Source organism: Capnocytophaga gingivalis (assembly GCF_002302415.1).
Taxonomy (GTDB): domain Bacteria; phylum Bacteroidota; class Bacteroidia; order Flavobacteriales; family Flavobacteriaceae; genus Capnocytophaga; species Capnocytophaga gingivalis.
Map to the genome: position 1 here is coordinate 2,440,172 of NZ_CP022386.1, position 57,671 is coordinate 2,497,842.

General features: G+C 39.9%; 47 protein-coding genes, 1 tRNA gene and 2 pseudogenes (1 of these 50 cut by a window edge). 37 read left to right on the forward strand and 13 right to left on the reverse strand.

The window, feature by feature from the left end; all coding sequences use genetic code 11:
- The 6 genes from CGC50_RS11565 to rpmH form a co-directional block, all read right to left on the reverse strand.
- Window positions 1-472, reverse strand: partial view of an endonuclease I family protein gene (locus CGC50_RS11565; RefSeq protein ID WP_095910930.1) — the 5' portion only. The gene continues 431 nt to the left of window position 1, outside the view; only the first 472 of its 903 coding nucleotides appear in the window; its start codon is at window positions 470-472; its stop codon lies off the left edge, out of view.
- Between the two features lie 77 nt (window positions 473-549).
- Window positions 550-1,395: an endonuclease I family protein gene (locus CGC50_RS11570; protein ID WP_095910931.1), complete on the reverse strand. Its 846-nt coding sequence runs from the start codon at window positions 1,393-1,395 to the stop codon at window positions 550-552.
- A 13-nt stretch (window positions 1,396-1,408) separates the two neighbouring features.
- The gene (tilS, locus tag CGC50_RS11575) at window positions 1,409-2,719 is read right to left on the reverse strand and encodes a tRNA lysidine(34) synthetase TilS (protein WP_095910932.1); all 1,311 of its coding nucleotides are present in this window, start codon (window positions 2,717-2,719) and stop codon (window positions 1,409-1,411) included.
- 52 nt (window positions 2,720-2,771) lie between these two features.
- Window positions 2,772-2,853 (reverse strand) — tRNA-Leu (locus CGC50_RS11580).
- A 112-nt stretch (window positions 2,854-2,965) separates the two neighbouring features.
- Window positions 2,966-4,186 (reverse strand): aminotransferase class V-fold PLP-dependent enzyme, encoded by a 1,221-nt coding sequence (locus CGC50_RS11585; protein WP_095910933.1) that lies wholly within the window; start codon window positions 4,184-4,186, stop codon window positions 2,966-2,968.
- An 80-nt stretch (window positions 4,187-4,266) separates the two neighbouring features.
- Window positions 4,267-4,425, reverse strand: coding sequence for a 50S ribosomal protein L34 (gene rpmH / locus CGC50_RS11590; RefSeq protein WP_002669412.1), 159 nt, complete (start codon window positions 4,423-4,425; stop codon window positions 4,267-4,269).
- 176 nt (window positions 4,426-4,601) lie between these two features.
- On the opposite strand from rpmH, the gene rsmG reads away from it, so the two are divergent.
- A complete protein-coding gene (gene rsmG, locus CGC50_RS11595) occupies window positions 4,602-5,213 on the forward strand; it encodes a 16S rRNA (guanine(527)-N(7))-methyltransferase RsmG (RefSeq protein WP_095910934.1) in 612 nt (203 codons plus the stop codon).
- Here the strand turns inward: rsmG and CGC50_RS11600 are convergent.
- From CGC50_RS11600 to der, 3 genes are all read right to left on the reverse strand, one after another.
- Window positions 5,208-5,444, reverse strand: coding sequence for a hypothetical protein (locus tag CGC50_RS11600; protein ID WP_095910935.1), 237 nt, complete (start codon window positions 5,442-5,444; stop codon window positions 5,208-5,210). The genes rsmG and CGC50_RS11600 overlap by 6 nt on opposite strands.
- Window positions 5,445-5,609: 165 nt before the next feature.
- A complete protein-coding gene (locus tag CGC50_RS11605; RefSeq protein ID WP_095910936.1) occupies window positions 5,610-6,686 on the reverse strand; it encodes a hypothetical protein in 1,077 nt (358 codons plus the stop codon).
- Window positions 6,687-7,772: 1,086 nt separating this feature from the next.
- A complete protein-coding gene (gene der / locus CGC50_RS11615; protein ID WP_095910938.1) occupies window positions 7,773-9,077 on the reverse strand; it encodes a ribosome biogenesis GTPase Der in 1,305 nt (434 codons plus the stop codon).
- Window positions 9,078-9,208: 131 nt separating this feature from the next.
- Here der and CGC50_RS11620 point away from each other — a divergent pair, with 131 nt between their 5' ends.
- The 6 genes from CGC50_RS11620 to CGC50_RS11645 all read left to right on the forward strand — a co-directional run bounded on the left by CGC50_RS11620 (window position 9,209) and on the right by CGC50_RS11645 (window position 15,096).
- Window positions 9,209-9,691 carry a hypothetical protein gene (locus tag CGC50_RS11620; protein WP_095910939.1) on the forward strand — a complete coding sequence of 161 codons (483 nt, stop codon included), beginning with the start codon at window positions 9,209-9,211 and terminating at the stop codon, window positions 9,689-9,691.
- A complete protein-coding gene (locus CGC50_RS11625; RefSeq protein WP_095910940.1) occupies window positions 9,688-10,659 on the forward strand; it encodes a hypothetical protein in 972 nt (323 codons plus the stop codon). The genes CGC50_RS11620 and CGC50_RS11625 overlap by 4 nt, the downstream gene beginning before the upstream one ends.
- A gap of 14 nt (window positions 10,660-10,673) precedes the next feature.
- Complete coding sequence (locus CGC50_RS11630) at window positions 10,674-11,624, forward strand: hypothetical protein (protein WP_095911365.1); 951 nt, start codon at window positions 10,674-10,676, stop codon at window positions 11,622-11,624.
- A gap of 93 nt (window positions 11,625-11,717) precedes the next feature.
- Complete coding sequence (locus CGC50_RS11635) at window positions 11,718-12,725, forward strand: hypothetical protein (RefSeq protein WP_002669586.1); 1,008 nt, start codon at window positions 11,718-11,720, stop codon at window positions 12,723-12,725.
- A 9-nt stretch (window positions 12,726-12,734) separates the two neighbouring features.
- On the forward strand, window positions 12,735-13,562 hold the full coding sequence (locus CGC50_RS11640; RefSeq protein WP_002669580.1) for a hypothetical protein: 828 nt from the start codon (window positions 12,735-12,737) through the stop codon (window positions 13,560-13,562).
- 358 nt (window positions 13,563-13,920) lie between these two features.
- Entirely contained in the window at window positions 13,921-15,096 is a 1,176-nt protein-coding gene (locus CGC50_RS11645; RefSeq protein ID WP_002669402.1) for an alpha-hydroxy acid oxidase, read from the forward strand.
- A 68-nt stretch (window positions 15,097-15,164) separates the two neighbouring features.
- Here the strand turns inward: CGC50_RS11645 and CGC50_RS11650 are convergent, their stop codons facing one another.
- Window positions 15,165-15,797 (reverse strand): DUF417 family protein, encoded by a 633-nt coding sequence (locus CGC50_RS11650; RefSeq protein ID WP_002669485.1) that lies wholly within the window; start codon window positions 15,795-15,797, stop codon window positions 15,165-15,167.
- 76 nt (window positions 15,798-15,873) lie between these two features.
- A complete protein-coding gene (locus tag CGC50_RS11655) occupies window positions 15,874-16,698 on the reverse strand; it encodes a helix-turn-helix domain-containing protein (protein WP_002669455.1) in 825 nt (274 codons plus the stop codon).
- A gap of 72 nt (window positions 16,699-16,770) precedes the next feature.
- Here CGC50_RS11655 and CGC50_RS11660 point away from each other — a divergent pair, with 72 nt between their 5' ends.
- The 10 genes from CGC50_RS11660 (at window position 16,771) to CGC50_RS14185 (ending at window position 35,400) form a co-directional block, all read left to right on the forward strand.
- The gene (locus CGC50_RS11660) at window positions 16,771-18,468 is read left to right on the forward strand and encodes a DKNYY domain-containing protein (RefSeq protein ID WP_232781126.1); all 1,698 of its coding nucleotides are present in this window, start codon (window positions 16,771-16,773) and stop codon (window positions 18,466-18,468) included.
- A 39-nt stretch (window positions 18,469-18,507) separates the two neighbouring features.
- A complete protein-coding gene (locus tag CGC50_RS11665) occupies window positions 18,508-20,199 on the forward strand; it encodes a DKNYY domain-containing protein (protein WP_095910941.1) in 1,692 nt (563 codons plus the stop codon).
- A gap of 53 nt (window positions 20,200-20,252) precedes the next feature.
- Window positions 20,253-21,869, forward strand: a complete 1,617-nt coding sequence (locus CGC50_RS11670) for a DKNYY domain-containing protein (protein WP_095910942.1) — start codon at window positions 20,253-20,255, stop codon at window positions 21,867-21,869.
- 63 nt (window positions 21,870-21,932) lie between these two features.
- A complete protein-coding gene (locus CGC50_RS11675; protein WP_095910943.1) occupies window positions 21,933-23,609 on the forward strand; it encodes a DKNYY domain-containing protein in 1,677 nt (558 codons plus the stop codon).
- Window positions 23,610-23,638: 29 nt separating this feature from the next.
- Window positions 23,639-24,526, forward strand: a complete 888-nt coding sequence (locus CGC50_RS11680; RefSeq protein ID WP_198541609.1) for a hypothetical protein — start codon at window positions 23,639-23,641, stop codon at window positions 24,524-24,526.
- 90 nt (window positions 24,527-24,616) lie between these two features.
- The gene (locus CGC50_RS11685) at window positions 24,617-26,752 is read left to right on the forward strand and encodes a TonB-dependent receptor (RefSeq protein WP_095910944.1); all 2,136 of its coding nucleotides are present in this window, start codon (window positions 24,617-24,619) and stop codon (window positions 26,750-26,752) included.
- Window positions 26,753-27,750: 998 nt separating this feature from the next.
- Window positions 27,751-30,795 carry a SusC/RagA family TonB-linked outer membrane protein gene (locus tag CGC50_RS11690; protein WP_095910945.1) on the forward strand — a complete coding sequence of 1,015 codons (3,045 nt, stop codon included), beginning with the start codon at window positions 27,751-27,753 and terminating at the stop codon, window positions 30,793-30,795.
- 6 nt (window positions 30,796-30,801) lie between these two features.
- The gene (locus CGC50_RS11695; protein WP_095910946.1) at window positions 30,802-32,349 is read left to right on the forward strand and encodes a RagB/SusD family nutrient uptake outer membrane protein; all 1,548 of its coding nucleotides are present in this window, start codon (window positions 30,802-30,804) and stop codon (window positions 32,347-32,349) included.
- Between the two features lie 608 nt (window positions 32,350-32,957).
- Entirely contained in the window at window positions 32,958-34,550 is a 1,593-nt protein-coding gene (locus CGC50_RS11705) for a hypothetical protein (protein WP_157909462.1), read from the forward strand.
- A gap of 109 nt (window positions 34,551-34,659) precedes the next feature.
- Window positions 34,660-35,400, forward strand: coding sequence for a hypothetical protein (locus CGC50_RS14185; protein ID WP_232781127.1), 741 nt, complete (start codon window positions 34,660-34,662; stop codon window positions 35,398-35,400).
- Window positions 35,401-35,444: 44 nt separating this feature from the next.
- On the opposite strand, the gene CGC50_RS11715 is transcribed toward CGC50_RS14185, so the two are convergent.
- Window positions 35,445-36,260 carry a hypothetical protein gene (locus CGC50_RS11715; RefSeq protein WP_095910948.1) on the reverse strand — a complete coding sequence of 272 codons (816 nt, stop codon included), beginning with the start codon at window positions 36,258-36,260 and terminating at the stop codon, window positions 35,445-35,447.
- A 209-nt stretch (window positions 36,261-36,469) separates the two neighbouring features.
- Here CGC50_RS11715 and terL point away from each other — a divergent pair, with 209 nt between their 5' ends.
- From terL to CGC50_RS11800, 17 genes and pseudogenes are all read left to right on the forward strand, one after another.
- On the forward strand, window positions 36,470-38,287 hold the full coding sequence (gene terL, locus CGC50_RS11720; protein WP_455578801.1) for a phage terminase large subunit: 1,818 nt from the start codon (window positions 36,470-36,472) through the stop codon (window positions 38,285-38,287).
- Window positions 38,288-38,396: 109 nt separating this feature from the next.
- Complete coding sequence (locus CGC50_RS11725) at window positions 38,397-38,729, forward strand: hypothetical protein (RefSeq protein ID WP_232781128.1); 333 nt, start codon at window positions 38,397-38,399, stop codon at window positions 38,727-38,729.
- A gap of 221 nt (window positions 38,730-38,950) precedes the next feature.
- Window positions 38,951-41,377 carry a phenylalanine--tRNA ligase subunit beta gene (gene pheT / locus CGC50_RS11730; protein ID WP_095910949.1) on the forward strand — a complete coding sequence of 809 codons (2,427 nt, stop codon included), beginning with the start codon at window positions 38,951-38,953 and terminating at the stop codon, window positions 41,375-41,377.
- Between the two features lie 15 nt (window positions 41,378-41,392).
- The gene (gene recR / locus CGC50_RS11735; RefSeq protein WP_002669543.1) at window positions 41,393-42,001 is read left to right on the forward strand and encodes a recombination mediator RecR; all 609 of its coding nucleotides are present in this window, start codon (window positions 41,393-41,395) and stop codon (window positions 41,999-42,001) included.
- A 162-nt stretch (window positions 42,002-42,163) separates the two neighbouring features.
- Complete coding sequence (locus CGC50_RS11740) at window positions 42,164-43,855, forward strand: dihydrolipoamide acetyltransferase family protein (RefSeq protein WP_095910950.1); 1,692 nt, start codon at window positions 42,164-42,166, stop codon at window positions 43,853-43,855.
- Window positions 43,856-43,871: 16 nt separating this feature from the next.
- The gene (locus CGC50_RS11745; RefSeq protein ID WP_095910951.1) at window positions 43,872-44,741 is read left to right on the forward strand and encodes a lysophospholipid acyltransferase family protein; all 870 of its coding nucleotides are present in this window, start codon (window positions 43,872-43,874) and stop codon (window positions 44,739-44,741) included.
- 293 nt (window positions 44,742-45,034) lie between these two features.
- On the forward strand, window positions 45,035-47,848 hold the full coding sequence (locus CGC50_RS11750; protein WP_095910952.1) for a 2-oxoglutarate dehydrogenase E1 component: 2,814 nt from the start codon (window positions 45,035-45,037) through the stop codon (window positions 47,846-47,848).
- 289 nt (window positions 47,849-48,137) lie between these two features.
- The gene (gene ric / locus CGC50_RS11755; RefSeq protein ID WP_095910953.1) at window positions 48,138-48,863 is read left to right on the forward strand and encodes an iron-sulfur cluster repair di-iron protein; all 726 of its coding nucleotides are present in this window, start codon (window positions 48,138-48,140) and stop codon (window positions 48,861-48,863) included.
- Between the two features lie 105 nt (window positions 48,864-48,968).
- On the forward strand, window positions 48,969-50,570 hold the full coding sequence (gene lepB, locus CGC50_RS11760) for a signal peptidase I (protein WP_095910954.1): 1,602 nt from the start codon (window positions 48,969-48,971) through the stop codon (window positions 50,568-50,570).
- Window positions 50,571-50,576: 6 nt separating this feature from the next.
- Window positions 50,577-51,191: a WbqC family protein gene (locus tag CGC50_RS11765; RefSeq protein WP_095910955.1), complete on the forward strand. Its 615-nt coding sequence runs from the start codon at window positions 50,577-50,579 to the stop codon at window positions 51,189-51,191.
- Between the two features lie 510 nt (window positions 51,192-51,701).
- Window positions 51,702-52,277, forward strand: coding sequence for a hypothetical protein (locus tag CGC50_RS11770; protein ID WP_095910956.1), 576 nt, complete (start codon window positions 51,702-51,704; stop codon window positions 52,275-52,277).
- Window positions 52,278-52,288: 11 nt separating this feature from the next.
- Complete coding sequence (locus tag CGC50_RS11775; protein ID WP_095910957.1) at window positions 52,289-52,882, forward strand: hypothetical protein; 594 nt, start codon at window positions 52,289-52,291, stop codon at window positions 52,880-52,882.
- 138 nt (window positions 52,883-53,020) lie between these two features.
- Window positions 53,021-53,310 (forward strand): annotated as a pseudogene (locus CGC50_RS11780) (transposase); the annotation flags it as partial.
- Complete coding sequence (locus CGC50_RS11785) at window positions 53,290-53,565, forward strand: hypothetical protein (protein ID WP_232781129.1); 276 nt, start codon at window positions 53,290-53,292, stop codon at window positions 53,563-53,565. The pseudogene CGC50_RS11780 and the gene CGC50_RS11785, both read left to right, overlap by 21 nt.
- Complete coding sequence (locus tag CGC50_RS13810) at window positions 53,565-53,897, forward strand: hypothetical protein (RefSeq protein WP_157909463.1); 333 nt, start codon at window positions 53,565-53,567, stop codon at window positions 53,895-53,897. The genes CGC50_RS11785 and CGC50_RS13810 overlap by 1 nt, the downstream gene beginning before the upstream one ends.
- A gap of 87 nt (window positions 53,898-53,984) precedes the next feature.
- Window positions 53,985-54,929, forward strand: a complete 945-nt coding sequence (locus tag CGC50_RS11795) for a WG repeat-containing protein (RefSeq protein WP_095910959.1) — start codon at window positions 53,985-53,987, stop codon at window positions 54,927-54,929.
- Window positions 54,930-54,933: 4 nt separating this feature from the next.
- A pseudogene (locus CGC50_RS11800) lies at window positions 54,934-55,463 on the forward strand (hypothetical protein).
- A gap of 132 nt (window positions 55,464-55,595) precedes the next feature.
- Here the strand turns inward: CGC50_RS11800 and CGC50_RS14190 are convergent.
- The gene (locus tag CGC50_RS14190) at window positions 55,596-55,796 is read right to left on the reverse strand and encodes a hypothetical protein (protein WP_009641995.1); all 201 of its coding nucleotides are present in this window, start codon (window positions 55,794-55,796) and stop codon (window positions 55,596-55,598) included.
- Between the two features lie 59 nt (window positions 55,797-55,855).
- Here CGC50_RS14190 and CGC50_RS11810 point away from each other — a divergent pair, with 59 nt between their 5' ends.
- Genes CGC50_RS11810 through CGC50_RS11820 form a run of 3 tightly spaced genes read left to right on the forward strand, consistent with a single transcriptional unit; the run spans window position 55,856 to window position 57,608 of the window.
- The gene (locus CGC50_RS11810) at window positions 55,856-56,404 is read left to right on the forward strand and encodes a hypothetical protein (RefSeq protein ID WP_095910960.1); all 549 of its coding nucleotides are present in this window, start codon (window positions 55,856-55,858) and stop codon (window positions 56,402-56,404) included.
- Between the two features lie 59 nt (window positions 56,405-56,463).
- The gene (locus CGC50_RS11815; protein ID WP_095910961.1) at window positions 56,464-57,006 is read left to right on the forward strand and encodes a hypothetical protein; all 543 of its coding nucleotides are present in this window, start codon (window positions 56,464-56,466) and stop codon (window positions 57,004-57,006) included.
- A 59-nt stretch (window positions 57,007-57,065) separates the two neighbouring features.
- Window positions 57,066-57,608 carry a hypothetical protein gene (locus CGC50_RS11820; protein ID WP_095910962.1) on the forward strand — a complete coding sequence of 181 codons (543 nt, stop codon included), beginning with the start codon at window positions 57,066-57,068 and terminating at the stop codon, window positions 57,606-57,608.
- Window positions 57,609-57,671 lie beyond the last annotated feature (63 nt).

Genomic DNA, 57,671 nt, shown 5'->3' on the forward strand with positions numbered 1-57,671 from the left:
TGCTAGCATAATAGTTACGACTCTCTCCTGTGTATAGGAGGATTGCATTTCCTCTATGAGCGGGATCGGCATCTGCTTTAGAGAGGTACTGATTACGCTGACCATACCCTAAGAAAGTATGGTGTTTCTTTATGGTATGAGCAGCCAATTCATCTCTGAAGGCATTCCCTGTTTTAGTGAAATCCACCCCCAGATAGTAGGCTTTTAGCTTCAGAGGTACCTTGATTTCTCCTGTCTCCTTTGAAGGGTTGTCAGGCTGCTTAGGCGTTTCTGGGGTTTCAGGTTGCTTAGGAGTCTCTGGAGTTTCAGGTTGCTTAGGCGTTTCCGGTGTTTCCGGTTTCTTAGGTGTTTCGGGCGTTTTAGGTGTCTCCTGAGGTGTTTGAGGCTTTTCTATGAGCCTATCCTCAATACTCTCACCACTACAAGCTATAAGAGCTAAGGCCAAAGAAAGTTGGATAAATACTTTTTTCATAAGTTACTTTTTTAGGTTATCTTTTCAGTAGGACAAAGATACAATTTTTTATCCATTTAGGCAAGGAAAAAGAGTTTTTATTTCCAAGTATTTTCTGGAGTATACCCCGTCACTTCTCCGAAAATAAGAGTGGCTAAGTAGGGATTGTCTATAAAAGGGTTGCGATTGCCCTGCGCTGTTTCTATCTCATTGTTGCGCTGAAGTTCTAAGGGGGATACTGGATCTTGTGCATTCCACATAAGGAAGAGACTTACTCCCTGATTGCTTACATGATTCCAAGGAAGGTTATACCTTAGGTACATATACATAATCATACGGGCTACATCTCCTCGGTACGCGTCGGAAGGGTACCAAGCCTTACCGTTGCTGACTATTTTAGCTTCTTTCTCTCCTTTGCCGAAGGGGAGGTTACTCCTTTGGCTATTTATATTACCATCACAGTAGCGCAAGTGGTGTAGGTCTCCTATAGGGCGTTCAGGGTTACTGTATTTTTTTAGGTAACTCTGTGGGTATATATGCTCAGTATTCACCGAACGGTTGATATGGCTTTTCTCTCGGGATTCACCTGTATATACGACAATTACATTTTCTGGATTGTTCAGGTCTTCATCGGCTTTCTTCAGATAAGGATGGCGCTGTAGATAGTCTAAAATACGGGTATGTTTGCTTATGGTAAGGATAGCTAAATCCTCCTTGAGGGCTTCACCTCTTTGGGAAAAATTAATGCTTTGGTAATAGTATTTGAGCTTATTGGGTACTCTGATCTCCTGATAGGTTTGGGGTACCTGTGGGCGCTCTTTCTCTTTTTCTCGCTCAAGAGTCTCTATCTCCTTGTAGGGATCGTTAGGGTTTTGGCTTAGGTCTTCCCCTTTACAAGAGAGAAGTAAGGACGCAAAGGATAGGATAAGGAGTATCTTCTTCATAAATAGTTGTTTTTTAAAAAGTGATGGATATTTGCAGGATATTTTTTGTTTCTTCTATCGCTAAGAATCTTTCGTCGGCACGCTTGCCTATGACCCAAAGGATTTGATCGGTAGCATCGGTAAGCAGCCACTGGTTTTCCTTGTCATAAAGGGAGTACTTCTCATCTTTGAAATACTTGCGTAGGGTCTTTCGCTTTCCCCCCATTCCTTGCGGATAGAATAAGTCTCCTTCTTTTCGCTTGCGTAAGTGCAGGGGAAACTGTATCTTGTCTCTGTCCAAGAATAGGGTATCAGCAAGCCCTCTCTCTATGGCTTTGGTAGAGCCGATTCTTAGGGCTATGGGGTAGCTAAGTTCTTCCATATCCTCTGCAATAGAATAGCTTGTTTCTGTATCTATTTCTTTAGGACTTATCAACCATTGCCCTCTGTTGGAGAGTAGGCGATGGGTGTCTGAGCTTAGTTGCCGCCCTGTAGAGGCTCGCAAAAATCGTTCCAAAATCTCAGTATCTCCAAATCCGTAAGGGGAGAGGAGTTCATATAGTAGAAAACGTCTGTGAGGGTGATCTCTGAGTTTTTCTACTTCAAAGACAATAGGTTGCCCCATTATGAACCATTCCTTTCGGTATTGTGCTACACTCTCTTGAAGGAAGTCATAGGAAAGTTGTAGGAGGTTTTGTGTTTTTTCGAAATTCTTAAAGAAATTAGGGTGTATTTCCTTGAGAATAGGGGAGAGGTGATGCCGTATCTTGTTGCGAGTATAGGCGTCAGAGCCATTAGAGCTATCTTCTCTCCAGCAGATACCTCTCTCTTGGGCAAAGGCAAGAATTTCTTCTCTGGAGAAGGGGAGCAAAGGACGAAGCACATGAGCGTTCTCAGCGGGAATGCCCAAAAGTCCTTTTAGTCCGCTGCCACGGGAGGTATTGATAAGGAAGGTCTCCCAGGAATCATTCGCCTGATGTGCAGTAAGAATATAGTCATATCCTTGTTCCTGACGTAGGGTTTCGAACCACTCATAGCGTAGTACCCGTGCGGCCAGCTGAGTATTTAGGCCATGTGCCTTGCCATAGGTCTTGGTCTCAAAGCGCTTGATGGCAATAGGTACTAAGAGTTCCTTGGCAAGGGTCTCTACAAAGTGTTGGTCACCTTCACTCTCTTCTCCCCGAAGTTGGAAGTTACAATGTGCCATAAGGAAGGGTATCCCCAGCTCATGGAGTAGGTGTGCCAATACAACACTATCTATCCCTGCGCTGATGGCCAAGATGATTCTTTTTTGCCATAGCAGGGGGAAGTGTTGCTGAAGATGTGTTTCAAAAGCGTTTATCATGCTCGAAGAGGACTATAATAAAAAAGCTCTCAGAGAAGTTCTGAGAGCTTAGTGCGGGTGATAGGACTCGAACCTACACACCTCACGGCACCAGATCCTAAGTCTGGCGTGTCTACCAATTTCACCACACCCGCGTGCGATTTTTAAGACAGGGCAAAGTTACAACTATTTTTTGAATTGGCAAGCAAAAATCAATTATTTTTTAAAAAATTTCAAAAGTTGTTTATTACTAAGTAGTTAGGAGTATTATAAAAGCATTTTCATAGCTTTCTGAAGACCTGTAACTAAGCGGTCAACTTCTTCAAGGGTATTATAAACGGCGAAGCTGGCGCGTATAGTCCCTGGGATGTGATAAAAATCCATCACAGGTTGGGCGCAGTGATGACCTGTACGCACGGCTATGCCCATCTGGTCAAGGAGTGTTCCTACATCGTAAGGATGGGCACCCTCTACATTGAAGGAGATGACACCAGCTTTGCGATCCAGATCATGGGTACCATAGATGGTGATGCCGCCCAAGCCTTGGATCTGCTCATGGGCATACTTCAGCAGTTTGTGCTCATAAGCAGCAATATCGGCCATACCTAAGGAATGCATATAGTCTATGGCAACTCCATAGGCGATTCCTCCACATATATTCGGGGTTCCTGCCTCTAACTTATAGGGGAGGTCGGCGTAGGTTGTCTCTTCAAAGCAGACGGTCTTGATCATATCACCTCCGCCTTTGTAGGGAGGGAGCTTCTCAAGCCAGGTTTCCTTTCCATAGAGAAAACCAATGCCTGTAGGAGCATACATTTTGTGTCCAGAGGCGGCGTAGAAGTCTGCATCTAAGTCTTGTACATCTATGGAAAAGTGTGGACAGCTCTGGGCACCATCGATAAGGACAACAGCTCCCACGCTGTGGGCTAAGTGGATGATTTCTTTGACAGGGTGTACATTGCCCAAGGCATTGGATACATGCTGACAGCTCACTACCTTGGTGCGTTCTGAGAGCATCGCTTTGAAATCCTCCATCACGATCATACCCTCCTTGTCCACAGGAATGGGGCGTACCACAGCTCCTGTACGCTGAGCAAGTAGCTGCCAAGGGACAATGTTGCTATGGTGCTCAGTGGTCAGTACCAAGATCTCTTCTCCAGCCTTTACAAAAGGGGTCAGGCAGGTAGCTACCAAGTTGATTCCCTCGGTGGTGCCACTGGTGAAAAGTACCTCATAGGGTTTGGCGGCATTGATATGCTTTTGGAGCTTCTTGCGGGCTGTCTCATAAGCTTCTGTAGCCTCTTGGCTGAGGGTATGCACCCCTCGGTGGATATTGGCATTGTAGGTGGTATAGTACTGTACTATACTATCGATTACCTGTTGGGGCTTTTGACAGGTCGCTCCATTGTCAAAATATACTAAGGGATTACCTCCTATCTTTCTCTCTAAGATAGGGAAATCACGGCGAATTTCTGCGATAGATTTCATAAAATAAATAATAAGAAAAAAGTAAAAAGGTGCTATCTATAGTCAGATGGCACCTTACTTGTTACAGAAAGTTATAAACATTATTTCTTATGTCTTGGTTCAGAGGAAACAGTAAGTTTTTTTCTTCCTTTAGCTCTACGACGTGCCAATACTTTACGTCCGTTCGCCGTAGCCATACGTTCTCTGAAGCCGTGTTTATTTCTTCTTTTTCTCTTGGAAGGTTGAAATGTTCTTTTCATCGGATTGAATATTAATATCTTAAATTAAACGTTTACTTGATAAAGCTCCCATAAAAGAAAGCGGGGCAAAGGTACTATTATTTTTTGGAATGTACAAATATTTTTAAAATCTTTCTTGAAAATTTGTAGGATTGGAAATATTATGCTACTTTTGGCACTCTTAATACTTTGTCTTTATGGAGTTGTTACTCAAGTATTTTCCTGAACTTACCCCTACACAAGTGGCTCAATATACTCAGGCTGTAAGCCTGTATAAGGAGTGGAACGCCCGTATTAATGTGATTTCTCGTAAGGATATGGAACACTTTGTTCTTCATCACCTGCTTCATTCCTTAGGGATTGCCAAGATTCACCTTCTTTCGGCAGGGCAAAAGGTCTTGGACGTAGGTACAGGGGGAGGTTTCCCAGGGATTCCCTTGGCAATTCTCTATCCAGAGGTGTCTTTCCACTTGGTGGATTCCATAGGTAAGAAGATCAAGGTGGTAGAGGAAGTAGCCTCTGCTTTGTCTCTTTCCAATGTCACCTACCAGCAGGCTCGTGTAGAGACTCTTACAGGGCAATATGACTATATTGTAAGCCGTGCTGTGACCCAAATGGCTGACTTCTACAAGTTCACCAAGCATCTGCTCAAGCCTGTAACCCATAAGGGCGATAAGCGAGGAATCCTCTACCTAAAAGGGGGCGATCTTACCGAGGAATTGGCGGCTTTCCCTTCTGCTACTGTTTATAACCTTTCTGAGGTCTTTGAGGAGGATTTTTTTGAGACAAAAAAAGTGGTATATCTATAGTAATACCCATTGATCCTCTGTGATATAGTACTCCATCCAGTATTGGTTTTCTTTGCAGATTCCTTTTAGAATCAATGTATTGTCTGAAAAAGTGATTTCTTGTATAAGGTCGAAAACTTCTCGTTGTGCTCCTTCACAAATCACTTCAGTGGGTTTGATATAAGGAGCAGGAGAAAGGAATATCTTTACCAATGGCGTCTGTTTCTCCTGACACTTTATATACACTACCATTTTCACTCGTGTTCTCCTCCGGAACTTGTACATTACCAACACAGGCGGTGATGGAGTTGTAAGAAATAGACACAGCTGGTATTATTAAAAACTCCAAATTGATGAAATATGATAGTAAAGGAGGTCGTTACAATCAATACCTCGGATAAGAGCCTTTTACAAATTCTATTCCTTGGAGAAATCCAAGTTATTGAATGATTCGACTATTAACTCTATACATCGTTTGCCTGCTTCCCAATAATAATTATTTAAGCTGGGTCTTGGTCCAATTGATTCAATATAACAGATGCCGCTATTACTTTGTATAAGATATGACATGAGAAAAGCTCTGAATTGTTTTTCAGGGTATTCTAAATCTCCTTGAATGTACCATGCTTTTTCTAATTTTGGATTTAGAATATTATCAGCTACCTTTTTTTGTATTTTGCATTCAAATTCTGATATGTTTTTTAAACGTGTTTCTATGTTCGAGGTGATGCTTTCAAAATTTTCTTTGCTTGTCTTCGCATACAAATATATATTGACTACACCTATATTCTTTCCTTCGTCTTCATGCTTAAGAAGAAAACGAATAGATTGGGCGGACAAATTATCATGATTGCTGTCCTTGAACATCTTCCATGATGTTGGGAAATAAAATGTGAAATTATTTTGTTTGAAGTTGAAACTAAAGGGTTGTAAATTTTCTGCCATGTTCCAATTCGTCTTGTTTATCAAATCCCAATTATTTGTGATTTGGAGCATATCCAACATCCTTCCTTGATAATCTTCTTTAAAGCAAGATGCTTTTGCCATAAAATAATTAGCTCCTGAAAAATCAGGATCATAGTCTTTTAGTACAGAAAAGCGAGATATTACACTCTCACCTTTATTTGTTTTCTTTGACGTGAGAATATCAGCATAAGTTCCTGTTGAAGTCCCATTAATTTTCCTGTAGTGAAGAATGTTTTCTCCCATCAGATCAAGTTTTTTAACAAGCCAATCTGCTGCGTTCATTTCATACCAACAATGTTCATAATATACGGAGACCTCTAACATCGAACAGGTTTTGTCAACACTAACATATTGCCCGATATTATTAATGTCAAGTCCTTCTATAGGTTGCTTTTTAATCTGTACAGGTTTTACGTCCTTAGGTAGCAGAATCCAATACGCTAATTGTGATTCTGCAGCTGTATAGTTACATTTCCAATAACGCTTAATCTGTTCTTCTTTTGAATAAGATTGTTGGATGGGAAACATTTCTTTATTATTTATTTAAGTTTCGCAAGTTCTATAACTTACTGATTCTCAAAACATCCCCTCACATACCCAGCTGTGGACACTCGCTAGCTATCCCCCCTTGAGGGGGTAGTAAGTAGTAGAGGCTCAATAAGTTATAGAAGAAAAATTTTTCCAATATGACAACAAATTAGGCTATTTTAACGCCCTTAAAGACACATACTCCGCTTTCGCGGACTTTCCCTTTGGAGGGGGTGGGGGGAGGTTTTTTACAAACAACTGATTATTAATTATTTACAATATTTATAATAACCTAAAAACGACTTGCGAAACTTAAATTATTTATATCTTTCATAAATCGTTTCTATAATGAGAGTTTTACAATAAACAGTAGGAACCTCCTTTAACTAAACATACATCCTGTAATTAAAATTATACACCCTGTTAGATAAAGGATTCTACCCCATTTTATGAATAAGGATTTGAACTTATCTATTACTTGAATACGTTCATCATTCATAACAAAACCATTGTATTTTACATGGAAACTCATCATAAACTTAATGAGGAAACTTACAAGAGCTTCCATTATAATGATTATTAAATTTGTCATAATAATAACAAGTATAGAATTGTAGAAATCATGGCAAACATCCATCATTTCCGTACTATACTTTGCGACTAGAACTAAACTAAGCATATACATTATGCATGCACCTAAAAGGCATGCAAGATAATAGAATAGTAATTTCTTGCCATGATATTTCTTGTACATTACTATCGATAAGATATAAAATACAAGGACTAAAATGATGAACAAAATAATTCTCATATTTTTTATCCTATTTTATTTTGTTAGAGATTTTTAAAATCTCTAAATGATCAAGAAATTTTTTAGTTTCTTCAAATGTATATTTTTCCTTTTCTAACTCTATTTCCTCTTTCATTATTTTAAATATCTTTGCCTAAGTTCTTCAATAGTTACTTTTTTCCCTCTTGTTGTATAGCTTCATTAATCATTGCAAAATAAGTTTTCTTACTCATTTTATTTTTCTTGTTCACTTTTTACCCAAACCTCAAAATTCAAAATTCAAAACTCAAAACTCTCTACTTTTCTCTAAAGAAAATATCCAAAGGTACCCCTTCGAAGTTAAACTTCTCTCTGAGCTTGTTCTCCACAAAGCGGCGGTAAGGATCCTTGATATATTGGGGAAGGTTCGCAAAAAAGACAAACTGAGGCAGGTCAGTAGGCAATTGCATACAATACTTGATCTTGATATATTTTCCTTTGGTAGCCGGTGGAGGAGTAGCCTCGATGATAGGGAGCATATACTCATTTAGTACCGAGGTTTTGATACGCTGGCTACGATTGTTATACACCTCTACTGCTTTTTCTATCGCTTTGTAGATACGTTGCTTGGTTAGGGCAGAGATAAAGATGATAGGCACATCGGTGAAGGGGGCGATGATCTTGCGAATCCCTTCCTCAAAATGCTTGGTGGTATGGGTATCTTTCTCTACCAAGTCCCATTTATTGACCAGGATAACCACTCCTTTTTTGTTGCGCTGTGCCAGCCAAAAGATATTGGCATCTTGTCCCTCGAAGCCACGAGTAGCATCCACCAAGAGTAGGCATACATCGGAGTGTTCTATGGCGCGTACTGAGCGCATCACCGAGTAGAACTCCAAGTCTTCTTTGACTTTTGCTTTGCGGCGTATCCCTGCGGTATCCACCAAGTTGAACTCAAAGCCAAAGCGATTGTAGCGCGTATCAATAGCATCACGGGTGGTGCCAGCTATATCAGTAACGATATAGCGATCCTCCCCTATAAGAGCATTGATAAAGGACGATTTTCCCGCATTGGGGCGTCCCACTACGGCAAAGCGGGGTAGGGGCTCTTCCTCCACTTTTTCCTCCTCAGGGAGTACTTTGACTACGGCATCCAAGAGCTCGCCTGTACCACTACCATTGACACTGGAGATAGGGAAGATCTCCTCAAATCCTAAGGCATAGAACTCATTGGCATCAATAGCGCGCTTGGTATTATCTACCTTGTTCACTGCCAGGAAAGTAGGTTTTTTGCTACGGCGTAGCAGCTGGGCAATCTCCTCATCGGTACCCATGATACCACTCTCCACATCTGTTAGGAAGATAATGGCATCGGCTTCTTCTATGGCGAGGTTTACTTGCTTGTCTATTTCTTTTTGGAATATGTCATCGCCTCCGGCTACATATCCCCCAGTGTCTATCACGGAGAAATCACGTCCGTTCCAGTCGGTCTTTCCATAATGGCGGTCACGGGTCACCCCACTGATGCTATCTACAATAGCCTCACGGCGCTGTACAAGACGGTTGAAAAAAGTGGATTTGCCTACATTTGGGCGTCCTACAATGGCTACAATGGCACTCATTAGTTATATTTTTTGCAAAGGTAGTCAAAAAAATAAACATAGCAATAAAGTCATGAAAAATTCTCTTCTTTTTCAGGATTTTTTCATATATTTGTCGCGCTATAGCATAGTGTTTTTTAAGGTTTATTATTATGAAAAAGTACTTTCTCTTTCTCTTCTTCTCTTATATAGGTTTTGCTCAGAGTGATAGCCTTGTTATTACTCCGCCAAGGAGGTATCCACCTTCCTGTGATTGTTTTCAGGGAATGATTAACCTGACCCCAAGGCTGGCTTATACCTATGCCGATGCTAAGAGTTCATACTTTGCGGGGCTGATGCTCCACAATGATTGTATCGCTTGCGGCGGGGGCTTCTATGCAGGAGTTCATTTTGCGAGCAGAGATTCTCATAAAGTAGTCCCTGAAGTGGGGGCTGAGTTCTATCACCTGTTGCTGGGCTATGGGGTCTCTCTTTCCACTGAGGCAATTACTCCACGTGTAGGACTGTCTCTCTTTAATTTGTTACGGGTAGATGCTGGCTATGCCATTCCTTGGGCGAAAGCACCTCTTTTTAAGGGATTTACCCTTTCTATAATTACTGATATTCGATTGCTTAGTTATCCATTACCTTTATGAAAACAAAAATACTTTTATTACTGGCTTTCTTTTCTTTAGGAGGCTTTATTATACAGGCTCAAAATAACCAGCTTGAAGGTTTCTACCAAGGGCGTAAGTGGGGGCTTTTCTTGCTCTCTGATAAGAAGTTCTTACTATGGAATCCCTTGGCTGGGGTAAAGGGAGACTACCAAGTACAAAAAGATGGGATGATATGGTTGCAACCTCAGAAAGAACCGCTTTTTCTGGTCTATGCGCGCAATGATAAGGACTTATCCAAGGATAAAATACGGGTGGAGCTGGTGAATTTTCAGCTGGGAAAGAACTATATTCACTTGGAGAGGGGAAGATATTACTCTGTTTCCAACGAAGAGAATGATTTGGTACATATTTTTGATAGAAAAGAGGTAGGGAAATCTATTACTTTTATAGGGGAAAGTCTCTTTGAAGAATACAATAAGAAGTTTTTAGGTATAAAAAATGCTTATGAAGTAGGTATGAATCCAGCTTATAATGATTATATCGTTTTCTGTCATAGTTATTCTCTATATCAAGGGGAAAGTATAGCTGCTTTTACCAATAAAGATGGAATGGAGATACTTCTTTTAATGAACGAAGAAGAAACCTTAGAAAAGAATAAAGAAGCACTTGTAAAAATACGCTCTAATATAGAAAAAACACCATTAAAAGAAATAAAAAACTATATTTATATCAGAAAAAAAGATGAAAATGAAAAAGAAATGTTGAAGACGGTACAATCTCAATTAGGGATAGAGGATTCCAATACTATATTTAGAGAAAAATATGAAAGAGAGGGTACCTCTCCCTATGAATATATGGGGGAAATTACTTATGATAAGGAAAAAAATATATATAAAGAGGCAGAACAAGATCGGACATATCACAAATATGATCTTATAGATACAAAAAAATCAGAAATAGATATGAAAAAACTAAAAATAAAAATCTCACCATTGTTTCCTGAATAATAACTAAAATGCTTATGAAAACAAAAATACTTTTATTACTGGCTTTCTTTTTCGTAGCGAACAGCTCTTCAGCTCAGGACAGAAAGCTAATAGAGAGCTATAAGCAACCCGAATCGGGTATTATGCTTTTTCCGAATAAGACTTTTGCCGCTTGGACTTATATGACGGTTATTCGTGGCTATTACCAAAAGAGACCCGATGGGGTCTACTTATTAAAGCCTCAGAGAGAACCCTTGTTCTTGGTATATGGGTATCATAATGATTCCATTGGGAAGGATAAGGTGCGTATTCGTTTTGCCAATTTTGAAGAGGGGAAGAACTATATTCAGTATGAGAATGGAAAAACTTATAGTGTGTTCAATGATAACCCTAACTGTTTTTCTTACAAATATATACATACCTTTGACAGAAAGGAGGTAGGCAATACGCTTACCCTTATACATCATATAGGATACTATGATGAAAAAGCGTCTTATTTCTTTGAGGGAGAGGGAATTAAGAATACATTACAATTTTCTTTGGGAGCGTATAATGATTTCTTGATTTCCTATGAGGAACTTAACCATCTGAAAGCAGATATAGTGTTCGTGCCTATGGAGATAGAAGGGGAGAAAGGGGCTTTTTTCCATAGAGGAAAATGGCCAGAGGAAGAGCTAAAAATGGTTAAGGAAAGATTGAAGAAGGTACCTAAAGAGGATCTTAAAAGGTTTTTCGTCCCTAAAGAAAATCCTAAAGATATTAGTCAGGTGTCTATCTCTTTCCTTTATGCAGAGAATATAGAGCCTCCTACTGCACTTGTTTTCCTAAAGAAAGATGGTACAGTGATAGGGGAGATTCAAGCCTCAGCACCTTTTGAAGATGATGAAACCAGGCTATACTTACAGGTCAATACACAGGGAAGTATCACAGACCCGAAGCAGCTCAAGGTAGAACCTAAAACTATCTTTGTCTCCGAGTGTGAATGACCTTCCCAAAGAAAAAAATAAAGGCTAATTAGCTAATATTTAGAGAAATTGTAATTGCAAATAGTTGAAAGATAAAATTTTAAAACTAATATCATGAAAACAAAAATACTTTTATTACTGGTTTTCTTTTCTTTAGGAAGCCTTGTATATGCCCAAGAAAAAGATATTTCAGGCAATTACAGAGGGCGTGGAGGAGGTATTATGCTCTTGCCTAACAGATTATTTGTCCTTTGGGGCTATATGACAGCTGTACCAGGGAGTTATGAGGTTCAGAAGGACGGTATCATCCGCTTCAAGCCAAAGAAGGAACCGCTATTTGTCGTGTATGGGCAGCGAAATGACTCTATTGGGAAAGATAAAGTCCGTATTCGCTTCGCCAATTTTGAAGATGGGGAGAATTTTATCCGCTTTGAGAATGGAAAAACCTATTCAGTTTTCAATGACAACCCCAATTGCCTTTCTTCTCGCTATATACATACCTTTTCAAGAAAAGAGATGGGTAATTCCTTTTCTTTGATTACGGATATACAAGACTTTAGTTTTGCTCCCTTTTTGGGAGAGCTGAAAAATACTTATCAAATTGATCTACAGAATAATAATGACTTTCTTATCTCTTATCAGAAACCTTCAGTATATCAGATAGATGGAGTAGGTGCCTTGGTAACCAAGGAAGGACATGAGTGTTTGCTTTTCCTAAATTGGGGAGATGTGGAGGGAAGTACACAGTATATACGAGAACTCAAAGAAAAGATTGATAAAATCCCTATAGAGGATCTCAAAAAAATTATATTTGCTAAGGAGAAGACGGAGGATAAGGAGCTTAACGACTTTCTCAGTATCTCCAATTTGGAAGAACCTAAGGCGTTTTTTATGAATATAAAAGAGGGTACTGTAGATCCTGAGCCTGTTAATTGGGAGTTCTTAGTGTATGATAAGGATAAAAATATCTACAAGGATACCCTGAATGATATTGGGTATTATAGGTTTGACTTTGTACAACCCAAATGTTATCAGACAGACCTTAAAAAGCTCAAGGTAGAGCCTAAAACCATTTTTGTATCTGAATGTGAAAAACCTTCTAAAAGAAGGATATATCAATAATTATCACTTATGGATGAAATAGTTTTCAATAGAATCATTGTCTTACTGTTTTTGGCGGTTTCAGTAGGAATTACTTATCTGATTATTAGAAAAAGCAACCGTAAGGCTCAGGATAAAAATAAAGCAAAAGCGGGTTGTTTTACCGCCTTCTTTATCTGGGTGCCTATCTCCCTATTGGTGGGGCTTACCCCGTTTATACTGCTTTTAGGGGCAGGCACTGTGAAGGAACTCTATCAGCTGGCTTCCGATAGTGACTTTAAGCCCTATACCGCTCAGGTGGTAAGGTATGAGAACACCTATATGAGCGAGACAAAAGATTCAAATAAACGCACAAGATATGTAGAAATGGGTACCCCCGTGGTTACTTTTACCATAGAATCAGGGCGGGAATTAGAACGAGCATTGCCTTTTGCTGCTGAGGTAAATGGAGAATCCTCTTATAACATTCGCTATAAGGCTTCCACAGATGAGATCATCGTAACAGATGTCTTTATTGTTGTGAAAACCATTGGGGTGATTATATTTCTCGTCATTGCAGTTTTCGCTTATTGGGGAATTTACGGCTATCTTACGGACAAGCCTATGAAGAATTATGGTAATTATTTGGCCAAAGGGTTGCTCTATGGGGTGTTTCTCACTATGACTATGGGGCTATGTGCGGGACTTATCTATGGGGCACTTACCAAGGATCTGCCCCTATGGATACAAGCGATTTGTATATTTTTTGCTTTATCACTCGTGATTGTGATTGTTAGAATTTTCCTCACTATGTTCCGCTCCAAAGTCAGAGATCCGCTCAAGCAAAGGCGTAAGACTACCTATCGCAAAGGGTATTAACAAAGGGAATCATCCTACAACAAACTGAAAATCGAACATTAAAGCCTCGTCAATCTTAAGAAACTTAGTTTTTATAACTCATTGAGAATTTATGACTTACTTTCACATACCCAGCTGTAGGTATTCGCTGGCTATCCCCTCATCGAGGGGGGTAGGGTTAGGTTTTGGAAATTAGTAGGGGTTAGATTTTGAAAATCAGTAACTTATATAAATTTCAAAACTTGAGTTAAAAACTTGAAATAAATATGACATAAACCAAAATAATTTCTTACATTTGCAGCGAGAAACAGAGGGGGTGGTTTCCTTTGGTGAAATTTTTCCTCTTGATATAGAAGCAATTGTATAAAAAAATTATAGAATGAGAGATTTAACAAAAATGACTAACATTGAGGACTTACGCGTGGTGTGTAAGCGCAATGTACCTAAAATGTTTTATGAGTATGTGGATACAGGGTCTTGGACACAATCCACCTACCGTGAGAATGTATCAGACTTCAATCCTATCAAGTTCAAACAGAGGATTTTGGTAGATATGGACAACCGTACCCTTGAGACTACACTCTTAGGACAAAAGGTGAAGTTCCCTGCTATGACCGCTCCTGTGGGCTTTATGGGAATGATGTGGGCTGATGGGGAAATCCATATGGCCAAAGCGGCTCAGAAGTTTGGGATTCCTTTCACCCTTTCTACTATGTCCATCTGTTCTATTGAGGACTTGGTAGAGGCTGGTGTGGAACCTTTCTGGTTTCAGCTCTATGTGATGCGTGACCGTGAGTTCATGAAGGATCTCATCCGTCGTGCCAAAGAAGCTAAGTGTTCTGCCCTTATGGTTACAGTGGATTTGCAAGTACTTGGAAACCGTCACCGTGATATCAAGAATGGTCTTTCTACCCCTCCGAAATTTACCATTCCTAATATACTCAATCTTTCTACTAAAATTCCTTGGGGATTGCGCTATGTATTTGGTAACCGTCGCTGGACATTCCGCAACATCGCCGGCCATGCCAAGAATGTATCCGACCTTTCTTCTCTCTCTTCTTGGACTAAAGAACAGTTTGACCCAAGCCTTAGCTGGAAGGATATAGCTGAGATTAAGGAACTCTGGGGAGGCCCTATTATCCTCAAGGGGATTATGACCCCAGAAGATGCACAAGAAGCTGTCAAATACGGTGCCGATGCTATCATCGTTTCTAACCATGGTGGCCGTCAGATGGACGATACTATTTCTTCTATCAAAGCCTTACCAGATATTGTAAGCGCTGTAGGTAGCCAGACAGAGGTATGGATAGACTCTGGTTTCTATACAGGACAGAATATGCTTAAGGCATGGGCTTTGGGTGCTAAAGGAATCATGCTCGGCCGTGCTCCAGTATACGGATTGGGTGCTTATGGAGAAGAGGGGGTAACTCGTGCCCTACAAATCCTCTATGATGAAATGGATACCACTATGGCTTTCTCTGGTCATCGCAATATCCAAGATGTAGATAAGAGCATCCTTGTAGAAGGTACCTACCCACTACCTACCAGAAAATAATTATCATAATGTATAAAAGGATAGCCCCAAACCGAGCGGTTTGGGGCTATTTATTTCTTAATGGTTTTTTATTTGCTCTTTCCCAAGAGGCGTCTTGCTGCGTCAGAAGCAGCAATAAGTCCACCGGCCGACATGATAATGTCTTTCAGTACCAAGCGTCCTGCTCCTGATAGGTAAGGGAAGCCATGGTTAGGGGTAGGCATATCACCACCTAAGTTAGGTACATATACCTCTGGGGTAGTGATAAGGAACGAAAGGGTAACGATGGACATACCAAAAGTAAGCAATCCACCGATAAGCCCGATTTTAGGAGACCATATACCTAAAAGAGTAAGCAAACCAATTAGGCAAATTACGGTACCTAAGCCATAGGAGAAGATATAGGTGTTGTTCTGCTTGTGCCATTCTATATTGGCAGCCACCATTTTCCCCTCTGGGTTCTTGTGCAATTTGTATTCTGCTACTTCTTTGCCTTTGTTAGCCTCTCCTGTAACACCGTTCTCATCGATAGCGGTTTTACCTGAGTTAGCATAGAAGAAGCTCATAAAAGGGCTATTGGTAACAAAGGGAACAATCCCGTCGGCTTCGTACTGACATACTTTTAAGCCTCCAATCCACGCCATTACGATAAAGATCGCAATGCGAATAAAGTTGATAAACTGTGACTGTAATCCAGCCAATTTTTCTAATAATGTTTGCATGACTATATTATTTTCAGGGTGCAAAAATACAATGTATTTTCCATATAAGAATGGACTTTTTTACCACAAGCATAGATTATTTTGCCACGATCGAAATTCCTACATTTTCTCGAAATTGCTTAGGGGAAACCCCGACCTCCTTCTTGAAGTAGCGGCTGAAGTAGAAAGCATCCTCAAAGCAGAGTTCAAAGGCGATTTCCTTGACCGACTTATGGGTGAGGTGTAGCAGTTTTTTGGCCTCCAGAACCAAGCGCTCCCTTAGCAGTGCCGATGGGGTCTTCCCATAATACTGCTTGATACGCTTGGAGAAAGCACTCACCGAAAGGTGATACACCGCTGCATAGAAGCTGATATCCTTTTCCTTGAGGAAATTGGCTTCCAGAAGCTCTTGGAAATTGGCCACGGGGTTTTGCAGTGGGTTCTCTTCTTTTAAGTGGCTCAAAAAATGCTGTTTCTCTCGGCTTCCAATGGCCAAGATTAGTTGCAAATAGCTCTTAAGTACTGCAATTTGGTAAGGATTGGAGTCTGAAGCAATGGCTTGCATCTTTTTCAAGAGACTCTCCAATTCTCCAAAAACCGCCTGAGAGACCTCAAAGTGGGGTTGTTGGTATATGTTGTTGAATAATAAGCCGTTACAAGCCACCTCTTTTTTGTGGTACTCTATACAATAGAAATCTCCATGGAAGGCAATAAAGTCCATTTTTGCTGCCCTCTCCTTCCATTGGAAATACTGGTAAGGGGAGAGAAACAGTAGGGAATAGCCTTGGGAATGGTATTCGTTGAAGTCGACACTAAAGTGGCTATCTCCCTGTAAGAGAAAGATATAGTATAGGGTAGTATGTTCTCCTTGAGCAAAATCCCCAGGGGCAGCACTGTTGATATGAATATTCTGGTAAGTCATAAAATAATCGGCTATCAGGGTACAAAATTAAGAAAAAATGAGTATATTTGTCGCAAAGTAGAAGATGTTTTTATGAAATATGTTTTATATGGGATATTAGTACTGACTATAATGCAGCATAGTACGGCACAATATCGTAAGATACAGCTTACAGATGCCAAGCCAGTGGAACACCTCAAGTTAGAAAGTCGATCGGCACGTTGTAAATATAACGAAGGGTTTATCTATAACAAGGATTATATGATTTACCAGGCTTGCGATGCAGCAGTTACTTTCCGTCCCGATAGGGAGACCTTCCAAATAAAATATAGGGGTTATGGTTTCGCAGTGGATAAAAAAGGGGTCTATTATCAGGGGCAATTCGTAAAAGTAGATACCACAGGACTTAGGGTATTGGCAAGTCGAGAGGTTAAGGAGATAAAGGGGTATGTAAATGGTATTGCTGCCTATTATTGGCGTACCAATGGGGGCGTATTCTTTGGAACAAAACGGCTTTCTGTTCCTGATCCTCAGACCTTTGAAGCGCTTACGTATTGTTATTTTAGGGACAAGAATCACGTATATTATTATGATCAAATCATAAAAGGAGTAGACCCTAATCTCGTCAATGAAAAACTCAGTAGAGACGAACTCCTCAATGAGGGTAAAAATGTCTATTATAAGGGAAAACGCCTCTATTATAAGGGAGAGGTGGTAGAGCAAATGACCTCTAAGATCTTCAAAACTTCTAAATATGTATTGGGTTATGATGGTAAGGAAGATAAGCAAACCCATTCCATATTGGTAGAATTGCATTCGGAACCGTTCGATATCCCAACCCTTAGAACACTCTCAGACTCTTATCTGATAGACAAGAATCATCTGTATTATATTCCTTCTTTTTATTCTGTACCAGATAGAGGATTCAGAATGCCTGTTTCCAAGGAAGAGTTCTCCTCAATAAGAGCGTTTACCGAATTTGTTGTGGTGGGTTCTACCGTTTATCATGAGAGAGAGCCTAAAGAAAGATATGATGCAGCTACTTTTAGGGTCATTCCAGGGCATTATTACTATCAGTATGATAAGAATGGAATCTATAATTGGCGTAAAAAACTACCTTTTCGCTATACAAAGCGTCCTGAGTATGGGAAAAATCTTTTCTATATAGATGAAAAAAATCTCTTTATTTATGAAGATCAGGCTTACTATCGTGACAGTGGTGATAGTATATACATAAAGGATCTCTCCTCCCAACAGATAGAAATACTCAAACAAGGAAAGACCTCGCTTAAGGATTTGTTACCTCCTCATAAGGAACCTCCTCAAAAAAAGGAAAAGTATGACTATAATCTTTATAAAGTGGACGGGCATATTTATATAGGAGAGGAGCTACAAAAAGACATAGATGCAGCTACCTTTGAGTACTTAACGGGTTATTTTTATAAGGATAAAAATCACATATACTACTATGACAGATGGAGTGAGAAAGAAGCACATTTTCTGATGGTAGAGGGGTATGATGTAGCTACACTCAAGGGAGATTCCAATGGGTTTATGATGGATAAGGATTATTACTATTATGGCACTACAAGGCTTTTTAAAAATAAAAATGTAGAGGTTTTAGCATGCTATACAGGCTACCGTATGGGATGTAGTCAGGATCGCACCCCTACTACCGACTATTATCTTTTTAAGAATGACCAGGGGTATTGGCTCGCCGAGTTAGGTGACGAAAATGTAATCCGCTTTTTGGGTACAGAACTAAAAATGAGTGAATTAAAAAATGACTAATAATAACTCAAAACTCAGAACTCAAAACTCAAAACTCTTATGAACCGTCTTTTACTTTGTACGCTATTACTTGTCTCTTGTGCTAAATCTCCTATGGTTAGGTATCAGACACCTATAATGGGTGCTTTTGATCCCATAATCGTAACCGATGCAGATACAACACCTCGACAACTTCACCCTGGGAAGTGTAAGTATGTGCCTGAGACTTATATAATCAATAAGGAATATATAGCCTATCAGGATTGTGATACGATTAGAAGACTTGTAACGGCTGATTTGGCTTCTTTTAAGAGAAAAGGGGGCTTTGCTATAGATAAAAATGGAGTGTATTACAAGGGAAACCTTATCTGTACTGATGCCATAGGCTTTAAGATCTTAACATACAAGGATAACCATGGTTATCTTTGGCGTACAGATAAGAAAATCTTTTTTGCCAAAAAAGAACTCTCTTTGGCTGACCCCGCCACTTTTGAACCCATAGGAGAAGCTTGGGGTAGATATTTCAAGGACAAAAACAACCTCTATTACTATGACCAAAAGGTAGAAGGTGCTGATATATCTTCTTTGAATGTGGAAAGAAGGTTTTTCGAAGATTTTATTTATGATAAAAATCATATATACTACCAAGGAAAACCACTCATGTACCAAGGAGAAAGTGTAGAACAACTCTCAGGTCTCTTATTTAAAACGACCAAGGAGGTACTACAAGCTGATTTTTCAGGTGAAGAGGAAGTCATTTTCACCCCTATTACAGGAGATTTTGATATTCCAACACTCAGAGAACTTTCTTTTAATTTTATGATAGATAAGCACCATCTTTATTTAGTAGAAGAATCGTCCTATTGTCAGATGCCTACCACCAAGCTTGACCTGTCTAAGGTAAAGGCTTATGAGCGTTATATATACGATGGCAGGTATCTGTATAGGGGGGAGCAAAAAGTCAGGGAATATGATCCTGCTACTTTCGGAATCTTTCAGTGCTCCTATGATCTCTATCAGTATGATAAGTATGGTATCTATGCCTGGGAGAAGAAGTTACCTTTCAAGATAAAAAGAACGCCCGTATATGGCAAGAATCTCTTTAGTGTAGGAGATTATATTATCTATGAAAATCAACTATATATAACTAAAGAATATTCACTATGGCATGATCCATATGTAAAAGGACTTACACAAGAACAAGTTCAGCTACTCAAACAAGGCAAACATGTACATAGGTCACATCAGGGGAAGGTACTTTTTGTACAAGAGTCCTATGATAGCAAGTATTACAAAGCGGATAACCAATTGTATTATATGGAAAAGCCTGTACAAGGAGTGGATATGGCTACTTTTGATCCTTACTTTGCCCCTAATTTTTATCGGGATAAGAACCATGTTTATCTATGCCAAGATGGGGTTCATGTAGTAAAAGGTTATGATAACTCAACACTACAACCCGTTTTTGGGGATTTTCTTATGGATAAGGATTATCTCTATTATAAGACACAAAGGTTGTTCAAAAGCAAAGAGGTATCGCTTTTGGCTATTTACCAAGGAGCTGCCTACGAGCACAAGCTGCCTGATTTTTATTTGTTTAAGAATGCAGAAGGATATTGGTCTGTATGTCCTGAAAAAATGACTGAATATGAGTTTGATGACAAAGGAGATTTCTATTACTATACACAATATTTTGTAAATGTGGAGTTCTTAGGTACAGAATTTAAAGAAATACGCCAAAGTAAAGATTAACAATAACAACTTAAAACTCAAAACTCAAAACTCAAAACTCAAAACTCAAAACTATGATAAAGGTAGTCTATATTTTCCTCTTTTGTATAGGGATATATCCAGCAGTGGCTCAAGAGGATACGGATACAGCTTATATAAAACCTGCTCAGATACAAGAAGGGCTCAAAGCAGAGGTACAGCCTATCTATAACCAAGGGTATCTTATCAATGATAATTATGTAATCTATCAAGAAGGAAAGTCAAGAGAAATAATCCATCCAGATATGAAGACTTTTCAATTAGATGATTGGAACAATTATCTTATGGATAAAAATATTATTGCCAAGGACAAAAATGGTGTCTATTTTGAAGGAAAGTTTTTTCCTTCTGATTTTGGGTGTCATTTGATTGCCATTATGGATAAGCCTATTGCTCAGGGGGAGTACTTCCCCTCAGGCAAAGATTGTATTTGGAGAACCCATCATAAAGTATATTTCAATACAGAAGAAATCCCAGAGGCAGACCCTCATACTTTCAAAAGTCTGAGATATTTTAATGATTTATATCATAGGGATAAGAACTATCTATACTATCGTGGCAAAAGAGTAGAAGGAGCCGATGTTCAGAGTATTCGTCCCTCATATTCTCTTTCAGAGGTTGTCGCTGATAAGAATAATACTTATTACAAGGGAGAAGTCTTCACCTACAAAGGGGAGAGCCTAACACAGCTCACAAGTAATATCTTTAAAACACCTCACTATGCGCTTATATTCAAAAATAATAAAGATACTTATGAGAATGAATTCGTAGAGCTTCCCGATTTTGTGGATGTACATTCTCTTAAGGGATTATCCGAAACCTATGCGATGGATAAGAAAAATGTCTATTATGCCCGAACTTATAAGGCTGATACCTTACTTGTTCCTATCAAAAACAAAAGAAGAATTCGAGCTTTTAATGAATATATTACTGATGGAGTGGATATTTTCAGAGGGCGAAATCAAAAAATAAATCTTGATGCCAAGACATTTGGAATATTAGGCGATGATTATCTATATGATAAAAAGGGGGTCTACAAAAGTCATGATGTGTCAGAGAAAATTCCTTTTGATTATAAAGTGCCTGTTAGGTTAGGAAAGAATCTATCTTATCTCAATGGAAATGTTTTTTATAATAATCAAGTGTATGATTATTGGGAGGACAAAGTGTATACCCTCACACAAGAGCAGATAGAAGAAGTCAAAAGAAGAAATATTTATCCACATCAGTTATGGGAGAAAACCTCAAAAAAATCCTATCCCCAGAGTGCAGACGAAGCTACTTTCAAATATCTATATACAGGACAATATAATTCATTAGGAAAAGATAAAAATAGAGTGTATTTTTCTGCCCAACAAAAAATAACTTTTATAGAGGGATATGATATAGCTTCTTTGAAGGCTGCTTTTGATAGATTCTTCCTAAAGGATAAGGATTATGTATATTATCTTTCTATACGGCTTATAAAGAGTGACAAAGCAGAACTTTTAGCTTCTTACCAAGGGCATCGTCATTATTGTAGTCATCCTTCTATGCCTGCCTCTGATTTCTATCTCTTCAAAAACGCTGAAGGTTATTGGTTGGTCAAGATAGGAGGCGGGGTCTTTGTTGAGTTCTTAGGAACTGAATATAACTTGCCAATAATTAATTAAAACTCAAAACTCAAAACTCAAAACTCAAAATTCAAAACTCAAAACTCAAAACTCGAAACTATTATGAGATTTTTTATATTACTTTTATGGCTTTTTTGTGTAAGCCCCTATCTTTTTGCCCAAAAAGAAATCCTACAAGTTACCGATGCCACTAAGGTGAGTAGCTTAGACGTATCGCAAAACTGGAATAGTGGTTGCCGATATGTAGAGGGGTATATCCTAAACCAAAATAGGCTGATATACCAAACCTGTGATACGCGCCATGAATTCTCGGCAGATATGCCTTCTTTTCAGCTTAAGATAGATGGATTTGCGATGGACAAAAATGGTATTTATTACCAAGGTGTTTTCTTTCCTATTGATACTACAGGATTTAAGGTAGTAGGGGAGAAGGAACGCCCCAGAGGGGAAGGAGGCGTCTATAAGGGGGTGGAATATCTATGGCGTACCAATCAAAAGGCTTTTTTAGGGACTCAAGAAATAGAGGTAGCTGACCCAACCTCCTTTGAGGCGGTGGAGTATTTTAGTGGCTGTTATTTTAAGGATAAGGATTACCTCTATTATTACGAAAATAAAATAGTAGGTTCTCATAGCCCTTCTGTGAGAACAAATAAATATTTTGAACTAATCTCTGATAAAAATAATACTTATTATAAGGGAGAGCCTGTCTTATACAAAGGGGAAAGAATAGAAAATATAAACAATATACTTTTTAAAACCTCAAAATATGTGCTATATAGGCCTGATTTTGGTTTAGGAAGTCTTAAATGGATAGAAATGGAGGAAGTTGATGCCAAGACACTTAGACCTCTCTCAAAGCACTATGCTATGGACAAAGATCATATATTCTATGAGAGATATCAAGTGCTTATAGCAAAGAAAAATTTTGCTAATATACGTGTTTTTGACCAATTAGATAGCCAATATATTTCTGATGGAGAAACTGTCTATTTAGAAAGTGCGGGAATTAATTACAAAACAGATTACGATGCTCCTACCTTTGAGATGATTCCTAATTCGAATTTTAAATATGATAAAAATGGCATTTATTATGTTGACGATAAAAAAATGCCTTTTCATTATACAGAACCTCCTATATTCGGGAAGAATACTTTCTATGATTCTGACAAAGGAGATTATGTGATCTATCTCAATCAGGCTTTTTATCCTTTTGAAGAAGGTGAAGAACAGTATTTACCTAATCTGACTCCAAAAGAAATAGAAGATCTCAAAGAAGGAAAATTGCTCTTGGTGAATAATGCTACGGGTAAAAAGAATAAAATACAAGAGGTTTTTGACTATGATTTGTACAAAGCTAACAATAAGATATACATTGCTCAAACGCCTCAGAAGGCAGATGCCAATACTTTTGTACGCTTGGGAGGTAGCTTCTACAAAGATAAGAACAAAGTGTATTATTACGACAGATGGATAGGAGAAGAAAAACTACAGGTTGTTAAGGGATATGATACCCCTACTTTAACCACGTTGGGCAATGGTTTCTTAGCCGATAAGAATTATTGCTATTATGGCACTATAAGGTTGTTCAAAAACAAGAATGTAGATCTCTTAGCTATTTATACAGGTCATCGAAATGGCAGTGGTGTGTATACCAAACATGAAACTAATTTCTATCTCTTTAAGAATGTTCAGGGGTATTGGCTTGCCGAGTTAGGTGGAACAGGGGTAATGTGTCCATTAACTGATGAGCAAGCCAGTAAATTATTAAACCAACAATAGCAACTCAAAACTCAAAACTCAAAACTTTTATGAAGATAGTTTCAATAATCTCTCTATTGCTTTGTTTCTCCCTGCAAGCGCAGCAGAAGCGCTGGCAGTTAGATAGTATCCAGCAAATCCAGCTCTATTCTAACGAAATAGAATATGTATATAAGACCTTTCATCAGTCCTATGATCCCAAGACAAGAACGGTTACTATGATAGACGAGACAAAAGGAGAATGGGGGGATAGGACTAAATATATCTGTGAGTATAGTCCACTGGATAGCCTACTAAGTCAGACGGTTTATACGTATGACGAAGCCATTAAGAAATGGGAGAAGCAGGAAATGATTCATTATGTATATAGGGGAGCGGAAATACAAGAGAAAATGTATCGTAAAAATAAAATAGGAGACTGGAAAATCCTTAGAACTTCTTATTTTGAGAATATAGATGGCAAGCTATATCTCAAAAAGGAAGAGAATGGAGAGAAAACGCAAAAAGGTTGGGAAGTTATTACCTATGACCCTCCTAAACTGTGGCATTATTTCTCTATGCAGGAGCTAAATCCCAAGAAAAAGGTAGCTCCTCAAGAGAAGTATAATAAGAAAGGTGAAGTCATAGAAAAGCTGTATATAGAAATGGATAACTACAAAGATAAGCAAAAATTTTCTTATGATAACTCAGGGAATATCAGTGAAATAGAACTGTATGAGCTAAGGGATCCCAAAGTAGGATTTACAAAGGAAGAAAAAAGAGTGTATACCTATGCCCCCGATATTCTCTATGAGGAAGTTTTAGACAAATGGAAGCAAAACTATGAAAACCGGAAGCCTAAGAAAGCCATTCTCTCTGAAAAAGTGTACCGAACCCAAAATTCTGGAGACTACAAATTTATCTACGAACATCGTTATTTCTACTCACCCATTAAGTAATGAGAGAATGAGCTAATTGGTAAATTAAATTTATTTATTTTATTTCTAAATAATTTTATATATTTGCACCCAAATATATAAATTGTTTTTATGAAGAAAATAGCGATTTTTGCCATGTCTTTTTCTGCAATTAGTTATGCGCAACAACCCAAAACGCATGGTATAGAGAAAGATACCTTAGGCTTAGAGGAAGTCGTAATCACTGCCAATCGTATAGAGGAAAAGAAAACCGATGCGGTGGCCAATGTGACGATTATTGACCAAAAGAAACTCCAACAGTTTATTAAGATTGCACCCGATATGTCGCATCTTATAGGAATGATTGAGCCAGCCATGGCGCTCTCTACCAATACGACCAATAACCGCTATCAGAACTTACGCGGGCGTGCACTCTTAGTACTTATCGATGGGATTCCTCAATCTACGCCCTTGCGCTCCACCGACCGCGATATACGCTCTATAGACCCTGCGGCAGTAGAGCGTATTGAGATTGTGAAAGGTTCTACAGCTATTTATGGAAATGGTGCCATCGGGGGGATTATGAATATCGTAACCAAGAAAGCACCTAAAGGGGTAGCTTTCAGTGGGCAGACCTCCTTAGGGGCTTCGGGCAGAGATTCTTTCAAGGAAAACAGAGGCTTTGGTTACCGCTTCAATCAGCAGTTCTCGGGTAACTATAAGGGCTTTTCTTACCTACTTGACGGTGCTCTTACACAGACAGGCTCGGCTGTGGATGGGGCAGGGGAGTACATCTCTCCTCGCTATGGCTTGGGCGATGTACGTACCTATAATGGTTTGGTAAAGCTTGGCTACCAGTTCGATGAGGATAACACAGTAGAGGTCATGTATAACTTTTACCAGAGCCTGCAACATACTCCTTTGGTTGCCTCTGGAGGAAAGTATTTGCAGAGCCCTCGTATTGGAGTCTATGGTAGCAAGGATCCCGCTGCTCAGGATGAGGGGATGCGCTACAATCACAATGCTTACGTGAAGTTCAATTCCAATAATATCTTCGCCCATACCGACTTGGAGCTTTCTGCCTTCACCCAACACCAGTATGCTGTTTTTGATTATCGCAAGCATAATGCCAAGAGTCCACGTTGGGAAAGCTCCAGCGGACAAGCAACTGTCAAAGGGGAGAAATACGGAATCCGTACCCAGCTTACGACCAAATTGCTCCTTGGGGAGAACATCTTTACCCAACTGCTCTATGGAATAGATGCCTTGATTGATAAGACCAGTCAGCCCCTTGTAGATGGGCGTTACTGGATGCCTGAACTGACTTCCTACAACTCAGCTCCTTTCTTGCAAACCAAAACGACTTTCTTCAACCACTATGTACTCAAGGCAGGACTACGCTATGATTATATAGACGTGGCTGTGCCAGACTATCAGGTGCTTAGGCTCAAAAATACCGATCCTCGTGTCTATGTAAAAGGTGGGGAACTCTCCTACAATAACCTCTCTCCCAATGTGGGGATTGCTTACAACCAGCTCAAGTACTTCCAGCCTTTTGCTTCTTATTCTCAAGGATTTTCTATCTTTGACTTAGGCCGTACCCTCCGCGCTGCTAAGGCCGATGTACTCTCTAAGATCAACACAGAACCTGTCAAAACGGATAATTATGAGATTGGGGCTTATTCCGAAATAGGTAAATATGTACACCTGAGCGGCTCTTACTTCTATACCTATTCCAAGCTCGGTAGCGACCTCAAGTCAGTAAGTGGTTTCTGGGTAGTGGATAGGAGCCCACAGAAGGTATATGGTTTTGAGGTGAATGCAGATTTCTTCCCTACCAACTGGCTTACCTTTGGCGGTAGCTTCATCTCTTTCGAAGGGGAAAAGAAATCTACCGAGGATGGCCCTTGGGACGGTTATATGAGTGGTACTTCTATTCCTGCGCCTAAGGCAAGTGCTTATGTAAGAGTTACCCCAACTGCTAAGAGCTACTTTCAGGTCAATTACCTACACACAGGCAGCCGTGACCGCTTTACTCCTAATAACCAAGGAGTATATACCGAAGGCGAAGGGGTAGTCTCTCCTATAGACCTCTTCTCCCTCAGTGCAGGTTATACCTTCAATAAGAATCTATCTATAGGCTTAGGAGTGGAGAACCTCGCCGATAAGGTGTATTATACCCCTGCCTCTATGCTTGTTGCCCGTGATGCCGAATATGCTCATGGCAATGGCCGCTACTTCAACCTAAATCTTACTTACAAGTATTAGGGAATAAACCTTAACAGGTAATAGGTAAAGTCAGCGACTGTTCGTGCTGGGTATATGATAAAGTCGCACACTGTAGGGGCGAATTGCAATTTGCCCTTATATTAGCAGGTAATAGGTAAAGTCAGTGAGTGCTCACGCCGAGTATATGATAAAGTCGCACACTGTAGGGGCGAATTGCAATTCGCCCTTATATTAGCAAGTAATAGGTAAAGTCAGCGAGTGCTCACGCCGAGTATATGATAAAGTCGCACACTGTAGGGGCGAATTGCAATTCGCCCTTATATTAGCAAGTAATAGGTAAAGTCAGCAAGTGCTCGTGCTGGGTATATGATAAAGTCGCACACTGTAGGGGCGAATTGCAATTCGCCCTTATATTAACAGGTAATAGGTAAAGTTAGCGAGTGCTCACGCCGAGTATATGATAAAGTTGCACACTGTAGGGGCGAATTGCAATTCGCCCTTATATTATTGCAATTCATCTTTGAATTGGTGTAATTCGTCCTTTCATTGTTATAATTTGCTTTTATATTGTCACAATTCTCCCTCATTTTGGTACGAGTGTATCATAGGGAAGCCTTTAGCTTCATCTATAATAGGCGCTTACTACAAGAAGCACATCAGCGTAAAGGGGGAACTTGTTACTTATTCAAGTTTCGTAAGTTCCATAAATAGTTTATGATTCTCAATGAGTTATAGAGAGAAAATTTTACGTATTGACAAACAGTTTTTACCTTTTCAACGCATCCCACATACCCAGCTGTGAGCACTCGCTGGCTTTCCCCCTCTCGGAGGGGGATAGGGGGAGGTTTTGTTTGTAATATAAATATTTATAATCTTAATTGTATTCTAAAAACGACTTGCGGAACTTAAATTACTTATTACCTCTTATCTATTTTTCTTAAAAAACAAAGAGATTTTTTTTATTAATAAAAGAAAATAAAGAAATATTTGTTAGTTTCATTTTTTTTATAGAAATTTGCAGCCTCTAAAAAAATAAAATGAAACTAAGAATTTTCTATGTATTTGCGCTTCTCTTTATAGCTATACAAGGGGCTTTAGCGCAAAAAGTAACCGTTACAGGAACGGTAAAAGATGGACAAGGAGATCCTATTATGGGCACCTATATTCTTATCAAAGGGACAAGTAAGGGTGCTACTACCAATGATAAGGGTGCTTATACCATCGAGGCCAATGTAGGGGATATACTTTATTATTCCTTTTTAGGAATGAAGCAGGTGGAGAAGAAGGTAACTCAAAAATCTTCGGTGATCAATGTTGTCCTACAGGACGATGTTCAGGAGATCGATACAGGGCTTGTCTTCACCGGTTATGGGGCACCTAAGGTAGCCAGTAAGACAGTAGCTTCAGTAGAGACCATACAAGGAAAAGAAATGGCTGAAACTCCGACGGCCAATGCCATGGATGCACTTGCAGGCCGTGTATCGGGGATGGTGGTAACCACTGACTCTGGCCGACCAGGAACTACCTCCAAGGTGCTCATCCATGGGTTTAACAACTTCCAAGCGGCACTTCGTGGGAATGCTTCTCGACAGGATCCCCTCTTTATCGTGGATGGAGTTCAAGTGGATGATGATATCATGTCCAGTATCAACCCCAATGATATTGAAAGTATTACTGTTCTCAAGGATGCTGCTTCTACCTCTATCTATGGAGCGCGTGCTGCCAATGGGGTGATTCTTATTACAACCAAGCGTGGTAAGTACAACCAACCAGCGAGTATTTCCATCAGCCATCAAGTAGGGTTCAATGCTATCACCAGTGCCAGTCGTAAATTCTTTGACAACATGATGTCTCCTCGTGAGTATATGGACTTCTGGGCTCAGCGTGACCCTGGTGCAATTCGCTCTGCAGCAGGGGTGTCAGGCGATACCGATGCTGCTATCGAAAAGATATTGAAAGAAAATCCTTATAACACACGCTGGGATAAGATTTTCTTCCGTGATTTTGTACCCACTTCACGTACAGATGTTTCTGTATCTGGAGGAACCGAGAATATGGCGTATTACTTCTCCTTGGGACATCTCAAGCAAGAGGGATCTACCGCTCCTTCTTTGGACTATCACCGCTATAACCTCAATTCAAGTATAGATACACGTATCAACAAGTGGCTCAAAGCAGGAGTCTCTCTTTCTATGAGCTATACCGAAAGTGAAGGGGGACGCTCTTCTGTAGTAGGAGGAAGGGTCTTGGCCTTGCCTCTCTATACCCCTTATAACCCTGATGGGTCAAGAAAGAATTTTATCCGAGGAATTACCGGTCGTGCTACAGGTTTCTACCACCCTGAGTACGATGCTGAAAAACATCCTTATGGCTCTTATGGAATCGATGTGATGCCCATAGGATACTTGACGGTGGAACCTATCAAGAACTTAGTATTCAAAACACAAGCAGGGATACAATATAGCTCTGGAGAATCTCAATCCAAACAATTACATTCTTTTACTGATTATAAGTTCGGTTATGAGATGACTCCTTATACACAGCTCAGCGAGAGTAAGGCTTATAAGAAAACTTTTACTAATACTTTGGAATATAAGTTTCTCTTAGGGGATTCTCATCATTTTACTGCCTTGCTTGGGCAAGAATCTATTGAAAATATCAGCAAGACTTTGACTAATAATACCGGAGGACAGCCTTCTGATGGATTGTCTATGTTGGTTCATGGAAATAAAGATCTCTCTATAGCAGATAACAAGATGGTGAGTGCTTTTAACTCATTTTTCTCTCGCTTGGAGTACGACTATCAAGGGCGCTTTTTCTTAGATCTTTCAGGCCGTCGTGATGGCTCTTCTAATTTTGGACGCAACAATCGCTATGCCAACTTCTGGGCAGTAGGGGCTATGTGGAAACTTAAAAAAGAGAATTTCCTCAAAGAGGTCAAATGGCTTACCGATCTTAACTTGCGCTTCAGTACAGGACTCTCTGGAAATACAGGAGGACTTAACTATAGTAACCTCAACGTAATAAGTCCAATGGCTCTATACCAAGGACAGACAGGATATACCCTTAGTAGGTTAGGAAATCCTGACATTCGTTGGGAGGAACAGACAAAAACCAGTGTAGGGCTCAATGTGGTATTCCTTTACAATACTTCGCTTAATGTAGAGTACTATAACCGTCGTACCTATGATGCGCTTTCTTACCGTGATAACAATAGTTCCAGTGGATATACACAACTCTATGGCAATACCGGCGGAATGCAAAACCAAGGGATAGACCTCTCTATATCATCACGTGTGTATTACAATGAGGCAAATAACCTTAGTATACGCCCTTATTTTAACTTCAACTATAATCAACAAAAGATTGTTGAAATTTTCGATGGAAGACAGTCCTTGGTCAATGCTCGTGACAAAATTGGATTCAAGGTAGGAAAAGCTCTTGAGTATACAGCAGTGCTACACAAGGGAGTTAATCCCGATACAGGACTTATCGAGTGGTATAAACCAGGAGAGGATAAAATGGAAAAACAAACCGATGACTCTCAGATAACTACAGAATATAACTTGAATTTGGGACAGACCACAGGTAAGAAGATGCATGCTCCAGTCAATGGTGGTTTCGGATGGGATATTACTTATGGCGGCTTTAGTTTGGATATGAATTTTTCCTTCTCCATAGGTCGTTGGGTAGAGAATAGGGATATGATCTATATAGAGAACCCTAACACTTTTGCTAATGGAAACCTAAGCCGTAATGTATTTGATTATTGGAAACAACCGGGGGATGTTACTCGCCATCCTAAAATTACCGAAGCGACTTTCGTACAGGGAAGTGATTCTCGCCTTATCCAAAATGCAGATTTTATTCGTCTAAAGGGGATTACCCTAAGTTACCGTTTGCCTAAGGAAGTGATAGAACAAGTGGGATTCTTCCAAGGGGTACGCCTCTATGGTACTGCTCGTAATGTTTTTACGATAACCAAGTACGAAGGAGCAGATCCAGAATTTACACAACCTATATCTATAGGAGGATACCCTCCTTCTCGTCAGTTTACTTTTGGTGTCGAACTTAAATTCTAAAAAAATATGAAGAAAATATATAACAAATTACCATTATTTATTCTCTTAGCACTCTCTCTGCAAGGTTGTGCTAAGCTCGATCAAGAGCCTTATGTGGATCTGAGTGACGAAAAGGCTTACCTCAATGTCGAAGATGCTCAGTATTGGGTCAATGGTATGTACAGAGCCTTGCGCGACAATACCTACGGAAATGCCATGATAAGCACGGACATACAAGCTGATTTCCTCAATGCAGTACGCCGTGATAATGAAAAACTTCCTGCGCTTCACCGTTGGGGGAATACTTTCACTTCTTCCGATGAGACGACTGCGGCTATCTGGTTGGCTCATTTCAAGGCAATACAGGATATCAATCTCTCTCTCCAGAGAATCCCTTCTATTCCAATAGAAAAGGATAGAGAGACTGCTCAAAAAGCACAAATAAAGCGCAATATGGGCGAACTCTATTTAGGGCGTGCTTATTTCTACACCTACTTGGTTACTCACTTCTGTGGGGCGTATGATGCTTCTTCTGCTTATGGACTCCCTATCCTAAGGGAGCCTAAGGTAGCAGACTTCCCTGCACCGAGCTCTTTGAAGGAAACCTATGAGTTTATCCTTAGTGATATTGCTTTGGCCGAGGAGTATCTTTCCAATACAGCAGGAGAGGTAGGTTCTACTACTTTTACTGTAGATGCTGCTAAAGCGCTCAAGGCACGTGTGTTACTCTACCAAGGTGAGTGGGCAACAGCTTATCAGACAGCTAAGGCTCTTATTGATGCAGGTACTTATCCTTTGGCTACTTCTTCCGCTACCCTTAAAAATATCTGGGCTGAGGATGCTACAGTGGAGAGTATTGTCCAGATTTATGCAGCTGCCTCCTCCACAGGCAATGTTAGCATTGTCACTGAGTTACCCAAGGCCAATGATATCTATATAGGGGCTAATAACTTCGACCGTCGCTTGCGCCGCTTCCTCTATAACCCAAGCTATATCCCTACACAGTCTTTTGTAGATCTGTTCGATACAGCGGATTATAGAAAAAGTATTTATTTCCAAAAACTCTTTGTCGATTATGGAAATACTGTATATAGCAATATCTATTTGGTAAACAAGTATCCGGATAATAGCAACCTAAAGAGCAATCCCTCAGGGCTGCCTACCTATATGCACAAACCGAAATTGTTCCGTATAGCAGAGCAATATCTTATCGCAGCCGAGGCTGCTTACCGCAATGGGGATGAGGCTAACGCTCTTGTATACCTCAACCGTCTCCGCGCTTCTCGTGGACTGACCACTGCGCTAACAGCCACTGGGGATGTGCTTCTGACTGAAATACAGAACGAACGTAATCGTGAGTTAGCTTTCGAAGGGTTCCGCCTTCACGATATCAAGCGTTGGGGATTAGGGGTGGTACGTGGTACACCACAGAATACTGATGCCATCTTCACTTCTCCTGCCAACGAATATCATCAGTTGAATATCTCTGCAGGATATTACAAAATGACATGGCCTATTCCTGCTACCGATATTACTTATGAAAAAGGAAAATGGAAACAAAATCCAGGATGGTAATCTAACAAAAAAAGAGGCTGCTCGTTTCGGGTAGCCTCTTTTTTTGTCAGTAGTTTTATTTTCGGATAGAAGAGTATTAAAAAGAAAAAAAGACTAATAAATTTAACATTTTTCTCTTTAATAATAAGAAAATAAATACTAAATTTGCCCATTGAAAATAAGAAAGATTTCTCTGCTGGGATATCACTTAATAGTTTTTGAAAATTAGATATAATTTATTGTTAAATAGTTGTATAATTCAATTAAAATTCGTATCTTTGTAATGCAAACAGCACAGCACAGCACAGCACAGCACAGCACAGCACAGCACAGCACAGCACAGCACAGCACAGCACAGCACAGCACAGCACAGCACAGCACAGCACAGCACAGCACAGCACAGCACAGCACAGCACAGCACAGCACAGCACAGCACAGCACAGCACATAAATACTTTAGTATATGTAGCTAACACTTACATGTGTGCTATTTATAACGCTTAGCCAGTTTATGGGTCTTCCATAGGTTGGCTGACTTTTTTATTGTATATTCGAATATAACTAATAATTATAGGTGGAATCCGAAAAACCTTCAACAGAGTAGGAACAAAAATTAAACTTTTATAACTCGTGAAAAAGAATTACACGTTTTTGGCTGCTATCTGCCTTGCTACAGCCTTCACTGTAGGCTGTTCTAAGAGTGATGACTCCACGTCATCTACCCAAACCCAAACTCAGACGGGAGGCGGACAAACAGGAGGCGGACAACAACAATCGCAAAATGCCGTAACCACTGATTTCTTACAAGGAACTTGGAAGGTGGAAGATGTAGCAATCAATAATGTAAAATTGTCAACAAGTACAGAAGCAGCTCATCAAGCGTTATTGAAATGTTACAAATTAGGAAATTTCTCTTTTTCAAAGACAGAAGTAAGTATTTGGGCTGATAGAGGGGAGGAATGTAATCCTACAGCTCCTAAGAAAAGTGCTTATACACTTCAGGGTGATAATCTTACTATAGGTGATCTTAAGACTAAAGTAAGTAAAGAAGGTGATTTCTTAGTTCTCACTACAACAGAAGCAGGTAAAACAACTAAGGAATATTTCAAAAGAATTAATACTACTTATACTCCTGTGGCTTCTTCTGAGAAACAGGCTGTAGCTAAAGTTACTATTACAGGAACACAAGTAGCTGGTTCAAAAGTGCTTTTCTATGATCAAGATCCCCGACCAGGGGGAATTACGAATAAGGGAATCAAAGAAATTACAAATGGAAAAGTGGATTTCGATGTAAAAGAATATATTGGTAAAAAGCTTTACTTTGTAGTGATGGATCCTCGTACTAATAGATTCCTTTCTGAACTCGTAGAACACACTATTACTGAAGGGGATAACGCTATATCTATTGCTTTAAGAGCTATTCAGCCAACAGGAGCTAAAATCACAGTGACTAAGGATGGTAGCCCATTGCAAAATCAGGATGTATACTTCGCAACAGGTGTTCAATTGATAAATTTTAATGGTTGGAAAGCTACACAAGGAATACTATCCTATAGCAAAAGCTCAGCATTGACAGCATTAGAAGGGGCTACTAAGGTGACTACAGATGCTCAAGGGCTAGCTAATGCTTCTATCTCTGCAGGATCTTATAAAGTGGTTGTTCTATTGGATAATGATTACAAAGAATTGGATTTAACTGTAGTGGATGAACAAGTAAAAGAAGCTACTATTAGCTTCACTACTGTGATTCAAAAAGTAGATGTGACCTTCTCTGTAACTGACATAGACAATCGCTTATGGGATGATGTAGAAATTACTGTATCAGGTCAGACTAAGCGTACCTCAGATGGTCGTGCAACTTTCCAATTGGATGCCAATAGAAACTATTCTTATACTACCAAGACTCCTTGTGGAGAGACTAAGACAGGACGTTTTATAACAACAACAGATGCCAGATTTGTCTTTGTAGATTATGAAGTTTCTTCTAAAGGAACAATCATAGTTCAAAATAGATCTAATGGAAATAATCCATATACTGTTAAAGTTAATGGTATAGAACGTACTGTACGAGGAGGAGCTGATCTTGAAGTTAAGGTTCCTCTTAATCAAGAAATTCAGGTTTCTTGGAAACAAATAAGTGGTTATGCGATTTATCCTACTACAGGACAAAGGAATGTAACAACCTCTTGTAGCGAGAAAGTGGCAACAGTAACTTTCCATTAAAAACATTCATCTGTAGGGGCAAAGTCAGCGAGCTGGCACAGCTGAGTATGTGTGGCCATTCTCCCTTATTTTCAAAGACATTTGCCCTTACTTAAAAATTATTCAAAATATGAAGAAAATCATTACAAAGGTAGCGGCTGGGATCTTAGGACTATTCTTGGCGCTTACTTCCCTCTCTTGTAGCAAAGAAGAACGTAACAAATTGGAAGGTAAAACCGATGTTACTGTCCTTTTAAGGGATTCCGATGGAACTCCTCTGAAAGAGTGGGTGGTCTATGCCTTCAACGAATTTGCTTGGGGAGCAGGCTCTACTTTCCATGCCAAAGAATCGGCTACTAATGCCGAAGGAAAAGCAGAATTCTCTGGCTTGGATATTAAGGACGATCAGGAAGTATACCGTTTTGTGGTATATTACACCGAAACTAAGAAAAATATTTTTGGAAAAGAAGTCTCTAAGGAAAGTCTAAAAAAAGTGGTTCCTGTAACTCTCAAGCCTGGCGAAAGTCAACAGGTGAACCTTACCTTGGGGGTAACAACCAATAGCGGTAATAATGGGAACAATAATAACAATAATAACAGTGGCAATGCCAATATTGTAAACCCAGGACAGTCTAAGGCAGGGACTATTATTCTTATCAATACCTCCAGAAATCCTTATACAGTTGAAGTCAATGGTGAGGCCTATGTGATAGAAGGAAAGACTACTAAAAGGTATATTGGGGCTTTGGGTACCTATACTGTTTCTTGGAAGCAGAATAGTGGTTATGTACTTTATCCTACCGAAGGAAGTACCGAAGTGGGGCTCACTGGCGGGCAGAATACTAAGGAAGTACGTTTCCCTAACGAATAACTGCCTTTAATCTTATAAAAAAAGCTGCCCATAGGCAGCTTTTTTTATTTGTAGTATTCAAATTTTTGTTGAATGATCAGAGAGAGTTCTCCGTTTTCACTTTCAGTCTTTTTGATCCAGTTTCTCTTCTTATCATACTGGTATACATAGTTTTTCTTCTGGGCTATGGTACCATCTCCTTTGTAGACAATGTTCTCAGTTTCATTACCCTCCTTATCATAGGTAGAGGTTATCTTTTTTAGGAGTTTACCTTCAGCATCATAAGTGAGGCGCTCTAGGGGATTCCCTTTGGCATCGTTCTTATAGAGGGTCTTGGCCGAGAGCTCATCTTTTTTATATTTCTCCTCTTGGATAAGGTATCCTTTGTCATCATAGGTAAATACGCTCTTCTCATCGCATACCCCTCCTACACAGCTGGATTTCTCTATAAGTTGGTTTTTATCATTGTATTTCGAGAAGGTACTCATGAAAAGGTTTCCTTCGGCAGTGAGTAGGTCGTGGCGGGTGCGGTTTCCCTTTTGATCATACTCATATAGGTTGGAGGAAAGTTTCTTGTTGTCCTCATCCTTGGATATGGATTCTATGAGATACCCTTGGTCATTGTAGGTATCGTGGTAGGACATGATCATTCCATTATTCTTGACTTGCATCTTAGTAGTACGTCCCTTAGGGTCGAACTCGGTGAGTAGCTCTGTATTCCCTCTGAAGGGTTTCCCATTTTCATCTATACGATAGTCTTCTATGATGTAAGTCTTTACTTTTCCTTTGAGCTTGGCAGCATCCCAACCTGTCTTTTTGTTCTGGTTTTGGCCAAAAGCAAGGGTACTTGCTAAAAGCAAGAAAATTCCTAATCGTTTCATTTTTCTATAAATTATTTTTTAAAGAGTGCAAAGTTACAAAAAAGATAAATACTCAAGAATAAATTATTATTATTTTAGCAATTCAAAAATCCCCCCAATCCCCAATCCCTAACCCCCTCTCACTTCTCTTCTCACTTCTCACAGCAATCTCCCTTGACTTCGCCTTCTCCATGTGGTATCTTTGCTGCAAATTAAGTGAAAAATGAAGAATGAGCCAACTCTTCGTTCTTCACGCTTTACTTTTCATATTCCCTAAAGAAATGCGCTCCTCAGCAACAGACCTCCTATGGAAAATCGTCAATGGCGAAGAAATAGAACGTGGTGGGAAGACCCATGTGGCTTCCCTCCGCGAGAGCCTTACTGCTATCTCTCTACTGGGGAGAATGGAAGGGTGGTTTTTGAAGAGTGAAGAGAAAAAAGTGAAGAATGAAGAGGGAAAAGAAGCGTTGATGCACGATGATACCCCATGCGGTAGGGGCAAAGTCCGAGAACAAGCGGAGTTGCAATTCGCCCAACCCGAATTTGCCTCACAACCTACCCAATCCCAACCCACCCTTCCTGAACAAACACAATATATAACACCTGCTACCCAGCACCCCCTATTATTGGAAGAAAAACCCCTTGTCTTCAACCTCCTGACCTTTACCCAGAAAACGCTCCCTTACTTCAAGCCAGCACCTTTTCACAGGACTTATTACGAAAAACTCACTGATTTTGCCTTGGGGCGTATCCAAAAGCTGATGATTACCATGCCGCCTCAGCATGGCAAGAGCGAGGGAGCTACCCGCCGCTTGCCGGCTTTTGTCTTGGGGTGTAATCCCAACAAGCGCATAGCTATCGTCTCCTACAATGCTACCAAGGCACGCAAGTTCAACCGTGAACTCCAGCGTATCATGGACGAGGATACCTATCATGAGTTGTTTCCACAAGCGACTCTTGCACGTTCTCCCTCTTCCCATCCAGCAAGAAAGAGCCGTAGCTACGCTCGCAATGCCGACGAGTGCGAGATAGTGGGCTATCAGGGGAGTTTCAAGACCATAGGAGTCGGCGGCTCTCTCACAGGAGAACCAGTGGATATACTTATCATGGATGACCTCTACAAGGATGCCGCTGCGGCATGGTCGCCCCTGATACGGCAGAATATAGCCGACTGGTACGATACGGTAGCCTCTACCCGACTGCACAACTCCAGCCAACAGCTCTTGGTTTTCACCCGCTGGCATGAGGATGACCTCGCCGGCCGTCTCTTGCAGAAGGAAGGTATCTACCACCCTACAGACAACCCGCACGGGTGGGTACTGCTGAGTTTTCCTGCTATCAAGGACAGTCCGCCCACCCCTCTTGACCCCAGAGCAGAGGGAGAGGTGTTCTGGCCAGAACGGCACAATCTGGAAAAGCTCCTACAGATCAAGGAGCGCAATGGGGCTGTCTTCGAGAGTCTTTACCAGCAGAACCCGCAACCTTCACAAGGGCTTATGTATGAGGAGTTTCAGTGCTATACCGAGATTCCCTCACGTACTTACTCTGTGGCTTATATCGACGCTGCTGATAACGGTGCCGACTACCTCTGTGCGCTCTTTTACAAAGAAGCGCAAGAAGGGAATTTTATTGTAGATGTACTCTATACCAAGGATCCAATGAAGGTAACCGAGCAGGAGATTGCCCATAAGCTCTTGGAGCATCAGGTGGAGCGCTGCCATATAGAGAGTAACAACGGCGGAGGACTCTTTGCTCATAATCTGGAGGAACGTGCTCAGCAGATGGGGAACAACTTTACCCGCTTCTATCCCTTCCATCAATCACAGAACAAGATAGCGCGTATTTTTTCTGCCTCGTCCTCAGTGCAGCAGTTAGTACACATGCCCTTGGATTGGAAGAAACGCTTTCCGACTTTTGCCCGTGACCTCATGGGCTACCTCAAGGAGGGAACCAACCCTCATGACGATGCCCCCGATGCTCTCACGGGCTCGGTGGAGTGCCGCCAACCTCCCCGCAAGATTCCCCTCTCAGAACTGCTACAATGGTAAAGAGAGTGAAGAATGAAGAATGAAGAATGTAGCCAAGCGAATGAGCTTGGGTATGTGGTGAAAAGTGTAGCCAAGCGAATGAGCTTGGGTATGAGGTGAAGAGTGAAGAGTGAAGAGTGAAAAGTGTAGCCAAGCGAATGAGCTTGGGTATGTGGTGAAGAGTGAAGAATGTAACCAACAAATACCTAATACCAGTGTTGTGTCACACATGTGTAGGGGCGAATTGCAATTCGCCCCCCAACAAGAGAGTCAATTCGCCCTCCAACAAGAGAGTCAATTCGCCCTCCAACAAGAGAGTCAATTCGCCCTCCAACAAGAGAGTCAATTCGCCCTCCAACAAGAGAGTCAATTCGCCCTCCAACAAGAGAGTCAATTCGCCCTCCAACAAGAGAGTCAATTCGCCCTCCAACAAGAGAATCAATTCGCCTTCCCCACCACATGACAAATCTCCTTCCAAGTATTATGAAGCAATTCTTTGTTACTAACAAGACCTGCAAGCCCCCTCGCCAGTGTTGGAGTATTAACCATTGATCATTAACCATTGATCATTAACAATTAATAATCAGTCTTTTGTATTATCAGTTAGCAACTTCAATCAAAAAAATTTTCTCATTACAATAAAATATACTAACTTTGCCATTCCAAAAAATATAGTATCATTTTATGAAAATCTCATATAACTGGATAAAAGATTTCCTCAAGATTGATTTACCAGCCCAAGAGGTAGGCGAGATTCTTACCGATTTAGGCTTGGAAGTAGAAGGCATCTACTCTTACGAGAGTGTAAAGGGAGGGCTCGCTAGCGTGGTGGTAGGTGAGGTACTTGAGTGTACCAAGCACCCCAATGCCGATAAGCTAAGCCTTACCAAGGTGGATTTAGGCGAGGGAGGCGTAGTACCTATTGTCTGTGGGGCTCCCAATGTAGCTCAAGGACAGAAGGTTGCTGTAGCCACCATTGGGACTACTCTCTATGACAAGCAAGGGGAACCTTTCAAGATTAAGAAAGGCAAAATCCGTGGGGAAGAGAGTCATGGAATGATCTGTGCGGAGGACGAATTGGGTCTGGGTGAGAGTCATGAGGGTATTATGGTATTGGATAGCTCTTTGCCCAATGGCAAGCCTTGTAGTGAGGTTTTTCATATTGTCTCCGATACTATTTTTGAGATAGGCCTGACTCCAAATCGTGCAGATGCGATGAGTCACTTAGGCGTAGCCCGTGATCTAAGAGCAGGACTTTTGCAGAGGGGTACCAATAAGGAAATTATTACTCCTTCAGTAACAGATTTCTTTGTAGAAAACCGATTGCTCAAAATCGATGTCTTGGTGGACAACAAGGAATTGGCACCTCGCTATTGTGGAGTGAGTATCTCCAATGTCAAGGTAGCTCCTTCTCCCGCTTGGCTACAACACAGGCTTAGGGCGATAGGGATCACTCCTAAGAATAATATAGTGGATGTGACCAACTATGTCCTCCACGACTTGGGGCAGCCCCTACATGCCTTCGATGCCTTGCGTATCTCAGGTAAGAAGATCATTGTCCGCAATGCCTCTGAGGGTGAAAAATTCCAAACTTTGGATGGGGTGGATAGAACCCTTTCAGCCGAGGATCTGGTGATCTGCGATGTAGACAAACCACTCTGCTTGGCGGGGGTATTAGGAGGTAACAACTCAGGGGTAAGTCAAGATACTACTCATATTTTCTTGGAAAGTGCTTACTTTAACCCTGTGGCGATTCGCAAAACTGCCAAAAGATATGGAATCTCTACCGACGCTTCTTTCCGCTTCGAGAGGGGAGTCAATGCCGATGACTGTAAGTATGCGCTGCTCAGAGCCGCTATTATGATCAAAAAATTGGCTGGAGGTGAGATTTCTTCCGATGTGATTGATTTCTATCCCAGAAAAATAGAGGATTTCCAAGTGTTCCTCACCTATGAAAAAGTGGATGCACTTGTCGGCCAGGTGATCCCTCGCGATGTCATCAAGAGTATTCTACACTCTCTGGGTATCCAGATTAATAGCATTACCGAGATAGGTATGGGGCTTACGGTGCCTTCTTATAGGGTCGATGTACAGCGCGATGTGGATGTGATAGAAGAGATACTTCGTGTATATGGCTATAACAATGTTGAAGCTCCTTCCAAGGTGAGTGCTTCTATGGCACATGCCAACCGATATGAAGATTTCAATGTACAAAATATTATTGCTGACCAGCTCGTAGCTCAGGGATTCTTCGAGATAATGAACAATAGCCTTACTACAGCTCAGTACGAGACACTTTCTGAGGATATTCAACCAGCCCAGAGGGTGACATTGCTCAATCCACTTAGCCAGGATCTGGCTGTGATGCGACAGAGCATGTTCTTCTCAGGTCTGGAAACCATCGCTTACAATAACAACCGTAAGCGCACTGACTTGGCGCTGTTTGAGTTTGGTAAAACTTATCACAAGGTAGAGCAGAGCTACACCGAGCCTAAGCACTTGGCGCTTTTCCTCTCTGGAAATACCTATCCCGAGACATGGAATACCCCTACTGAGAAGACCAACTTCTACCAGCTCAAGGGCTACCTCTTAGCTATCTTCTCCCGCTTGGGAATCGTAGATTATCAGGAAGAGCCTACCACAGAAGGAATATTCCAAGAAGGAATAACTCTAAAAATGGGACAACAGACTTTGGCTTCCTTAGGGATAGTCAGGACAAATATCTTGAATCATTTCGGAATCAAGCAAGCGGTATACTATGCCGATGTTCGCTGGGAGGTAGCTCTTGAACATCTGGCTAAGAAGGTTGTTTATAGGGAAATCCCTAAGTATCCAGAAGTACGCCGCGATCTGGCACTGCTCTTGGATGAGGATGTTTCCTTCAGAGCGATCTATAATATCGCCCATAAGACAGAAAAAGAATTACTCAAAAAGGTATTCCTCTTCGATGTATATCAAGGGGACAAACTCCCTAAGGGCAAGAAGAGCTATGCCGTAGGGTTCCTCCTACAGGATAGCAATAAAACCCTTACGGATAAGCAGATAGATAAGACAATGGAGTCCTTACTGGCTGCCTTCCAGCAGCAAGTGGGTGCCCAGTTGCGCTCTTAATTGTAATGTACCATGATGGATTTTTCTTCCAAATTATTGGAAAATGCAGTCTATGAGATCTCACAACTGCCAGGAATAGGAAAGCGCACCGCCCTGCGATTGGCCTTACACCTGCTCAAGCAACCTCCTGCACAAACCGAGCGCTTGGCAGCATCTTTGGTCAGTTTGGTCAATGAGATTACTTATTGTAAGCAGTGCCATAACATATCTGATACGGAAATATGTGACATCTGTGCCAATATCCATAGGGATAGCTCCTTGCTCTGTGTGGTGGAGGATGTGCGAGATGTCATGGCTATAGAGAATACCGGACAGTACAACGGGCTCTACCACGTGCTCGGGGGAAAAATCTCTCCTATCGACGGAGTGGGGCCTAATGAGCTGACCATCGCCTCCTTGGTCAAAAAGGTAAAAGAAGGTTCTGTCAAGGAAATTATCTTTGCCTTGAGCAATACCATGGAAGGCGATACAACCAATTTTTACATTTACAGACAGTTAGAAGGCTTGGATATTACCACCTCTACCATTGCCCGAGGCATATCCGTAGGGGACGAACTCGAATATACCGATGAGGTAACCCTCGGCAGGAGTATCCTACACCGCATCCCCTTTCAGGTGATGTAGGAGGAGGTCGTTGGGTTTTACTAAGTCAGAACTTAAAAACTATTTATAAAGTTGTAAAAGCAATGCTTAAACAAATAGAAGTAAAACAATAAAAAATAGATCAAATGAATCTTTAGTCTATTGCTTTAATCATTGACAATTAACAATTAACAATTAAAAAAAATGGCAAGGTACGAATTAAAATTACCACAAATGGGAGAAAGCGTTGAGGAGGCTACTGTCTCTTCTTGGCTTAAAAAAGTAGGGGATACCATACACTTGGATGATATCTTGGTGGAGGTAGCCACTGACAAAGTTGATTCTGAAATTCCCAGTGATGTAGAGGGAATCCTCACCGAAATCCTTACTCCGGAAAGAACCGTGGTAAAGGTAGGACAGCTCATGGCAGTGATCGAAACAATAGAGCAAAATGCCGCATCGGAGCCTACTATTGCCCTGCCTGAGGCTACTCCTTCTTCTGAGGAACTATTGCCTATAGAGGAACCTGAGCAAGAGAACATTTCTTCTCCTGAGGAGCCTCAGGAGATAGCCCTACCCGCAGCTACTTCAGAGGAAGAACTACAAGAGGTAGTGCCTGCTGTACCTTATGTGCCTACTCAAGTGGATACCTCTGCGGATGCTACTTCACAGGAAGATACTCAAAAGGATTTCTACTCTCCCTTGGTAAGAACCATTGCCAAAGAAGAAAATATATCAGAGGAGGAATTGGCCTCTATTGAGGGAACAGGGGCTCAGGGACGCATCACTAAGTATGATATTCTTCGCTATTTAGAAAATAGAACAAGACAAGAGGGAGAACAAGCGCAAGTGGCGGTTACTCCTGATCCAGCGACAATTACTCCTGCTTCTTCTACATCAGAAGCTTTACCGGTTGCTCAAGAGGAAAAAGAGGCAGCCACAGAGCAGAAAGTAGCAGAAACTCATGAAGTAAAATATCCTGATATTGACGATTTTATAAAGAACTTAGCCGCTACCCAGTCTCAAAAAGAGGCTCCTGCAGCCCAGGCTACTCCTGCCCCAGCGGCTCAGGCTACTCCTACTCCGGCGGCTCAAGCTACTCCTGCTGCCTCTTTACAGATACCTGTAAGTGCTCCTGAGCAAGCACCGCTGGCGACAACTTCCTATACACCTTCTCCTGTCGATGACAATGTGGAGGTGATCGAGATGACTCGTATGGGCAAGCTTATTGCCAACTATATGAGCGAGAGCAAGCATATATCGGCTCATGCAACCAGCTTTATCGAGGTGGATGTGACTCGTATCTGGAACTGGCGCAATAAATACAAAAAACAATTCGAAAGCCGCGAAGGAGAAAAACTTACCTTTACTCCTATCTTTATAGAAGCAGTAGCTAAAGCATTGAAGGATTTTCCTTTGATGAATATCTCTACCGATGGTGAACGTATTTTTAGGAAAAAGAATATCAATATAGGGATGGCTACAGCCTTGCCCAATGGAGATCTTATCGTGCCAGTAATTAAGAATGCGGATCAATTAAGCTTGGTAGGATTGGCTAAATCGGTTAATGACTTGGCCAAGCGTGCCCGTGAGAACAAGCTCAAGCCGGAAGAGGTCAAGGGAGGTACTTATACAGTGACCAATATAGGGGCTTTTGGAAACCTCTTCGGTACGCCTATCCTTAACCAGCCTGAAGTGGGAATCTTAGCCATCGGCGCCATTCAAAAGGTACCTGCGGTGGTGGAAACACCTGAAGGGGATGTCATCGCTATCCGTTACAAACTGATGCTCTCTCACAGTTTTGATCATAGAGTGGTGAATGGAGCTCTTGGGGGTATGTTTGTCCAAAGAGTGGCCAAGTATCTCGAACAGTGGGATATCACCCGCGAAGTATAACCATACTCCTTGCCCTATGCAATGGCTGACTTTTTACCTTGCTTATCCTTTTCTTTGGATAATCTCTCGCCTGCCCGATAGGCTTCTCTATGGCCTATCGGATGGGTTTTGCTTTCTTATCTATAGAGTTATTGGCTATCGCAAGAGAGTAGTAAGGGGGAATCTTGTACGTGTTTTCCCAGAAAAATCTTTGGAGGAAATCAAAGAAATAGAGAAGAAATTCTATCATCATTTCTGCGATATTTTCTTGGAAATGGTCAGAACGATGTCTTTTTCTCAAAAGGAAATGCACAGAAGAATGACCTATACCAACAAGGAAATTTTGGAGGAATTTCACCAGAAGGGGAAAAGCTTTATCATCATGTGTGGGCACTACAATAGTTATGAGTGGTTGCTCTCTTTGGCTTCGCAGATACCCCACACTTCTTATGCACTCTATACGCCTATTACCAATAAGTATTTTGACCGATATATACGCCGTCTCAGGGAGCGATTCCACAGTTACCTCATCTCTCGCTACAAGGCGATAGAGGAGATACGTCGCCAGCAGCACCAGGGAATGCTCTGTGCCTACGGCTTGGCTTCTGACCAATCTCCATCGAGTTCTCCTAAGAACTATTGGCGCCCTTTTATGGGGGTTACTGTGCCCGTCTTCACAGGGGCAGAGCGTATCGCTCGTCAGTTCAATATCCCTGTGGTCTTCTGTGATATACAGAAGGTCAAAAGAGGCTACTATGAGGCTACTTTTACTCTTATCAGTGAAGAACCGCAACAGACTCCTGAGCACCAGATTACTGATGTTTTCACCCAAATGCTTGAGTATCAGATACGGAAAGCACCTCAGTACTACCTATGGACACACAATCGCTTCAAACATGCCAAGTAGGCGCACCGAGTAGTTTTGATGGAAAGTTTGTAAAATGAACTGTTTTCTAAAAAGTTATGACCCCATAGAAATAAAGGTACTGAAAACCAAAGAAGAAGTCTTGCATTTTAAGGCAGAGTGGAGAGAAGTCTTCTGATGATATGCCCTCTGAAAAGGATAGTAGAACCTTTGATTTGGTGAGAAAATCTTCAGTGAAAAAAAACTAAAAGTAAAAGGCTTTTTATCATTATTTTTTTGTATATTTGCCCGTAAATATCACATATAGAATTTTTATTATAAAATCTTGATTCCTTATGGACAAATATTCTTTTCTTAATGCTGCAAATACACAGTTCTTTGCAGATTTGTACGACCAATATTTGGAGAATCCCGACTCGGTGGAGGCCAGTTGGAGAGCATTCTTCCAGGGGTTTGATTTTGCTCGTGAGAGCTATGGAGATGATTTCTTTCAGGAATCAGTTCCTCAAGAAGTTTCTACGGTAGCTGCTCCTGCGGCTTCCTCAGTAGCTTCTTCCCCTCAAGCTGCTCCCGTGCCAGTCTCTGGCAAGGTAGAGAAAGAATTGCAAGTACTTAATTTGATCAAGGCTTACCAGCGCCAAGGACATCTGCTTGCTCAGATAGATCCGCTCAAGGAGCGTAAAGCGCCACAGGTATCCCTATCCTTAGAAAAATTTGGCCTTTCTCAGGCTGATCTCTCCACAGTGTTTGATGCCGCTAAGGAAATCCATTTGGCACCTTCTCCTCTTTCTGTAATCTTGAAAAAGTTAGAAGATACTTTCACTAAGAGTATCGCCATAGAGTTTGAGCACTTGGATAATGAGGAAGAAAAGAAATGGTTCCAAGAAAAAATATATTCAGGAGAGTATACTACTGAGTTCTCCAAAGAGCAAAAGAAACGTATCTTGGAGAAATTAGCCGAATCTACTACTTTAGAGAACTTTTTCCATAACAAATATGTAGGTCAAAAGCGCTTCTCTTTGGAAGGAAATGAAGCGGTAATCCCTGCCTTGGATGCTCTTATTGAGGCAGCTGCTGACCAAAGAGGGGTAAAAGAAGTAGTCATAGGAATGGCGCACCGTGGTCGTCTGAATGTTCTTATCAATATCTTAGGGAAAAATCTTCAAGATGTGTTCTCTGAATTCGATGGTAAGGATTATTTAGATCCCGAATTTGATGGGGATGTAAAATACCACTTGGGGCTTACTACCCATCGTACTACAGCCAAGGGTAACGAAGTATTGTTGAACCTTGCGCCCAACCCTTCTCACTTAGAAACAGTAAGTGCTGTCCTACAAGGAATTACACGCGCTAAACAAGATCTTCACTATGCTGATAATCCTTCTCAGGTATTGCCTATCGTTATGCACGGCGATGCGGCTGTATCTGGACAGGGAATTGTATATGAGGTAATGCAGATGGAGCGCCTTCGTGGTTATACTACTTCAGGAACAGTTCATATAGTGATTAATAACCAAATAGGGTTCACTACCAATCCTTCGGATTCTCGCTCTACTACCTATTGTACAGATGTAGCTAAAGGATTCCAATCGCCTGTGCTGCATGTCAATTCCGATGATACCGAAGCGGTAGTACGTGCTATGCTTTTGGCTATGGAGTATCGTATGGCTTTTGGGCATGATGTCTTTATCGATGTAATTGGTTATAGAAAATATGGACATAATGAAGGGGACGAACCTCGATTCACACAACCTGCCTTGTATAAGATTATAGGGGGTCATAACAATCCGACAGTGATCTATACAGAATCTTTGGTAAGACAAGGAGTGATCACTCCTCAGGAGATAGAAGCCTATCAGGAGACTTTCCGCAATCATCTGGATACAGAATTGGAGGCTTCTCGCCTAAAGGAATTTACGATCATCACACCTATCATGCAGAATGAGTGGAAGGGATTGGAGCATATTGCTTCTCAGCAGGATATGCTACTTAAGATAAGTACTGCCTATGAGAGAGAAAAATTGGATGCTTTAGCCCAGCTTATCACTACACTTCCTGAGGATAAGAAGTTTATCAATAAGATAACTAAGATTATCAAAGAGCGTCATAATCTTTATTTTGAACAAAATAAGGTAGACTGGGGGATGGCTGAGCACTTGGCTTTTGCAACTCTCTTATCCGAAGGGCATGATGTACGCCTCTCTGGTGAAGATGTAGGTCGTGGTACCTTCTCTCACCGTCATGCTGTAGTCAAAGAGGAAGAGTCAGAAGAAAGTATCATTCCTCTATCCCGTATAAAAGAACAAGGCGGAGGAACTTTCCATGTATATAACTCTTTGCTTTCCGAATATGGGGTGTTAGGATTCGAGTATGGGTATGCCCTTACTGCTCCACAGACCTTGACTGTCTGGGAAGCTCAGTTTGGTGACTTTGCCAATGGTGCTCAGATTATGATAGACCAATACATATGTTGTGGTGAGGACAAATGGAAAAACCAAAGTGGTTTGGTAATGCTCTTGCCTCACGGTTATGAAGGACAAGGAGCAGAGCACTCTTCAGCTCGCTTGGAGCGTTACTTACAACTATGTGCTACCCAGAATATGTATGTAACCAACTGTACCACTCCAGCCAACCTATTCCACTTGCTTCGCCGTCAGCTCAAGGCTCCTTTCAGAAAGCCCCTTGTAGCGATGTCTCCTAAGAGCTTACTGAGACATCCATTGGTGATTTCTTCTGTTGAAGAACTTACTCAAGGATATTTCCAAGAAGTATTGGATGATTCTCAGGTGAATCCAGAAGAAGTACGTACCCTTACTTTCTGTTCAGGAAGGTTTTACTATGACCTCTTGGCAGAAAGAGAAAAATTGGGTCGTAAGGATGTAGCCTTGGTACGTATAGAACAGCTTTTCCCACTCCCTATAGAAGAGCTTAAGCTTATAATTGCACGCTATCCAAATGTGACCGATTATGTATGGGCTCAGGAAGAACCTAAGAACATGGGGGCTTATGGCTATATGCTCATGAATTTCGATATAGTAAAATGGAGATTGGCTGCGGCCAATGCATATTCTGCACCAGCTCCAGGAAGCCCTATGCGCCACAAAGCACGCCATCAGGAAGCTATAGATAAGGTGTTTTTAGCTATATAGTAATTGGCTTTTTGCAATAATTTGATAGAGGTTATCTGAAGAATAACCTCTATCTGTTTTTTTACAATTTGATAGAGAAGTAATCAACTATAGTTTTTATTTTTGATTTATTTTGTTTTCAGCGAAAAATAAGAACGTTAATTATTGTTTAAAATTCTATTTAAATTCATTGATTGTGAAATAGTTGATGATGTTTTTCTATTATATAAAAAGTTAAAAAAAGACTTTAAGATATTTTTATAATAGGTAATTGGAAAATAATTTATACCTTTGCAAAAAATAAAAAATAATGGATTTTACAAATAAAACAATTGGGGAGATAGTAGCAGAAGATTTTCGTGCGGCTGCTATTTTCAAAAAACACGGAATAGATTTCTGCTGTCGTGGTGGAAGAACCATAGAAGAGGCTTGTGAAAAGAAAAAAGTTATGGAACAACAACTCATAGATGAGCTCTCTGCTTTGCCTTCTGGAAAAGGAGATAATGTAGATGTAAGTAGCTGGCCTTTAGACTTATTGGCTAACTATATTGTAAAGATACACCACGAATATGTAAGGGAAAAAACTCCTATGTTATTGCAATTCTTGGATAAGCTTTGCAAGGTGCATGGAGACAGACACCCAGAACTCTTTGAGGTAAATGCACTCTTTACCGGAAGTGCTCATGACTTAGGGGAACACTTCCAAAAAGAAGAGCGTGTGCTTTTTCCCTTTATTGAGAAATTGGCTCAAGCTGCCCAGAGTGGTACCCCTTTGGAGCCTTCTCACTTTGGTACAGTGGAAAACCCTATTGAAATGATGAAGCACGATCATACTATTGAGGGAGATCGTTTTGCTAAAATAGCTGAAATTACCCAAGGATATACTCCTCCTGCCGATGCTTGTAACACCTATAAAGTTACTTATGCAATGTTGGAAGAATTCGAAAATGACCTACATCGTCATATCCACTTGGAGAATAATATCCTATTCCCTAAAGCTATTGAATTGGAAAAAAAGATACAAACAGCTTCATAACTCATAGCAATTTAATTTAAGAGGAAACTACTTGGAAAATTTCTAAGTAGTTTTTTTGCGTAAAAGCATAAATAATGCTATCTTTGTGCGCTAAAAGAAATATTCATGTTGACCTATCTAACTATTTTTTTAGGAGTTCAGCTCCTACAAGGGCTTTTCTTGTGGAAAGGCTACCAGAAGGCAGGCTACAAAGGGTGGCAAGCCTTTGTACCTGTATGGAATATGCTTATTCTTCTGAAGATTATTGAGCGCCCTTGGTGGTGGGTATTTTTGGTATATTTGCCTGTAATAGGCAATATTATGGCTGTGGTATTGGCCTATGAGTGGTTGCATGTATTTGGCTACCGCCAGAAGCGCTATACCCTCTTGGCAGTAGTGACCTTAGGGCTTTTTATTGCTTATGTGATGTATCAGCCTAAAACTCAATATATAGGAAAAAGTGAGGCGGTAATCGCCGAGAATGTACCCTCTTGGCTCAATGGGATTCTCTATGCTGTAGTGGCAGCTTCTACTATACATACCTATTTTATCCAGCCTTATACAATTCCTACCTCTTCATTGGAAAAGACCCTTTTGGTAGGGGACTTTCTCTTTGTCAGTAAGTTCCATTACGGGGCACGCCTGCCTATGACCCCTCTTGCTACCCCTATGGTGCATGATACCTTACCTTTGGTAGGAGTGAAGTCGTATCTGCCTAAGCCTCAGTTGCCTTACTTGCGCTTGCCTGCTTTGCAGAAGATCAAGCGTAATGATATAGTAGTATTCAACTGGCCTACTGATACGGTGCGTTTCTTCCGCGATCCTTCTGGTTATCACGCATATAAGCCGGTAGATAAAAAATCTCACTATGTAAAAAGAGCCGTGGCCATAGCGGGAGATACCTTCGAGATACGTGAGGGGGATGTGTATATCAATGGGCAGAAAGAAATCTATCCGGTGAGAGCTAAGTTGCAGACATCCTATATAGTACGTGTATCTCCTGAGTTTCAGAATTATCTTGTAAGCCTCTATGGAGGGCAGTATACAGCTGAGCAGTTGCTTCCTGCTTATCTGTTCCAGAACTTTGGAGTAACGGATGCTTCTGGATTTAGGAGCAATACCGAGTTTGTCGTACAATCCGCCACCGAAGAAGTAGCCCAGAAATTGCAGAAAACCCCTCATGTAGAGAGTGTGACCAAGATGATAAGTCCTAAGGAGTACAATCCTGCTATATTCCCTCATAGTAAGCACTATGCTTGGAGTGAAGATAACTTTGGTCCTGTGGAGATCCCTGCTGAAGGCAAAACCGTACAGCTCACCACAGAGAATCTGCCACTGTATAAGCGTATTATCACTGAGTATGAAGGAAATACCCTACAGGTACAAGGAGAGGATATTCTACTCAATGGGCAGAAGGTGACCTCTTATACCTTCCGCCAGGATTACTATTGGATGATGGGGGACAACCGTCATAACTCCGAAGATAGCCGCTATTGGGGATTTGTGCCCTTTGATCATGTGGTAGGTAAGCCAGTACTTATCTGGATGAGCTGGGATAGCAATGCCTCAGGCTTGAATAAAATTCGCTGGAACCGCCTCTTTACCACTGTCAATGGTGAGGGAGAACCCGTCTCTTACCTCTATTGGGTATTGGGCTTAGGAGTACTTAGCTATATTGGTTATGAGGTATATAAGAAGAAATACAAAAAAGGAAAAGTAAAGAAATAACAGCACATGAAGGCATTATTACACCCTACTTATTTCCCTACGATAGCCTCTTTTTCACTATTGGTAACGACCCCTTGTATTTTGGAAGTATCGGATAATTACCAAAAGCAGACCTATCGCAATCGCACGTATATCTATGGGGCGAATGGTAGGCAAATCCTCACGGTACCTATCCTACACACTGGAGGGGAGACAGGGCGACAGCTTTATAAAGAGGTGCGGGTAGATAACAATGTAGCTTGGCAGAAACAACATTGGAAAACGCTACAGACAGCTTATCGTACTTCTCCTTATTTTGAGTACTACGAGGATAAGATTGTACCTATATTTACCCAAAAGCATACTTTTCTATTGGACTTGAATCTCAAGACGATAGAGGTGCTTTTGGATTGCTTACATGCTTCTGTGGAGTGGGAGAAGACAACTTCCTATAAGGAAAACTACCCAGAGTATGAGGATTTTCGCTATCTTACTGATGCCAAGCGTCCTTATGAAGGTACACAGACACCTTATTACCAGATTTTCTCGGACAAACATGGTTTTATCCCAAACCTTAGTATCTTGGACTTGCTCTTTCATGAAGGTAACCATGCTTTAGACTATTTACAGGAGGGACAGTGAACAGTGAACAGATAACAGATAACAGATAACAGTAAGCAGTGAGCAGAGAACAGTGAACGGAGAGCAGAGAACAGGGGGGGATATTGTCTTTTCTTAAGTCGATTTTTTGGATTATTTCTATTTGACTATGAAGTTCATCTTGACTTTTTGTATTAAATTTTTTGAGCCCTATAATTATAAAGGATAAGTAATTAAATCCTTTCCAGCTACTAATAGCTGTATCAAAATGATTCAATATAGAGCGATAAGAATCACACCAAGCATTACTTTGCTGTTTGTTCTCCTCCACAAATAGCAGGTGTATGACTTCCATCAACACTCTTTTTTCTATAGGAAGATGAGGTATTATTTCATTTATTATCGTATCTTTGTCTAAAATTTCTAATATAGGGATGACTTGTCTTTTGGGTTTGTAAATACAAAGATAAGGAATCCTTATGTTTTTCACAAATTATTTAAAAGTCGAGACGGCTTCAATACACATTGGTTTGACTTTTAAAAATCTTTATTATGAGAGTATCTGCCAAATCAAAAACATTCGAGTTTTCTGTGCTGCCTTTGTGGGAGAGTTTTATAATTTTTGGGGCATTTGCTTTTTTGTTTATTTTCCCCTCTCTTTATTTTCAAAAATGGGCAGGCATCATTATCCGTATATATGTTCCTTTGCTGTGCTTTTGTGTTTTGGGATATTGTCGTATAAGGTCTAAAAAACTTTCTATTGAAGTAATTGATAATGAAAAACTTAATTGCAGAATCAATAATAAATCATTGGTAGTTCCTTGTAACGAAAACAAAATTTTTTATATAAGGTTGTATAAGCGTAGAACAGCGTCTATGATACGAATTAAAAACGAACTGTTTTATATTTATACGGAAGATTTTGGTAAAGAAAAGATAAAGGAATACGATTTGAATATTAAAGAGTTACAAAGTGTAATAGGTAATAATCCTAACCGCAAACCTATCGATTGGATACCATTTCTAATGCTCTGGACTATTTATGGCACACTACTTATATGCCTTCCTTTTGCACTTATTTTCTTTATAGCTCTTTTTACAGATAAATTGCATTGGTTTGACTTTTAAAAATCCTTATTATGAGTGTATCTGCCAAATCAAAAACATTCGAGTTTTGGTCAATATCCTTATGGGAGGGGATTATAGTTTTTATAGTATTTATTATTTTGTTCCTTCTACCGATGTTCTATACATCTGAACTTCAGAAGTTCTGGGGTTTAGTCATTCGTATATGTTTACCTATGTTAGTTTTATGTACTTTTGGATATGTTAAACTCAGAAGTAGAAAACTTATTATTGAAGTAAATAATAAAAATCAACGAGAGTTTATTTACACACGCAATAACAAGCAATTATTAACTGAATTTGAAAAAGTAAAGATTTTTTATCTCAAAAGTTTGAAAGGTAAAATAGGACGTATGTTGCGCATTAATGGCACAATATATTTTATTTACTCGGAAAATCCTTTTAGCAAAGAAGTAGCAAAACAATACAAATTAAAAATAGAAGAATTACAAAAAATGATTGGCAATAATGCTAAAAAAGAAAGAGTTGATTCTGTACCGCTGACTATCAGTTTATTAATGGATGTCATACCATTTATCATCATACTATTAGCACTTATTTTCTTTATAACTCTTTTTACAGATAATTTGCATTGGTTTGACTTTTAAAAATCCTTATTGAGGTGTCAAAATAATTTCATATATTTGCACTCTGAAAATTAATGTATTATGGAATTATTTAAGGGATAAAGCCTCTTAGAGTTTACTGAACGCTTTAAAACAGACTTAGATTGCGAAGAATATCTAGACAAACACATTAGTAAAACAGCTTATATAAGACTGATGAATGGAAAGACTATAGACCTATAAAGGACTATAATATAACTCAAAAACCGAGTAATAATGGGAAGAATTTTCCTACATTACACAAAGTAATACACCAAGTAAAATCTTGGATACGAGGTATATATTCTTGGGTATCAGAATTTAACATAGACCGCTATTTAGCTGAGTATAGTTTTAGAATCAATCGCTCACAGAGCAAAGAGACTATCTTTAACAGTTTAATAAAAAGAATGCTTGAAAGAAATCCTATTTCCAATTTCAGTTGGTATGTCCTTAACTTGACACCTCAATTCATTTATTTTCCGATGGGGCGATTGCGTTATTTTTTGAATGGAAATGACCGTTGGTTAAAGGAAAAACAGTATTTCGGTCTGCCAAAGTTTAAAGAATGGTGGGATAAAGCCGCTTATGCTGAATGTTATTTATCAGAATGTGAATATGAAGGCAGTTGTGGTCCGGGTTATCAACCCTTAAGTGAAGAAGAATGGAAAAAGCAACAAAAATAATGAAACACTTACTCTTTCTATTTATTTTATTGCCCTGTGCCGTTGTAGCTCAGGATTTTGAATATTTGGGGGCAAAGTTAGGCTATACCCATACCAATCGCTCTCATAACCTATTTTTTGTCGGAGCTTCTCTAAATACTGAACCCGATTTAGCAGGGATATCCTTGTATGGGGGTACGCATATAGGCTTTCATAGTGATATGCCTTCAAAAGTGCAAATCATCCCCGAAGTAGGTGCTGAAAATTTGTATGATTATTTTAGGTGGAGGTTTCGCTATCAACACCCACGCTATAGAACCTCATATAGGACTTTCGGTTTTCAATTTTGTTGATGCTAAAATAGGTTATGCTGTTGCTTTTAGAGAAAATCCCGTTTTCGAAGGATTTACACTTAGGCTCGCAATTAATTCTTTTGATAAATGAAACATATAGTCTTGTTTTCCTTATTTTTATCTCTAAATTTTCTCGGATGTCAGTCCCCCACAACTGATAAGAAAATTAATGATGTACAACCTACGCCCTCTCAAAGTTGGAAAGCTAATTATGATTGGGTAGAGCCCCTCTGCGAAAATAGCGTTGTAAAAGTAAGAAAGAACCATAAATTTGGCTTGGTAGACCACAATGGCAAAGTGCTTATTCCCGTTGAATATGAAGATATACAAAGTGGTGTATCCCTTAATTTGGATTGGCTTTGGGCTAAAAAAGACGGTAAATACGGCTATTTAGACGAAAACGGAGCTGTGGTTATCCCTTTTATCTACGATGGCGCCAAAACATTCTCAGGCTCAATGGCAGCCGTGAAAAAAGGTGATAAGTGGGGATTTATCAACAGAGATTTTATCAACAGAGATGCAGAAGAAGAACTTCCCTTTATCTATGATGAAGCCGAAGCTTTTCATCAAGGAAAATGGCTTTCTCCAACTTTGTGTTTAGTAAAGAAAGGCGGCAAATGGGGCTATATCAACACCGAAGGGACAGTAATAATTCCCTTTGCGTATGATGAATTAGATGATTTTTTTACGGACGACTATTGTGCCGCAAAGAAAAATGGCAAATGGGGCTATATCGATAAAAATAACAAAGTTATCATCCCTTTTATCTATGATGAAGTGGAAGATTCCGACCTGAAATACATCCGTGTAGTAAAAGACGGTAAAGAGGGCATTATCGACTTCAACAGAAAAACCGTTATCCCTATTGATTTTTATGTTATCAACCTATTAGGCGATGATTCAATGCGTATTTTTCCTACCAAAGAAACCACTATCGAGACCTGCTTTCTGTTAGATTCCTTAGGCAATTGTATAGAAGGCTGTGAATACATCCCCGAATACTACAAAACACACAAATTATTTTATCCTTAACCTAATGTACATCGCCTATCACCCATTATACAATCATCCAGTGCCCGAAAACCATCGTTTCCCGATGGAAAAGTATGCCCTCTTGCCTCAACAACTCCTCTATGAAGGCATTGCAAGCGCCTCCAACTTCCACACCCCCGAAAAAGCTACACAAGCTACAGCGGCTTTGGTGCATACGCAACCTTACTTACACAATTTCTTACACTTAACACTTTCACATAAAGAAGCGCTACCCATTGGCTTTGTACAATTTTAGATATATTGCGCAACATTTTGCCACAGCTCATAGAAGCCCATCAACCCGATTTTGTGTTTTATCAAGCAGGGGTAGATGTGCTGGCAACCGATAAGTTAGGTGAGTTATCGCTTACCGTAGAAGGTTGCGGTGAACGTGATCGCCTTGTTTTTGAAACGTGTCATCGGTATCACCTGCCCGTACAATGCTCAATGGGAGGAGGGTATTCCCCACAACTCACCTCTATTTTACGAGCACACACCCAAACCTTTGCCATAGTGAGTGGTATTTATAATTAGGTGTCAGGTTTCAGGTTTCAGGGAATAGGTTTCAGGTGAGTCGCTACACTTTTGCAAAGTCCTTAATTGCCCGTGTGGCTCACACCTTTGCCAAAGTCTATAAACCTGACAATCAATTACTTTTAGAATATGTTATGTAGGAAAGCCAGCGATAGCTGGGTATGTGCTGCAAACGCCCACATAAATAAAACTTTTCCAAAGTGTGGGGTTGTATTGATAATTGTGATTGTAATAGTATGAGCCTCTTTTTTCTACACTTAAAAAGGGAATAATCCAATTATTTATTGTATCTTTGCCCAAAGTTCCTGAATTTTGGTGTTTTTTCTCAAACATAAAATTACTAATTTTTGGGAACTTTTATTTTATTATAAGAAAAAGTTTAAACAGCTTCAATGAATAAGACAACAAAAACACTCGGTTTAATAGTATTTACTTTTTTTATATCTCAGAATCTATATAGCCAGTTTTTGAAGAAAATAGATAGCAAGGATATAGAGGTTATCAAAAAAAGTATTCCTTCAAAGGAAACAGGCTCAAGGGGGTATAGTACCATCGAATATAATTACATAAGAGTCCATAAAGTAACTAAAAAACCTCTAAGAGGTAGATACAAGGTAATTATAGATAAAGATGAATTCTATATAGCATATTTTAAGAAGGGAAATCTTGTCATTAAAGATAAGGTCAATATAGTTAAATACTATTATAAAGGTATATTATGGAAGTTCTATTTTTATTTCAAGGACAACTACATATTGTTATCAAAAAGCAATATAGATAACGATGATATAATACGAATCCAGACTTTTAAGAATGGCGATTTTGATGAGAAGAATGCTGTTAATATGTATGTTTCAAAAAATGGAGTTACAGAGTTTCTCAAAACTATAATGCCAACAATAAAAGAGAAAGATATAAAAGCGTTTCTAAAAGATTTTTAGTTTCGCTTGTTAGCAATGGGAAACAATGATAAAAGACTCTGATTTAAAACCAATTGATAATGAATAAGACAATAAAAACACTCAGTTTAATAGTATTTGCTTTTTTTATATCTCAGAATCTATATAGCCAGTTATTTATAAAAAAAATAGACAATAAAGATATAGAGATTGTTAAGAGACTTATTCCTACTAAAGGCTATGGGAGTATTATGTACGATTACATAAGAATAGATAAACGTACAAAAGAACCTTTAAGAGGAAAGTATAAAGTTATTGTAAATAAAGACGAGTATTACAAAGCTTTCTTTGAAGAGGGTAACCTTGTAGTGAAAAATAAAATTAACTTAGTGAAATACTACTATAAAGGTAAATATCAAAAACTCTACATATATGTTGGAAAAGAATATATATTGCTATCAAAAAATGACTCTGATAAAAAGGAAGGTCTAATAGATGTCAAATATTTTAATTATAGTGATATAGATGAAAAAGAACCTAATTCTACGACTAAGGACAACAAGAAAGAATTAGAAGGACGTCTTAAAGTATTTATACCATTAATAAAAGAGAAAGATATAAAAGCGTTTCTAAAAGATTTTTAGTTTCGCTTGTTAGCAATGGGAAACAATGATAAAAGACTCTGATTTAAAACCAATTGATAATGAATAAGACAACAAAAACACTCGGTTTAATAGTATTTACTTTTTTTATATCTCAGAATCTATATAGTCAGTTATTTATAAATAAAATAGACAATAAAGATATAGAAATTGTTAAGAGACTTATTCCTACTAAAGGCTATGGGAGTATTATGTATGATTATATTAGAATCGATAAACGTACAAAAGAACCTTTAAGAGGAAAGTATAAAGTTATTGTAAATAAAGACGAGTATTACAAAGCTTTCTTTGAAGAGGGTAACCTTGTAGTGAAAAATAAAATTAACTTAGTGAAGCACTATTATAAAGGTAAATATCAAAAACTCTACATATATGTTGGAAAAGAATATATATTGCTATCAAAAAATGACTCTGATAAAAAGGAAGGTCTAATAGATGTCAAATATTTTAATTATAGTGATATAGATGAAAAAGAACCTACTTTTACGACTAAGGACAACAAGAAAAAATTAGAAGGACGTCTTAAAGTATTTATACCATTAATAAAAGAAAAAGATATAAAAGAGTTTCTAAAAGATTATTAATCCCAGATTATGCAGTAAAAATCCCAACCCTCTATTTTAGAATTTTATCTTATAAAATCAACA

Coding starts and splice junctions, on each gene's coding strand:
- CGC50_RS11570 (WP_095910931.1), bottom strand. CDS start 1,395: ATGAAGAAGATACTCCTTATCCTATCCTTTGCGTCCTTACTTCTCTCT.
- tilS (WP_095910932.1), bottom strand. CDS start 2,719: ATGATAAACGCTTTTGAAACACATCTTCAGCAACACTTCCCCCTGCTA.
- CGC50_RS11585 (WP_095910933.1), bottom strand. CDS start 4,186: ATGAAATCTATCGCAGAAATTCGCCGTGATTTCCCTATCTTAGAGAGA.
- rpmH (WP_002669412.1), bottom strand. CDS start 4,425: ATGAAAAGAACATTTCAACCTTCCAAGAGAAAAAGAAGAAATAAACAC.
- rsmG (WP_095910934.1), top strand. CDS start 4,602: ATGGAGTTGTTACTCAAGTATTTTCCTGAACTTACCCCTACACAAGTG.
- CGC50_RS11600 (WP_095910935.1), bottom strand. CDS start 5,444: ATGGTAGTGTATATAAAGTGTCAGGAGAAACAGACGCCATTGGTAAAG.
- CGC50_RS11605 (WP_095910936.1), bottom strand. CDS start 6,686: ATGTTTCCCATCCAACAATCTTATTCAAAAGAAGAACAGATTAAGCGT.
- der (WP_095910938.1), bottom strand. CDS start 9,077: ATGAGTGCCATTGTAGCCATTGTAGGACGCCCAAATGTAGGCAAATCC.
- CGC50_RS11620 (WP_095910939.1), top strand. CDS start 9,209: ATGAAAAAGTACTTTCTCTTTCTCTTCTTCTCTTATATAGGTTTTGCT.
- CGC50_RS11625 (WP_095910940.1), top strand. CDS start 9,688: ATGAAAACAAAAATACTTTTATTACTGGCTTTCTTTTCTTTAGGAGGC.
- CGC50_RS11630 (WP_095911365.1), top strand. CDS start 10,674: ATGAAAACAAAAATACTTTTATTACTGGCTTTCTTTTTCGTAGCGAAC.
- CGC50_RS11635 (WP_002669586.1), top strand. CDS start 11,718: ATGAAAACAAAAATACTTTTATTACTGGTTTTCTTTTCTTTAGGAAGC.
- CGC50_RS11640 (WP_002669580.1), top strand. CDS start 12,735: ATGGATGAAATAGTTTTCAATAGAATCATTGTCTTACTGTTTTTGGCG.
- CGC50_RS11645 (WP_002669402.1), top strand. CDS start 13,921: ATGAGAGATTTAACAAAAATGACTAACATTGAGGACTTACGCGTGGTG.
- CGC50_RS11650 (WP_002669485.1), bottom strand. CDS start 15,797: ATGCAAACATTATTAGAAAAATTGGCTGGATTACAGTCACAGTTTATC.
- CGC50_RS11655 (WP_002669455.1), bottom strand. CDS start 16,698: ATGACTTACCAGAATATTCATATCAACAGTGCTGCCCCTGGGGATTTT.
- CGC50_RS11660 (WP_232781126.1), top strand. CDS start 16,771: ATGAAATATGTTTTATATGGGATATTAGTACTGACTATAATGCAGCAT.
- CGC50_RS11665 (WP_095910941.1), top strand. CDS start 18,508: ATGAACCGTCTTTTACTTTGTACGCTATTACTTGTCTCTTGTGCTAAA.
- CGC50_RS11670 (WP_095910942.1), top strand. CDS start 20,253: ATGATAAAGGTAGTCTATATTTTCCTCTTTTGTATAGGGATATATCCA.
- CGC50_RS11675 (WP_095910943.1), top strand. CDS start 21,933: ATGAGATTTTTTATATTACTTTTATGGCTTTTTTGTGTAAGCCCCTAT.
- CGC50_RS11680 (WP_198541609.1), top strand. CDS start 23,639: ATGAAGATAGTTTCAATAATCTCTCTATTGCTTTGTTTCTCCCTGCAA.
- CGC50_RS11685 (WP_095910944.1), top strand. CDS start 24,617: ATGAAGAAAATAGCGATTTTTGCCATGTCTTTTTCTGCAATTAGTTAT.
- CGC50_RS11690 (WP_095910945.1), top strand. CDS start 27,751: ATGAAACTAAGAATTTTCTATGTATTTGCGCTTCTCTTTATAGCTATA.
- CGC50_RS11695 (WP_095910946.1), top strand. CDS start 30,802: ATGAAGAAAATATATAACAAATTACCATTATTTATTCTCTTAGCACTC.
- CGC50_RS14185 (WP_232781127.1), top strand. CDS start 34,660: ATGAAGAAAATCATTACAAAGGTAGCGGCTGGGATCTTAGGACTATTC.
- CGC50_RS11715 (WP_095910948.1), bottom strand. CDS start 36,260: ATGAAACGATTAGGAATTTTCTTGCTTTTAGCAAGTACCCTTGCTTTT.
- terL (WP_455578801.1), top strand. CDS start 36,470: ATGAGCCAACTCTTCGTTCTTCACGCTTTACTTTTCATATTCCCTAAA.
- pheT (WP_095910949.1), top strand. CDS start 38,951: ATGAAAATCTCATATAACTGGATAAAAGATTTCCTCAAGATTGATTTA.
- recR (WP_002669543.1), top strand. CDS start 41,393: ATGGATTTTTCTTCCAAATTATTGGAAAATGCAGTCTATGAGATCTCA.
- CGC50_RS11740 (WP_095910950.1), top strand. CDS start 42,164: ATGGCAAGGTACGAATTAAAATTACCACAAATGGGAGAAAGCGTTGAG.
- CGC50_RS11745 (WP_095910951.1), top strand. CDS start 43,872: ATGCAATGGCTGACTTTTTACCTTGCTTATCCTTTTCTTTGGATAATC.
- CGC50_RS11750 (WP_095910952.1), top strand. CDS start 45,035: ATGGACAAATATTCTTTTCTTAATGCTGCAAATACACAGTTCTTTGCA.
- ric (WP_095910953.1), top strand. CDS start 48,138: ATGGATTTTACAAATAAAACAATTGGGGAGATAGTAGCAGAAGATTTT.
- lepB (WP_095910954.1), top strand. CDS start 48,969: ATGTTGACCTATCTAACTATTTTTTTAGGAGTTCAGCTCCTACAAGGG.
- CGC50_RS11765 (WP_095910955.1), top strand. CDS start 50,577: ATGAAGGCATTATTACACCCTACTTATTTCCCTACGATAGCCTCTTTT.
- CGC50_RS11770 (WP_095910956.1), top strand. CDS start 51,702: ATGAGAGTATCTGCCAAATCAAAAACATTCGAGTTTTCTGTGCTGCCT.
- CGC50_RS11775 (WP_095910957.1), top strand. CDS start 52,289: ATGAGTGTATCTGCCAAATCAAAAACATTCGAGTTTTGGTCAATATCC.
- CGC50_RS11785 (WP_232781129.1), top strand. CDS start 53,290: ATGCTTGAAAGAAATCCTATTTCCAATTTCAGTTGGTATGTCCTTAAC.
- CGC50_RS13810 (WP_157909463.1), top strand. CDS start 53,565: ATGAAACACTTACTCTTTCTATTTATTTTATTGCCCTGTGCCGTTGTA.
- CGC50_RS11795 (WP_095910959.1), top strand. CDS start 53,985: ATGAAACATATAGTCTTGTTTTCCTTATTTTTATCTCTAAATTTTCTC.
- CGC50_RS14190 (WP_009641995.1), bottom strand. CDS start 55,796: ATGTTTGAGAAAAAACACCAAAATTCAGGAACTTTGGGCAAAGATACA.
- CGC50_RS11810 (WP_095910960.1), top strand. CDS start 55,856: ATGAATAAGACAACAAAAACACTCGGTTTAATAGTATTTACTTTTTTT.
- CGC50_RS11815 (WP_095910961.1), top strand. CDS start 56,464: ATGAATAAGACAATAAAAACACTCAGTTTAATAGTATTTGCTTTTTTT.
- CGC50_RS11820 (WP_095910962.1), top strand. CDS start 57,066: ATGAATAAGACAACAAAAACACTCGGTTTAATAGTATTTACTTTTTTT.